Origin of the sequence: Streptomyces roseus, assembly GCF_001044425.1 — a bacterium.
Taxonomy (GTDB): domain Bacteria; phylum Actinomycetota; class Actinomycetes; order Streptomycetales; family Streptomycetaceae; genus Streptomyces; species Streptomyces roseus.
The window spans coordinates 1-52,949 of sequence record NZ_LFML01000102.1 but is presented as its reverse complement, the minus strand read 5'-3'; the positions used below and the strand labels follow the sequence as shown (position 1 = coordinate 52,949).

The 52,949-nt window shown below is 74.7% G+C and carries 55 protein-coding genes; 34 read left to right on the top strand and 21 right to left on the bottom strand.

Features of this window, described 5'->3' with window-relative positions; translation table 11 throughout:
• Positions 1-314 precede the first annotated feature (314 nt).
• Positions 315-1,160, top strand: coding sequence for a dihydrolipoyllysine-residue succinyltransferase component of 2-oxoglutarate dehydrogenase complex (locus tag ACS04_RS23945; protein ID WP_048478789.1), 846 nt, complete (start codon positions 315-317; stop codon positions 1,158-1,160).
• 171 nt (positions 1,161-1,331) lie between these two features.
• On the top strand, positions 1,332-2,111 hold the full coding sequence (locus ACS04_RS23940; protein WP_048478788.1) for a polysaccharide deacetylase family protein: 780 nt from the start codon (positions 1,332-1,334) through the stop codon (positions 2,109-2,111).
• Between the two features lie 15 nt (positions 2,112-2,126).
• On the opposite strand, the gene ACS04_RS36580 is transcribed toward ACS04_RS23940, so the two are convergent.
• Positions 2,127-2,267, bottom strand: coding sequence for a hypothetical protein (locus ACS04_RS36580; protein WP_398022221.1), 141 nt, complete (start codon positions 2,265-2,267; stop codon positions 2,127-2,129).
• A gap of 65 nt (positions 2,268-2,332) precedes the next feature.
• Complete coding sequence (locus tag ACS04_RS23935; RefSeq protein ID WP_078865237.1) at positions 2,333-3,013, bottom strand: TetR/AcrR family transcriptional regulator; 681 nt, start codon at positions 3,011-3,013, stop codon at positions 2,333-2,335.
• Positions 3,014-3,074: 61 nt separating this feature from the next.
• On the opposite strand from ACS04_RS23935, the gene ACS04_RS23930 reads away from it, so the two are divergent.
• Positions 3,075-4,754, top strand: a complete 1,680-nt coding sequence (locus ACS04_RS23930; protein ID WP_048478890.1) for an FAD-binding oxidoreductase — start codon at positions 3,075-3,077, stop codon at positions 4,752-4,754.
• Here ACS04_RS23930 and ACS04_RS23925 read toward each other — a convergent pair.
• On the bottom strand, positions 4,742-5,200 hold the full coding sequence (locus ACS04_RS23925; RefSeq protein WP_078865235.1) for a subtilase-type protease inhibitor: 459 nt from the start codon (positions 5,198-5,200) through the stop codon (positions 4,742-4,744). The two genes, ACS04_RS23930 and ACS04_RS23925, sit on opposite strands and share 13 nt — an antisense overlap.
• Positions 5,201-5,559: 359 nt before the next feature.
• Positions 5,560-6,792 (bottom strand): M20 metallopeptidase family protein, encoded by a 1,233-nt coding sequence (locus tag ACS04_RS23920; RefSeq protein ID WP_048478786.1) that lies wholly within the window; start codon positions 6,790-6,792, stop codon positions 5,560-5,562.
• 251 nt (positions 6,793-7,043) lie between these two features.
• Between ACS04_RS23920 and ACS04_RS23915 the strand changes: the two genes are divergently transcribed.
• From ACS04_RS23915 to ACS04_RS23900, 4 genes are all read left to right on the top strand, one after another.
• Positions 7,044-7,412 (top strand): PRC-barrel domain-containing protein, encoded by a 369-nt coding sequence (locus ACS04_RS23915; protein ID WP_048478785.1) that lies wholly within the window; start codon positions 7,044-7,046, stop codon positions 7,410-7,412.
• Positions 7,413-7,463: 51 nt separating this feature from the next.
• On the top strand, positions 7,464-7,658 hold the full coding sequence (locus tag ACS04_RS23910; protein WP_078865255.1) for a hypothetical protein: 195 nt from the start codon (positions 7,464-7,466) through the stop codon (positions 7,656-7,658).
• Between the two features lie 129 nt (positions 7,659-7,787).
• Positions 7,788-8,054 (top strand): DUF4235 domain-containing protein, encoded by a 267-nt coding sequence (locus ACS04_RS23905; RefSeq protein WP_048478783.1) that lies wholly within the window; start codon positions 7,788-7,790, stop codon positions 8,052-8,054.
• Between the two features lie 200 nt (positions 8,055-8,254).
• A complete protein-coding gene (locus ACS04_RS23900; RefSeq protein WP_342449530.1) occupies positions 8,255-8,488 on the top strand; it encodes a DUF5133 domain-containing protein in 234 nt (77 codons plus the stop codon).
• A 94-nt stretch (positions 8,489-8,582) separates the two neighbouring features.
• Here the strand turns inward: ACS04_RS23900 and ACS04_RS23895 are convergent, their stop codons facing one another.
• A complete protein-coding gene (locus ACS04_RS23895; protein WP_048478781.1) occupies positions 8,583-8,849 on the bottom strand; it encodes a protealysin inhibitor emfourin in 267 nt (88 codons plus the stop codon).
• Between the two features lie 392 nt (positions 8,850-9,241).
• Between ACS04_RS23895 and ACS04_RS23890 the strand changes: the two genes are divergently transcribed.
• The 4 genes from ACS04_RS23890 to ACS04_RS23875 all read left to right on the top strand — a co-directional run bounded on the left by ACS04_RS23890 (position 9,242) and on the right by ACS04_RS23875 (position 11,102).
• Positions 9,242-9,439, top strand: coding sequence for a CsbD family protein (locus ACS04_RS23890; RefSeq protein WP_048478780.1), 198 nt, complete (start codon positions 9,242-9,244; stop codon positions 9,437-9,439).
• Positions 9,440-9,709: 270 nt separating this feature from the next.
• Positions 9,710-10,093 (top strand): hypothetical protein, encoded by a 384-nt coding sequence (locus tag ACS04_RS23885; protein WP_048478779.1) that lies wholly within the window; start codon positions 9,710-9,712, stop codon positions 10,091-10,093.
• 70 nt (positions 10,094-10,163) lie between these two features.
• Complete coding sequence (locus ACS04_RS23880) at positions 10,164-10,574, top strand: VOC family protein (RefSeq protein ID WP_048478778.1); 411 nt, start codon at positions 10,164-10,166, stop codon at positions 10,572-10,574.
• A gap of 36 nt (positions 10,575-10,610) precedes the next feature.
• Positions 10,611-11,102, top strand: coding sequence for a flavin reductase family protein (locus ACS04_RS23875; RefSeq protein WP_107438679.1), 492 nt, complete (start codon positions 10,611-10,613; stop codon positions 11,100-11,102).
• Positions 11,103-11,121: 19 nt separating this feature from the next.
• On the opposite strand, the gene ACS04_RS23870 is transcribed toward ACS04_RS23875, so the two are convergent.
• From ACS04_RS23870 to ACS04_RS23860, 3 genes are read right to left on the bottom strand one after another with little or no spacing between them, the layout of a single operon-like run.
• Positions 11,122-11,310 (bottom strand): DUF6381 family protein, encoded by a 189-nt coding sequence (locus tag ACS04_RS23870; RefSeq protein ID WP_048478776.1) that lies wholly within the window; start codon positions 11,308-11,310, stop codon positions 11,122-11,124.
• Positions 11,311-11,324: 14 nt separating this feature from the next.
• Positions 11,325-12,362, bottom strand: coding sequence for an NAD-dependent epimerase/dehydratase family protein (locus ACS04_RS23865; protein ID WP_048478889.1), 1,038 nt, complete (start codon positions 12,360-12,362; stop codon positions 11,325-11,327).
• A complete protein-coding gene (locus ACS04_RS23860; RefSeq protein WP_245236513.1) occupies positions 12,359-12,976 on the bottom strand; it encodes a hypothetical protein in 618 nt (205 codons plus the stop codon). Before ACS04_RS23860 ends, ACS04_RS23865 begins: the two co-directional genes overlap by 4 nt.
• A 244-nt stretch (positions 12,977-13,220) precedes the next feature.
• On the opposite strand from ACS04_RS23860, the gene ACS04_RS37620 reads away from it, so the two are divergent.
• The 3 genes from ACS04_RS37620 (at position 13,221) to ACS04_RS23845 (ending at position 15,194) form a co-directional block, all read left to right on the top strand.
• A complete protein-coding gene (locus ACS04_RS37620; RefSeq protein ID WP_048478775.1) occupies positions 13,221-13,643 on the top strand; it encodes a GNAT family N-acetyltransferase in 423 nt (140 codons plus the stop codon).
• A 95-nt stretch (positions 13,644-13,738) separates the two neighbouring features.
• Complete coding sequence (locus ACS04_RS23850; RefSeq protein ID WP_048478774.1) at positions 13,739-14,137, top strand: VOC family protein; 399 nt, start codon at positions 13,739-13,741, stop codon at positions 14,135-14,137.
• An 85-nt stretch (positions 14,138-14,222) separates the two neighbouring features.
• Positions 14,223-15,194 carry an arylamine N-acetyltransferase family protein gene (locus tag ACS04_RS23845; protein ID WP_078865254.1) on the top strand — a complete coding sequence of 324 codons (972 nt, stop codon included), beginning with the start codon at positions 14,223-14,225 and terminating at the stop codon, positions 15,192-15,194.
• A gap of 62 nt (positions 15,195-15,256) precedes the next feature.
• Here ACS04_RS23845 and ACS04_RS23840 read toward each other — a convergent pair whose 3' ends face one another.
• On the bottom strand, positions 15,257-16,288 hold the full coding sequence (locus ACS04_RS23840) for a medium chain dehydrogenase/reductase family protein (protein WP_048478886.1): 1,032 nt from the start codon (positions 16,286-16,288) through the stop codon (positions 15,257-15,259).
• Between the two features lie 181 nt (positions 16,289-16,469).
• On the opposite strand from ACS04_RS23840, the gene ACS04_RS23835 reads away from it, so the two are divergent.
• The 7 genes from ACS04_RS23835 (at position 16,470) to ACS04_RS23805 (ending at position 25,151) form a co-directional block, all read left to right on the top strand.
• Positions 16,470-17,129: a TetR/AcrR family transcriptional regulator gene (locus ACS04_RS23835; protein WP_048478773.1), complete on the top strand. Its 660-nt coding sequence runs from the start codon at positions 16,470-16,472 to the stop codon at positions 17,127-17,129.
• Positions 17,130-17,280: 151 nt separating this feature from the next.
• On the top strand, positions 17,281-18,798 hold the full coding sequence (locus ACS04_RS23830; protein WP_048478772.1) for a DUF8189 domain-containing protein: 1,518 nt from the start codon (positions 17,281-17,283) through the stop codon (positions 18,796-18,798).
• A gap of 118 nt (positions 18,799-18,916) precedes the next feature.
• On the top strand, positions 18,917-20,413 hold the full coding sequence (locus ACS04_RS23825) for a DUF8189 domain-containing protein (RefSeq protein WP_245236512.1): 1,497 nt from the start codon (positions 18,917-18,919) through the stop codon (positions 20,411-20,413).
• A 145-nt stretch (positions 20,414-20,558) separates the two neighbouring features.
• On the top strand, positions 20,559-21,134 hold the full coding sequence (locus ACS04_RS23820; RefSeq protein ID WP_245236511.1) for a DUF8189 domain-containing protein: 576 nt from the start codon (positions 20,559-20,561) through the stop codon (positions 21,132-21,134).
• A gap of 112 nt (positions 21,135-21,246) precedes the next feature.
• Positions 21,247-22,065, top strand: a complete 819-nt coding sequence (locus ACS04_RS23815) for a serine/threonine protein kinase (protein WP_209441760.1) — start codon at positions 21,247-21,249, stop codon at positions 22,063-22,065.
• Between the two features lie 8 nt (positions 22,066-22,073).
• The gene (locus tag ACS04_RS23810; protein ID WP_048478770.1) at positions 22,074-23,540 is read left to right on the top strand and encodes a serine/threonine-protein kinase; all 1,467 of its coding nucleotides are present in this window, start codon (positions 22,074-22,076) and stop codon (positions 23,538-23,540) included.
• A gap of 69 nt (positions 23,541-23,609) precedes the next feature.
• A complete protein-coding gene (locus ACS04_RS23805; RefSeq protein ID WP_048478769.1) occupies positions 23,610-25,151 on the top strand; it encodes a hypothetical protein in 1,542 nt (513 codons plus the stop codon).
• Positions 25,152-25,177: 26 nt separating this feature from the next.
• Here the strand turns inward: ACS04_RS23805 and ACS04_RS23800 are convergent, their stop codons facing one another.
• Both ACS04_RS23800 and ACS04_RS23795 read right to left on the bottom strand, forming a co-directional pair.
• Positions 25,178-25,825, bottom strand: a complete 648-nt coding sequence (locus ACS04_RS23800) for a sigma-70 family RNA polymerase sigma factor (protein WP_078865231.1) — start codon at positions 25,823-25,825, stop codon at positions 25,178-25,180.
• 171 nt (positions 25,826-25,996) lie between these two features.
• Positions 25,997-26,701 carry a hypothetical protein gene (locus ACS04_RS23795; RefSeq protein ID WP_048478768.1) on the bottom strand — a complete coding sequence of 235 codons (705 nt, stop codon included), beginning with the start codon at positions 26,699-26,701 and terminating at the stop codon, positions 25,997-25,999.
• A gap of 172 nt (positions 26,702-26,873) precedes the next feature.
• Here ACS04_RS23795 and ACS04_RS23790 point away from each other — a divergent pair, with 172 nt between their 5' ends.
• Positions 26,874-28,085 carry an MFS transporter gene (locus ACS04_RS23790; RefSeq protein WP_048478767.1) on the top strand — a complete coding sequence of 404 codons (1,212 nt, stop codon included), beginning with the start codon at positions 26,874-26,876 and terminating at the stop codon, positions 28,083-28,085.
• Positions 28,082-29,143, top strand: a complete 1,062-nt coding sequence (locus ACS04_RS23785; RefSeq protein WP_053080917.1) for a hypothetical protein — start codon at positions 28,082-28,084, stop codon at positions 29,141-29,143. Before ACS04_RS23790 ends, ACS04_RS23785 begins: the two co-directional genes overlap by 4 nt.
• Before the next feature lie 52 nt (positions 29,144-29,195).
• Here ACS04_RS23785 and ACS04_RS23780 read toward each other — a convergent pair whose 3' ends face one another.
• Positions 29,196-30,356 carry an acyl-CoA dehydrogenase family protein gene (locus ACS04_RS23780; protein WP_048478766.1) on the bottom strand — a complete coding sequence of 387 codons (1,161 nt, stop codon included), beginning with the start codon at positions 30,354-30,356 and terminating at the stop codon, positions 29,196-29,198.
• A 121-nt stretch (positions 30,357-30,477) separates the two neighbouring features.
• Here ACS04_RS23780 and ACS04_RS23775 point away from each other — a divergent pair, with 121 nt between their 5' ends.
• Together ACS04_RS23775 and ACS04_RS23770 are read left to right on the top strand one after the other, a co-directional pair.
• Positions 30,478-32,310, top strand: coding sequence for a CoA transferase (locus tag ACS04_RS23775; protein ID WP_048478765.1), 1,833 nt, complete (start codon positions 30,478-30,480; stop codon positions 32,308-32,310).
• The gene (locus tag ACS04_RS23770) at positions 32,307-34,001 is read left to right on the top strand and encodes a class I adenylate-forming enzyme family protein (RefSeq protein ID WP_048478764.1); all 1,695 of its coding nucleotides are present in this window, start codon (positions 32,307-32,309) and stop codon (positions 33,999-34,001) included. The genes ACS04_RS23775 and ACS04_RS23770 overlap by 4 nt, the downstream gene beginning before the upstream one ends.
• 87 nt (positions 34,002-34,088) lie before the next feature.
• Here the strand turns inward: ACS04_RS23770 and ACS04_RS23765 are convergent, their stop codons facing one another.
• Genes ACS04_RS23765 through ACS04_RS23755 form a run of 3 tightly spaced genes read right to left on the bottom strand, consistent with a single transcriptional unit; the run spans position 34,089 to position 36,381 of the window.
• On the bottom strand, positions 34,089-34,913 hold the full coding sequence (locus ACS04_RS23765) for a metal ABC transporter solute-binding protein, Zn/Mn family (RefSeq protein ID WP_048478763.1): 825 nt from the start codon (positions 34,911-34,913) through the stop codon (positions 34,089-34,091).
• A complete protein-coding gene (locus ACS04_RS23760) occupies positions 34,871-35,749 on the bottom strand; it encodes a metal ABC transporter permease (protein ID WP_245236510.1) in 879 nt (292 codons plus the stop codon). Before ACS04_RS23760 ends, ACS04_RS23765 begins: the two co-directional genes overlap by 43 nt.
• Positions 35,746-36,381 carry an ATP-binding cassette domain-containing protein gene (locus ACS04_RS23755; RefSeq protein ID WP_048478762.1) on the bottom strand — a complete coding sequence of 212 codons (636 nt, stop codon included), beginning with the start codon at positions 36,379-36,381 and terminating at the stop codon, positions 35,746-35,748. The genes ACS04_RS23760 and ACS04_RS23755 overlap by 4 nt, the downstream gene beginning before the upstream one ends.
• Before the next feature lie 289 nt (positions 36,382-36,670).
• Between ACS04_RS23755 and ACS04_RS23750 the strand changes: the two genes are divergently transcribed.
• Positions 36,671-37,675, top strand: coding sequence for a GlxA family transcriptional regulator (locus tag ACS04_RS23750; protein WP_048478761.1), 1,005 nt, complete (start codon positions 36,671-36,673; stop codon positions 37,673-37,675).
• A gap of 184 nt (positions 37,676-37,859) precedes the next feature.
• Positions 37,860-38,471, top strand: coding sequence for an isochorismatase family protein (locus ACS04_RS23745; RefSeq protein ID WP_048478760.1), 612 nt, complete (start codon positions 37,860-37,862; stop codon positions 38,469-38,471).
• A gap of 65 nt (positions 38,472-38,536) precedes the next feature.
• Here ACS04_RS23745 and ACS04_RS23740 read toward each other — a convergent pair whose 3' ends face one another.
• Positions 38,537-38,887, bottom strand: coding sequence for a hypothetical protein (locus ACS04_RS23740; RefSeq protein ID WP_048478759.1), 351 nt, complete (start codon positions 38,885-38,887; stop codon positions 38,537-38,539).
• Between the two features lie 122 nt (positions 38,888-39,009).
• Between ACS04_RS23740 and ACS04_RS23735 the strand changes: the two genes are divergently transcribed.
• Both ACS04_RS23735 and ACS04_RS23730 read left to right on the top strand, forming a co-directional pair.
• The gene (locus ACS04_RS23735) at positions 39,010-40,212 is read left to right on the top strand and encodes a Gfo/Idh/MocA family protein (RefSeq protein WP_048478758.1); all 1,203 of its coding nucleotides are present in this window, start codon (positions 39,010-39,012) and stop codon (positions 40,210-40,212) included.
• A gap of 93 nt (positions 40,213-40,305) precedes the next feature.
• On the top strand, positions 40,306-41,049 hold the full coding sequence (locus ACS04_RS23730) for a carbonic anhydrase (protein WP_048478757.1): 744 nt from the start codon (positions 40,306-40,308) through the stop codon (positions 41,047-41,049).
• Between the two features lie 134 nt (positions 41,050-41,183).
• Here ACS04_RS23730 and ACS04_RS23725 read toward each other — a convergent pair whose 3' ends face one another.
• Positions 41,184-43,910, bottom strand: coding sequence for a SpoIIE family protein phosphatase (locus ACS04_RS23725; protein WP_048478756.1), 2,727 nt, complete (start codon positions 43,908-43,910; stop codon positions 41,184-41,186).
• 62 nt (positions 43,911-43,972) lie between these two features.
• Positions 43,973-44,374, bottom strand: coding sequence for a DnaJ family domain-containing protein (locus tag ACS04_RS23720; RefSeq protein ID WP_048478755.1), 402 nt, complete (start codon positions 44,372-44,374; stop codon positions 43,973-43,975).
• 150 nt (positions 44,375-44,524) lie between these two features.
• On the opposite strand from ACS04_RS23720, the gene ACS04_RS23715 reads away from it, so the two are divergent.
• Both ACS04_RS23715 and ACS04_RS23710 read left to right on the top strand, forming a co-directional pair.
• Entirely contained in the window at positions 44,525-45,976 is a 1,452-nt protein-coding gene (locus ACS04_RS23715) for an MFS transporter (RefSeq protein ID WP_063839296.1), read from the top strand.
• A gap of 74 nt (positions 45,977-46,050) precedes the next feature.
• Positions 46,051-46,599 carry an ATP-binding protein gene (locus ACS04_RS23710; protein WP_048478754.1) on the top strand — a complete coding sequence of 183 codons (549 nt, stop codon included), beginning with the start codon at positions 46,051-46,053 and terminating at the stop codon, positions 46,597-46,599.
• Here the strand turns inward: ACS04_RS23710 and ACS04_RS23705 are convergent.
• Both ACS04_RS23705 and ACS04_RS23700 read right to left on the bottom strand, forming a co-directional pair.
• Complete coding sequence (locus ACS04_RS23705) at positions 46,541-47,383, bottom strand: RNA polymerase sigma factor SigF (RefSeq protein ID WP_048478879.1); 843 nt, start codon at positions 47,381-47,383, stop codon at positions 46,541-46,543. The genes ACS04_RS23710 and ACS04_RS23705 overlap by 59 nt on opposite strands.
• A gap of 122 nt (positions 47,384-47,505) precedes the next feature.
• Positions 47,506-48,627, bottom strand: a complete 1,122-nt coding sequence (locus tag ACS04_RS23700) for an AI-2E family transporter (RefSeq protein ID WP_245236509.1) — start codon at positions 48,625-48,627, stop codon at positions 47,506-47,508.
• Positions 48,628-48,927: 300 nt separating this feature from the next.
• Here ACS04_RS23700 and ACS04_RS23695 point away from each other — a divergent pair, with 300 nt between their 5' ends.
• Together ACS04_RS23695 and ACS04_RS23690 are read left to right on the top strand one after the other, a co-directional pair.
• The gene (locus ACS04_RS23695; RefSeq protein WP_048478753.1) at positions 48,928-50,028 is read left to right on the top strand and encodes a carboxylate-amine ligase; all 1,101 of its coding nucleotides are present in this window, start codon (positions 48,928-48,930) and stop codon (positions 50,026-50,028) included.
• 134 nt (positions 50,029-50,162) lie between these two features.
• Positions 50,163-50,912, top strand: a complete 750-nt coding sequence (locus ACS04_RS23690; protein ID WP_048478877.1) for a VOC family protein — start codon at positions 50,163-50,165, stop codon at positions 50,910-50,912.
• 94 nt (positions 50,913-51,006) lie between these two features.
• Here the strand turns inward: ACS04_RS23690 and ACS04_RS23685 are convergent, their stop codons facing one another.
• A complete protein-coding gene (locus ACS04_RS23685) occupies positions 51,007-51,738 on the bottom strand; it encodes an SDR family NAD(P)-dependent oxidoreductase (protein WP_048478752.1) in 732 nt (243 codons plus the stop codon).
• Between the two features lie 118 nt (positions 51,739-51,856).
• Here ACS04_RS23685 and ACS04_RS23680 point away from each other — a divergent pair, with 118 nt between their 5' ends.
• A complete protein-coding gene (locus ACS04_RS23680) occupies positions 51,857-52,816 on the top strand; it encodes an SLAC1 family transporter (RefSeq protein WP_048478751.1) in 960 nt (319 codons plus the stop codon).
• Positions 52,817-52,949: the final 133 nt, after the last annotated feature.

The following is a 52,949-nucleotide window of genomic DNA, read 5'->3' as shown; positions in this document are numbered from 1 at the left end:
AGCTGGTGGCGGGCCAGCTGCTGGTGTACCCGCCGCTGGACGCGGCGATGGCGACGGAGTCCGCGGCCGCGTACGGCGAGGGCCACTTCCGTCTCGCCTGCGAACCGGACCACGTGTTCGCCGTTCCGCCGCCAGGACGACTCCGGTGCGCACCGCACTGACCGAACCCGCAACCCCGAGCGCCGCGTCATCCGCCGGGCGGGACAACGGTGACCCCGGGCGCTTCCTTTGGGTCGTGTACTGCTCAAACTCACACACCACACAGGTCACCTGGGTAGAGTCCGCGCGCAACACCGTCCATCGGAGGAGCCCTCATGTCCGCTCGGGAGATTCCCACCCTCAAGTCCCAGTACGCAGAGAAGGTCGCCGCCGACCTCGACCTGAACACCGGTGAGCAGGAACGCATTCGGCAGGAGATCGCCTCCCTCCAGGAGCGCCTGGCCGGTCTGGAGCAGGACCACGCACTCCTGGTGGGGATGCGGGCGGCCCTCGGCGACGTCGTGACGCCGCTGCCCGCCCCGCGCACCGGCGGGAAGACCGCGACGGCCGCCGCCGCGACCGCCGCCGGGACGACCGCCGCCGCGAAGAAGACGGCGGCCCGGAAGGCGTCCGTCAGGAAGCCGGCCGCCACGACGGCGACCGGCAGGAAGAAGCCCGCCGCGAAGGCCGTGAAGGCTGAGCCCGCGAAGGCGGCGCCCCTGAAGCCCGCGGAGGCGGCGCCGGTGAAGCCCGCGAAGGCGGAGCCGGTGAAGCCCGCGAAGGAGCGGCTCGTCAAGGCGACGAAGGAGCCCGCCAAGGCGAAGGCCGTCGCCGCCAAGGAGAAGCAGGTCCCGCTGACCGAGCTGATCCACCGGCACCTGAGCGGACAGGCGGAGCCCAAGACGGCCCGCGAGATCGCCCAGGCGCTGAAGGCCGCGGACCCGGACCGCAGCGTCAGCGACAACCTGGTGCGCACGACCACCGAGCGACTGGTGGCCCGCAGCCTGGCGGAGCGCGTCAAGCAGGGCGCGACCGTCTACTACGCGGCCCTGCCGCACCACGGCGGTGCGGGCGCGGCTGCGCAGGCGGCTGCCCCGGCTGCCGCACCGGCCGCCGCCGAGGGTGCGGCGGCCGGGACGGAGAAAGAGACGGAAAACACTCCGGCGCAGGCCTCCGCCTGATCGGCCCCCACCACGGGCGTCGCGCACGTCCTCCCCGGGCCTGTCGGAACGTTCCTGCGGCCCGGGGCGGGGCGGGCGGGCCCATCGGCCGAGGTGGCCGCTCACGCGTGTGGCCTACCCTGGATCGGAATCGCGGGTTCCGGGGGTCGAAGGCAAAGGAAGAGCGCGTCCATGGGCATCACCAGCAGTTCCGTCCGCCGTCGACGGGCGGGATCCGCCGTGGCGGGGGCCGTCCTCGCCGTCGTCCTCGCGGCGGCCGGCACGCCGGCCCTGGCCGCCACGGACAGCTCGCCGGGGCGTCCCGGGTCCGGATCCGAGCCCGCCCACGGGGCCGCCGGGATCCCGCTGGGGATTTCGAGGCTGGCCCAGGGCCCGGGCCGCGACGTCGCCATCACCATCGACGACGGTCCGGACCCCCGATGGACCCCGCAGGTCCTCGAGGTGCTGAAGCAGAACCACGTCAAGGCCACCTTCTGCATGATCGGAACCAGGGCGCAGAAGTACCCGGAGCTGGTGCGCCAGGTCGCCGCCGAGGGGCACGAGCTCTGCGACCACTCCGTCGACCACGACGTGACGATGGACCACAAGCCCGTGGACTACCAGCGCCGCCAGATACTCGACGGCAAAGCCATGATCGAGAAGGCCGTGCCGGGCGTCGCCGTGAACTACTACCGCGCCCCGGGCGGAGCCTTCACCCCCGACAGCCGCGCGATCGCCGCCGCCGGCGGGATGCGGCCGCTGGGCTGGAGCGTGGACCCCAAGGACTGGAGCCGTCCGGGCCTGCCGGCGATCGTCGCCGCGCTGGAGGGCAAGCTGCCCGCGCAGCCCACCGTGCTCTTCCACGACGGCGGCGGCGACCGGAGCGAGACGGTCGCGGCGCTCAAGCAGTACCTGCCCTGGCTCGCGAAGCAGGGCTACGGCTTCACCTTCCCGGTGCGCACCACCCCGTAAGGCGCCCGCGGCGGGTCAGGCCGCGCCCTCCTCCCGTACGTACGCTCGCGCCGCCTCGGCGGCGGCCCTCGCGGCGCGGTCGGCATCGGCCGCGTCGAGCGGGAGGGCCGTGGTCAGGAGCCGGTGGTGGAGCGGGGCGGAGGTCGCGCGGATCACCTCGTGCGCGCCGGTGCCCTCGGGCCCCCGGTGGTCCGGGCGCTGACCGCCGGCAGCCCCCCGGATCAGGGGGTGCGGACCGCCGTCAGCAGGCGGGCGCAGCGGGCGCTCATGTCCCGGGCCGACTGGTCGGGGTGGGCGATCCACCAGCCCATGAGGGCGCTGACGGTCCCCGTCCACATGTGCTTGAGGGCGTCGGCGTCGAGGGGATCCTCGTTGCCGTGGCCGCTGAGCAGGGCCGCGATGCCCTGCGCGGCGAGCGCGTCGACGGTCCCGCGGTGCCGCTGGGCGGCGCGGCGCAGTTCGGAGTCCGGCGGCAAGGTCCGGTCGTAGAGGACGAACCAGGCGTGACGCCGGTGTTCGAGGGCCGAGAAGAGCCCGCTGAGGACGGCGTGGGGGAGTTGCTCCCCGGCCGTGGTGGCGGGCGCACCGGCCATCGCCGTGTCGATCGCCTCGATGACGCGGGCGGCGATCCGTTCGAGGCAGGCGAGGTAGAGCCCGTCCTTCGAGTCGAAATAGGCGTAGAGCATCGGCTTCGTCACGCCCACGCGGGCGGCGATGGCGGCCATCGACGCGGACGCGTGCCCGTGCCGGCCGAACTCCTCCACCGCGGCGGCCAGGATCTGTTCCTCGCGCTCGGCGCGCGGTACCCCCTTGGTGCCCGCCGGTCTGCCACGCCGCCTGCCCGGCGGGGGAGGGGCGGTCGGGGTGGCGGCCGGTCCGGCGCCGGCGCTTGTGGAGTCCATGACGCGAACTATACGGTGGAGTAAATTACCAAGCGGTAAATTACCGAAGGGTTATATGTCCATGGCCGAGATCACGCCCGCCGCCCCCGCCGCCCGAACTCGGCCGCGCCGCTCCTGGTGGGGCTGGGGCGCCGAGGACAGGGCCCTGCCGGACAGCGAGTGCGTCGCGCTCGGCGCGCTGGTCCCCGGCGCGGCCGATACTCCGCTCCCCGTGCCGGACGTCCGGTCAGTCGAACTGCCGAAGCCCCGCATCTCCCCGCCCGCCTCCCTCGCGCACCTGATGTCCGACGCCCCGCAGGACCGTGCCTCGCACACCTACGGCAAGGCCTACCGCGACGTCGTACGGGCCCTGCGCGGTGAACTCGGTGCGGCTCCCGACCAGGTCGTCTACCCCCGCGGTGAACAGGACGTCGTGGACGTACTCGACTGGGCCGCGGGCGCGGACGTGGTCGTCGTGCCGTACGGGGCGGGCAGTTCCGTGGTCGGGGGAGTGGAGTACCGCGGGGACCGGCGCGGCGGCGTGGTCTCGCTGGACCTCGCCGGCCTGGACCGCGTACTCGACATCGACACCGTCGGCCGGGCGGCGCGGATCCAGGCGGGCGTGCTCGGGCCCGACCTCGAAGCCCGGTTGCGCCCGCACGGGCTGACCCTGCGCCACTTTCCGCAGAGCTTCGAGTTCTCCACTCTCGGCGGCTGGCTGGCGACACGGGCCGGCGGCCACTACGCCACGCTCCTGACCCACATCGACGATCTGACCCAGTCCCTGCGCGTGGTCACCCCGGTCGGAGTCAACGAGTCGCTGCGCGTGCCGGGTTCGGGCGCGGGCCCCTCCCCCGACCGGCTGTTCCTGGGATCGGAGGGCACGCTCGGAGTGATCACCGAGGCGTGGATGAGGCTCCAGGACCGGCCCCGCCACAAGGCCTCCGCCTCGTTCGTGTTCGGCGATTTCAAGGCCGCGGCCGCCGCGGTGCGTGCCATCGCGCAGTCGGGGCTGAACCCGGCGAACTGCCGGCTGCTCGACCCGGGCGAGGCGGCGCTCGCGGGCGTGGCCGGGGGCGGCCGGAGCGTACTCGTCCTCGGAGTGGAGTCCGCGCACTTCCCCGTCGACGACCGGCTCGCCGAACTGGCCACCCTGGCGCGGGACCACGGCGGTTCGCCGGCCGGTGGCACCGCCGGCCGGCCCTCCGCCGGTGGCGCCGGCGACGATTCCGCGGCCGGCGCGTGGCGTTCCGCGTTCCTGCGCATGCCCTACCTGCGCGATGCACTCGCACGGATGAGCGTGATCAGCGAAACCTTCGAAACGGCCTGCACCTGGGGCCGTGCCGACGCCCTGTACGAGGCCGTGCACTGGGACCTCGGCGCCGTCGTACGCGAGGTCACCGGCGCCGAGGGCATGATCAACTGCCGTTTCACCCACGTCTACCCCGACGGCCCCGCCCCCTACTTCACCGTCATCGCCGCCGCGAGACGCGGCTCGGAGCTCGCGATGTGGGACGAGATCAAGGCGGCCGCGATGGAGGTGCTCGGCGCGCACGGGGCGACCGTCACCCACCACCACGCCGTCGGCCGGGACCACCGGCCGGGATACGACCGGCAGCGCCCGGAGCCGTTCGCCCGGGCGCTGCGGGCCGCCAAAGGCGCGCTCGACCCGGCGGGGATCCTCAACCCCGGAGTGCTCTTCGACGGGGAGCGGAGCCGAGCCGGGCGGACGCCGCCCGCGCGGCGGGGTCAGAACGAGTAGGCGGCGTTCCCGTTGAGGGTCGCGGCCATCGTGCACGCGTTGGAGAAGGTGTGCTTCCAGGAGATGCGGCTGCCCTTCCAGACGCCGTCCGCAGTGATGGTGACGGGGTCGTAGTGCATCGGGCAGGCGCGGTTGCGGTCCGGGCTCGCCAGCAGCCCGTTGAGGCTGCCGCCGGCGGCGGCGAGGGCCGCGCAGGCTGCCTGCGGGTCGGGGTGCGTGCCCTGCGCGGTCGGCGCGCAGCTGAGGGCGACCGCACGCGAGACGGCGGCGTTGTCCTGGCCGGGGGCGACCGCCAGGACCACGGCGGACGGGGCGTACAGGCTCGCGGGCTGTGCCTCGGCGATCCCGGTGGCCCCGGCGAGGGGGAGGAGGGCGGCGGCGGTGACAGCGGCGATGCGGTGACGCACGACAGTACTCACTTTCAATTCGAAGGGTGGATGCAGCATTTGGCTGCGGTGTATCGGCTGGACGACGTTTAGTCTCGCTGGTGCGAAGGCCGTGCGCACATCGATGACCGATTTACGGACAGGGCGTTCGATTACCGGCGACCGAACGGTCGTTCTGCCAGCTCAACCCTGGTGCGTGCCCTTCGCGATCACGCGCGGACGGAGCGTGATCACGGGTGTGAGGCGCCGATCGCAGGCCGTTGACCTGCTGTCGGCCGCGCGCGGTTCACCAAACGGTCACCCAGGCTGACCGGATACCGCCGTTGCGCGCCCCTCACCGCCTCCGTGGACCGCCGGTGGTCGGTGGTCGGTGGCCGGCGCCGCGAGGGCGTCACCGCGCGCCGGCCGGTCCGGCCGCGTCAGCCGCGTTCCGCTCCGTCCGGGGCCTCGGCCCTGAGGGCCGCGGCGGCGTGCAGAGCGGCCCCGGCGGCCAGCGCCTCCTCGTCGAAGACGACCCGGCAGGAGTGCAGGTCGGCGGCCTCCCCCGGAGGGGTCCCGGGCGGCCGGGCCCCCAGGAAGGCCATCGCGCCCGGAACCCGTTCGAGCACGTACGAGAAGTCCTCGGCCCACATGAACGGTCCGGGCAGGTGGTGGACCCGGCCGGGACCGAGGAGCGCGACCGCGGTGTCGTGGAGGGCGGCGGTGCGTGCCGGGTCGTTGACGACGGGCGGGTAACCCTCGGTCAGCGTGACCTCGGCGCGGGCAGCGTGGGCGGCCGCCACGTGGTGGGCGACGCGGGTGATGCCCTCCCGCACGCGCTGCCGGGCGGCGGGGGAGAGGGTGCGGAACGTCCCGGCGATGTCCGCCGTGTCGGGGATGACATTGGCCGCCGTACCGGCGTGGACCGAGGCGACGGTGACCACGGCCGGGTCGTGGACGTCGACGGTACGGGTGACCATGCTCTGCAGGGCCTGGACGATCTCGCACGCGACGGGTACCGGGTCCACGCCGAGGTGCGGGGCGCAGGCGTGCCCGCCGCGACCGCGGACGGTCACCCGGAACCGGTCGGACGCCGCGAACGTCGGCCCCGCGCGCAGGTGGACGGTGCCGCTGTCGAAGCGGGTGGTGAGGTGCAGCGCGAAGGCGTGGTCCACCGTCCCGCCGTCCTCGGTCCTCAGCACCCCTTCGTCGATCATGCGCAGGGCGCCCCCGCCGGACTCCTCCGCGGGCTGGAACATGAACACCACGCGCCCGGCCAGCTCCGCGCGCCGGGCCGACAGCAGCCGGGCGGCCGTCACGAGCATGGCGGTGTGTGCGTCGTGCCCGCAGGCGTGCATGGCCCCCGGCACCCGGGAGGCGAAGTCCAGGCCGCTCTCCTCCTCCAGGGGCAGGGCGTCCATGTCGGCGCGCAGCAACACGGTCGGACCGGGCAGGGCGCCGTCGAGGGTCGCGGTGACGGAGCTGAGGGCGGAGCCGGTGGCGAGGCGCAGCCGCAGCCCGGCCAGCGCCTCCAGTACGGCCTGTTGGGTGCGGGGCAGGTGCGTCCCTGGCTCGGGGTGGCGGTGGATGGCCCGGCGCAGGGCCACGGTGTCGGGCTGGAGGGCGTGCGCCTCGGCGAGCAGCCCTGACAAGGCCCCCCGGCCGGCGGTCATCGACACGCCCCCACGACGCCCTCGGGCAGCCCTCGTTCCACGCCGCATGCACCTCGCCCGTGATCGCGCACCACTGTGACCGCAGAGGGTAGAGGGAGCGCGCGTCCGGCGGCGGCTGCGCCGCGCGGCGGGCCGAGACCACCGCCCGTTCGCGGAGTCACCGAATCCGGATGGCCGGGTGTGGGAGGGCGGACGAGGGGCAGGCGCGCCGTGACGAGACTCCGACCCGACCACCACGGAGGGCAACTTTCATGACGGACAACGTGTGGGGCTATCGCGAGACCTCGGGCCGTCCGCAGGGCGTCGACCTCACGGGATTCAAGGTCGAGGCCGTCGACGGCATCATCGGCAAGGTGGACAAGCACTCCGACGAGGCCGGCTCCGCGTACATCGTGGTGGACACCGGCCCGTGGATCTTCGGCAAGGAGGTCCTCCTCCCGGCCGGGACCGTCTCGCGCGTCGACGTGGACGAAGAGCGGATCCACGTCGACCGGACCAAGGAACAGATCAAGAACGCCCCCGAGTTCCACCGCGACACCCACCTGCGGGACGAGGCCTACCGGGCGGAACTCGGTACGTACTACGGCATCGGCGGCCCGTACGGCGGCCGCATCATCTGATCCGGCGCGCCGCCGTGGGACGGCGGCGCCCTCGACGCGAGGAGCATGGACGTGACCGAGCACAAGAAGCACGAGCCGACCACCCCGCCCTCCAAGGCGCCCGGGGAGAGCGGCGACCGCGAAGCCCGCAGGGAGGCCGAGGAGGCGGTCATGCCGGGCGGCCACGACCGCGAGGCGGGAGACGCGCTGACGCCCAGCGCCGGAGCCCAGCGCCGGGCGGGCGAGCGGGACCGCTCCGGGGACTGACCCGGGGCGACGGGCCCGGCGGCAGTCCCGCAGGCGGCTCCCCGACGCTCAGGTGTCGGGGAGCCGCGTCGGTCTGCGCGTCGGGCTATGCGGTGACGCAACGAGAGAGGGAAAGAGGAGGCGTACGCGATGAAGGCATCGAAAGTCGTCTACAAGCCGGTCGGGTTGGCCCTCGGGGCCGGCGCCGGTCTGCTGGCCGGGGCGCTCTTCAAGGAGGTCTGGAAGCTCGCCGGGCACGAGGACGACGCTCCCGACGCCACGGACGAGGACCGGCACTGGCGCGAGATCCTGATCGCCGCCGCGATCCAGGGCGCGATCTTCGCCCTCGTCAAAGCGGCCGTCCAGCGGTCCGGGGCGGTGGCCGTACGCCGTGTGTCGGGCAAGTGGCCCGCCTGAACCGGTGACCCCGTCCGAACTCGAGGGCGGGGACCCTGCGGGCGAGCGGTCCGTCGCCAAGGCGACCGCCCCCACCGACATGACGCACTATCGGCCAGTACGACGCGTGTGGCGCATGGGGCGCCCGGCCCGGGGCACAAGCTGCGCAGGTGGCGTTCGGGCCCCGCGAAGGCGACGTGTGAAGGAGCGAGATCGTGCTGATGGCTCACCCTGCGGTACTGGCGCGTCTGGTGGAGGAGTACGAGACGGTGTCGCAGCTCCGGGCCGACGACCGTCGCGAACCGCTGCGGCAGCGGCTGGAGGACGTGGTCTACACGCTGTGCGTGTCGACCGGGACACGTGACGTCGAGGCGGCCCTCGCCTCGGCCCGGGAACGGATGGCCGCCGCCTGGCTCGTCGACGCCGACGTCGACGGCGCCGTGGCGATCGCCTGAGGGCCGGCCCGACGCGAACCGCTCGGGCGCCGACGGCGCCGCCCCCGCCGCTCCGGGCCTTCCGGGCCCGGAGCGGCGGGGGCGGCCGGACCGGTCAGGCGCCCTCGCCCAAGACGGTGGCGATCAGCTGCCGTTGTTCGTCGGTGAGGTACGGATCCCGTAACTCCACCAGCTTGCCGTCGATGTGGACGACGTAGGCGAACCCGTCCGGTACGGGCCCGCGGTCGGCGGGGCACTCCCCGCTCAGGGCCCGCTCCGCCAACTGCTCCAGTTCGGCGCCGTCGCTCCGGTACTCCGTGTCGAGGGAAGCACTTCGTTCCCTGCCCGCGAAGCCGCCGGTGCGGGTGACGGTGATCAGCATGGTGAAACCTCCTGGTGTCGGGCGCCACGCGTGGCCGGCCGGGTCGGCCGGGTGGTCGTGGCACACATACGGACACCCTCTCGCCTGCCCCCGAAAGCCCCCCATGTGCCTCTGCGCGCCACACCGGCGGGAGATGTCCGAAAGTGACCGCGCGCGGCCGCGGCGGCCGGGGCCGCCGCCTCGGGCACGGAATGCGCAATTCCCGGGGATGCGTGGGGCGTCGCAGGGCAGACGCCTGTCGGCGGCGGACCGGGGTAACGCCGGTGGCAGTTCTCGTCGACGGGGCGAGTCCTCGTCCTCATGCGCGGGGCACTCGGGATCCTCGCCGTGCGCAGTTGTCTGATTTCATCTAGTTTGGGCCCCGTTGAGACCCTCACACCAAGGAGTTCACCATGGCTGACAAGGGAAAGATGGACCAGGCCAAGGGCAAGGCCAAGGAAGCCGCCGGCAAGATCACCGGGAACGACCGGATGAAGGCCGAGGGCAAGATGGACCAGGCCAAGGGCAAGGCGAAGGAAGCGGTGAGCGACACCGCGGAGCGGGCCCGCGGCGCCCAGGACTCCCTGCGCGACAAGCGCGACAGGACCTGACGCCGCCCGGCGAGCCTCTCGCGGCTCGCGGGTGACCCGGGTGCGGCCCCCGGCGCTTCGGCGCCGCGGGGCCGCGTCGTGTTTCCGGCGCGGCCCCGTCATGTCCCGGCGTCGCCCGCACCGTCCCCTTCCGCCAGGCGGAGGCAAATGATGCGGTGCCCCCACCCCTGTGGCACGTTCGGAGCGCACCCGCATCCGCTTCCGTGTCCCTATCCGCCCCCCGTTCCACGTCCCGCGCACCGGCGCCGCACGCACGAGAGAGGTCCCCCGATGGACAGACACGACAAGGACATCCCGGTGGCCGAAGTGGTCGTGACGGTCGCCGACTGCTCCGAAGAGGACGCCCGCGCCGTCCTCGACCTGCTGGAGCGTTCCTTCCCCGCGGAGTCCGGCGCGGGCGGCGCCGCCGGGGGCGGGGGCGGTGGGGCCGCGACCGTGTGGAGCGCGGTCCTCGACGCGGCCGAGCCGGCCGACCCGGCCGGGCGCCAGGAGACACCCGTACGGCTGAACGGCGCGGTCACCGTCACCCTCCAGGGAGGCCCCCGCGCGGTCGAGCGGGTACAGGCCGTGCTCACCGCCCGCTTCACGGTCGAGGAGATGGGATCCGTATCGGGCGACCAGGAACGGGAGATCGAACTCCGCATCCGCTCCTGAGAGATCGAGCGCGGCCGCCCCGGCCGCGCACGCACCGTGTACGGTCACCCACACGGGGCACACGGGGTGCATGACCGTACCCAAGACAGCCGTTCTCGTCCTGGACAGCGCCGAGCCCGAGCTGCTGGCGCAGTTCTACGCCGAACTGCTCGGTGCCACGGCAGGACCGGCCCCGGGCGACGGGGACCTCCTCCTCGTCACCGGCCCCACCGGGGTCGTCCTCGGAGTCCGCCGCGACCCCGACCACATACCGCCCAGCTGGCCGCTCCCGGAGGGCTCCCAGCAGGCCCACGTGCACATCCTCGTGGACGAGCGGAGCCTCGACGCGGCCGAACGGGAGGCCGTGGCCCTCGGTGCGCGCCCGGTGGCCGCGGAGGACGACGGCGGACTGCCGGGCAGCCGGACCACCCTGCGGCGCTACGCCGACCCGGCCGGCCACGGCTTCACCCTGACCGTCGTGGGCGAGCACATCGCCCGCTAGCCGGGCCGGCGCGAGCCGCAGACCGAGGGAGCAGTGGTGGCCGAGACCGAGCTCGACCCGTTCGCCGACGTCCTGGACGGCCCCGTGTACGTGGTCACGGTGGCGGCCTCGGGCGAGCGGTCGGGCTGCCTCGTGGGCTTCGCCTCGCAGTGCTCGATCCGGCCGCCGCGTTTCGTGGTGTGGCTCTCCAAGCTCAACCACACCTTCCGCGTGGCCCGCGCCGCCTCCCACCTGGCGGTGCACGTGCTCGACCACGGCGAGGGCCGGCTCGCGGAACTCTTCGGCGGCGAGACGGGCGACAGCGTGGACAAGTTCGCACGGGTGGAGTGGCGGCCGAGCGCCGACGGCAGCCCCCTGCTGGCCGACGCCCGCGCCTGGTTCGCCGGCCGGATCGAGACGCGCGTGGACGCGGGGGACCACGTGGGCTTCATCTTGGCCCCCACGGAGGTCTGCCCGCCGGTGCGCCCCGCGCCCGCTCTGCTGAGGTACCGCGACGTCAAGGAGATCGCCCCGGGCCACCCCGCCTGAACGGCTGCGTCCCGAAGGGCTACATGGGGTCCATGGTCCCGCTGCCCCTGCCGTACTCCCGCTCGCTCCTCTCGCGCACGCGCATGGCCCGGTCCCTCAGCCGCTGCCGCTCCTCGGGGTCCGTGGCGTGCTGCGCCGCCTGCTCCAGCCCCTCGGCCTTCTCACGCATCCGCCGGACCCGTTCGTCCGGCCGGTTCTCTGCGTCCATGTCCACTCCTCGGGTCAGGGGACGGCCGTGCCCGCCCCGGCGCCCGCGGCCGCGGGGGCCAGGGGCGGGGTGGCGAGGCCGGCGCCCCGGTGGAGGCCTTCGAGGAAGGCCGCGACGGCCTCCGTGGCGGTGGCCGACGGAGTCCACCCCAGCTCCGCGCGGGCCCGGCCGGCGTCGAGCAGGGGAAGTCGCAGGACGGCGTCGAGCAGGCCCGGATCGGCCGGTACGAGGTGCACGCGCCACGCCGCCGCGAGTGCGGCGCGGGCCGCGCCCGCCGGGAGCGGCAGCGTACGGGCGTGCAGCAGCCCCGCGACGGCGGCCGTGTCCAGCACGGGGTCGGCCACCAGGTTGAACGGTCCGCGCACGGGCCGTATGACGGCCGCCCGGTAGGCCGCGGCGGCGTCGTCGGTGTGCAGGGCCTGGAAGCGCAGACCGGACACGGCGGGCAGCGCGGGCAGCAGGCCCGGCCGGATCAGCCGCCACGGCAGGAACGGCCCGGCGAAGATCCGGCCCTGTTCGCTCGCCGCCTCCTTCTTGAAGAGGAACCCCGGCCGCATCCGCACCACCCGCAGGCCGGGGTGGGCGGGCTCGAAGCCGTCGAGGTACCGCTCCAGATAGGCCTTCTCCCGGGTGTACGCGGCGCCCGGCCAGCCGTGGGTGGGCCAGGACTCGTCCACCGGGCGCCCGTCCCCGGGGCCCGGCGAGTACGCGCCGACGGACGAGGCGTGCACGAGGGCGGGTACGCCGGCCCGGGCGCAGGCCTCGAAGACGTTGATGCTGCCGAGCACGTTGGTGCGCCAGGTGGCGACGGGGTCGTGGGTCGGCTGGAACTTCCAGGCGAGGTGGACGACGGCGTCGGCGCCCGCGAAGAGCGCCGCCAGGTCGCCGCGCCCCGGCTCGATGTCGGCCTCGGCCCACCGGACGCCGGGGATGCGCAGGGCGGGCAGGCGGCGGGCGACGCCGAGCAGGTCGGTGACCTTGCGGTCGGCCGCCAGCGCTTTGACCACGCTGGTGCCCGCGTTGCCGCTGGCGCCGGTGACGACGACCCTCATGACGCCCACCGGGTCCTCCGGGCCGGCGCCCGGCGTGCGCTGTGCCGGGCGTGGTCCCGGCCGACCCGGGCGGGTGCCGGGGCGTCGGCGGTGAAGGTCCGGGCGACGGCGTCCACCCGCAGCCCCTCCAGTACGGCCGCCTGCCGCCCGGCGCGGTCCAGGAGACGGCCGACGGCGGCCGGGTCGACCGGGGCCGAGGTCTCGGCGAGGGTCCCCAGCGACCGCCACAGCGACGCCTTGCCCTCGACTCCGAGCCGCATCGCCTCCAGTTCGAGGACGTCGCTCAGCGGCGAGCGGCTCACCAGCCGTCCGTTGGGCTTGACCCTGGCCGCCTTCTCGGCCAGACGGCCCACGACGATCCTGGACCACCGCGCGGGCACGTCGAGGGCCGTCATGAACTCGCGCAGGCTCTCCCGGTCCTCGGCGATCTCCCCGGCCAGCTCGGCCAGGAGCGGCCCCGCCGGGGTGTCGCGCTGTGTCCGGGCCATGCGCCGGATGAGGGAGACGCCACTGCCGGCGCCCGCGAGGTGGTCGTTCAGGTAGACCGTGAGCAGACGGTGCCGCGTCGCCGCGGGAGAGGAGCGGGATCGCGGGCTGTGGACGTGGGTTTCCATGGCGCTGTTCCGATCGCTTGGACGTCTCGCCCCCGCCCCGCCCCCCGCGGCCCCTGCCGCGGCGGTCGGGTGCGGGCGGGGTGAGTGGCCCTTGGCGTCTGACCACCCTGACGGCGCTCAAACCAGCGGTCACCGGGAGTGGGCGGCGCCCACCGCGCGCGACGGCCCGCGGGACCTGACGGCAAAGGAACCGGTTCGGGCCTCCGGGGGCGGGGAGGGCGCGGCGGCGTGCGAGGCTTCGGGCATGGATGTGATCTACGCCGACGACGAGCGCGCCGTACGCCGCTGCTGGCCGGTCTTCTCGCAACTGCGGCCGCACTTGGACGAGGAAGCCTTCGCCGAGCGCTGGCGGACGCAGTCCGCGGAGGGCTACCGGATCGTCTACTCGGAGGAGGACGGCGAGGTGTGCGTCGTCGCGGGCTTCCGCATCATGCACACGATGATCTCGGGCCGGATCCTGTACCTGGACGACCTCGTCGCCGACGAGTCCGCCCGCGGCCGCGGCCTCGGCAGCCGCATGCTCACCGAGCTGAAGGCCATCGCCACGGACGAGGGCTGCGCGGAGTTCCACCTCGACACCGGCCACCAGCGCCACGCCGCGCACCGGACCTACCTGCGCAACGGCTTCCGGATCGACGCCCACCACGTCTCCATGTCCCTGAGCTGACACCGGGACCGGCCCGCCCGGCCGCCGGCCCCGACCTGCCACACCCCGCCCGGGCCCTCTGGCCCGGGCCCGGGCGCGCCCGTACCCTCTGCCCCATGATCGATTCACGCACCCATGTCCGTGTCGCCCGCCCCTCCCTCGACCTGAAGGCCGCCGAGCGGTTCTACGTCGACGGGCTCGGCCTCGAAGTGCAGTGGCGCAGCGCCGAGCGCGTGCCCGGCGAGCACGACCTGCTCATGGTCGGGCCGGCCCAGGGCGGCTGGCACTTCGAGCTCACCCACGACCCCGACCACCCGATCACGCCCGCCCCCACCGTGGACGACCTCTTCGTCGTCTACCTGGGCGAGGCGCCCGACGAGGCCCTCGTCCGACGGCTCGTCGAGCACGGCGGGACGCGCGTCACCGCGCACAACCCCTACTGGGACGAGCACGGAGTCACCATCGCCGACCCGGACGGCTACCGGCTCGTGCTGTGTTCCCGCACGTGGGGCTGACGCCACGTCAGGGGTGTCCCCGGGGACGTGACGTATTTCCCCCGGGCTCTCCGGCCGTGACCGATTTCCTATGCACCATGTCTCCATGACGACGAACGACGATGCCACGGCCTGGCAGGGCGGCAGCCTCGACCTGGATGCGTACCTCCGGCGTACCGGCTACGACGGGGAGCTCGCGCCCACCCTCGACGTTCTGCGGGCGCTGACGCGTGCGCACATCACCTCGATACCCTTCGAGACCGTCGAGATCGTGCTCGGCCGGCCGATCTCCCTCGACCTGCAGGACATCCAGGACAAGCTGGTCCACGGACACCGCGGCGGCTACTGCTACGAACACACGGTGCTCCTCGCGGCGGTGCTGGAGCGCGTCGGCTTCCGGGTGACCGGTCTGGCCTCGCGGGTCCGCATCGGTTCCGAGGGGGTCGTACGGGCGGCCACGCACGCGATGCTGCGCGTGGAGACGGCCGAGACGCCCGAGACCGGCAAGGTGTGGGTGTGCGACCCCGGCTTCGGCCGCAATCCCATCGAACCCATCGAACTCGCGGACGGCGCGGAGACCTCGCTCAGCGGTTGGGGCTTCCGGCTGGAGGCCTCCACCACCGAGACCGGCGACCGGCTGTACGCGATGCGCACGCGCGGCGCCGACGGCTGGTACGACCTGCACGCCTTCACCCTCGACCAGCGGTACCCACAGGACTGGATGGTGGCCAACCACTTCCTCTCCACCCACGCGCGATCGCCCTTCGCCGGGCGGCTCCTGGTCCAGCAGATGCACGAGGGGGAGCACGTCTTCCTCGACGGCACCGTCCTGACCCGGACCCGGCCCGACGGCACGGCCGGCTCGCAGACCTACACCCCGGAGGAGATCCCGGGCCTGCTGCGCGACCTGTTCGGGATGGAGGTGCCGCCCACCGATCGCGACGAGCTCATCGCCCGGGTGTACGTGGCCCGTCAGGCCGCCGTGATGTACCCGACGACCGTGCAGCCGTCGTCGGTGCCCATCCAGCCGCCGCGGGCGCACCGCGCCGGGCGCAGGAGGACGGCGCCGGTCAGCTGACCTGCGGGGCGGTCTGCCCGGACGGCCCCTCGGGGACGCCGTCCGGCCGACCGTCGTCCTGGTCAGGGGACCAGGACGACCTTTCCGGCGACCGTGCCCGACTCGGCCAGGCGCATCGCCTCCGCGACGCGGGCCAGCGGGATCTCGGCGGCGACCTTGGCCGTGATCTCGCCGCGCTGCAGGGCCGTGAACACCTGGGTCAGGTCGGAGCGCAGGCGCGCCCGGAAGCGGTTCTTGGCGTACGCGCGCCCGGCCCACACGTTGAAGAAGTAGGCGCGGCGGCCGTTGGGCAGCGCGTTCCACAGCCACACCCGGCCCAGCAGCTTGAGCACCGGCCACGAGCCGGATCCCTGGTCGTCGCGGGTGGCGGCGGTGCCGTACGAGACGAGGGTGCCGCCGGGGGCCAGCAGCCGCCAGGAATCGACGATGCCCTCGCCGCCGACGTGGTCGAAGACCGCGTCCACCCCGCCGGGCGCGAGCGCCCGTACCCGTGCGGCGACGTTGCCGGAGCGGTAGTCGATCGGGGTCACCCCGAGGGCGCGCAGGCCGTCGTGGTGGCGGGTGGAGGCCGTGCCGATGACCGTGGCCCCGGCGGCCAGCGCCAGCTGGACGAGGATCGAGCCGACCCCGCCGTTGGCCCCGTGGACCAGTACGGTCCGGCCGGCGCGGATGCGGGCCTTGCGGTGGAGCATCTGCCAGGCGGTGATGCCGTTGACGACCGCCGTCTCGGCCTGCGCCGCGCCGACGCCCTCGGGTACCTCCACCACGTCGGCGGCATCGAGCGCGACGTGGCTCGCCCAGCCCCCGGTCTTCGTCAGGGCGGCCACCCGCCGGCCCAGCAGGCCGGAGCCGACGCCGTCGCCGACCGCCAGCACCGTGCCGACCAGGTCGTATCCGGGGACGAAGGGGAACGGGGGCTGGTCGTAGTACCGGCCGCGGCGCATCTGCTGCTCGGCGAAGGAGACGCCCGTCGCCTCCATGGCGACGACCACCTGCCCGGCGGCGGGCGCCGGGACCGGCCCCCGGTGCAGCTCCAGGCCTTCGGGCTCGACCTTGCCCGGCAGAACGATCTCCACGCGCTCGACCGTGTTCATCATGACCTCCGAAGTGGTTCGTCTCTCGACTGCCTGTTTCTGCTTCTCGTGTTCGTTAGAAGCTATAACTAGAATGGGTGGGCATATCGGGGATGTCAAGCGAGTTCATCGTCCGTTCGTGATGGATGTTGCCGATAGTGATAGCCTCTAACGAAAATGGCCGACGAGGAGAGGCGGCGCGATGAGCACGACCGGACGTACGGAGACCCCGCGCGAGCGGTACCGGCAGCAGGTGCGCGAGGAGGTCAAGGAGAAGGCATGGCAGCAGATCGCCGGCTCCGGCGCCTCGGCACTCTCGCTCAACGCCATCGCCAAGCAGATGGGTATGAGCGGACCGGCCCTGTACCGGTACTTCGCCAACCGCGACGAGCTGATCACCGAACTCATCCGGGACGCGTACCGCAGCCTCGCCGACGCCTTCATCGCGGTCGGTGACGCGGCGGCGGGCCGGCCCGCCCTCTCCGCGCTGGCGCAGGTGCTGCGCCGCTGGGCCCTGGAGGACCCGCACCGCTACTTCCTCGTCTACGGCACGCCGGTGCCCGGTTACCACGCGCCGCAGGACACCACCGCGATCACCGCCGAGATCATGTCCGTCCTGCTCGACGCCTGTACCGCGGCGGCACCGGGGGCGCGGGCCGCCGCCTTCGAGGAGCACCTGGCCGGCCACCGGGAGTGGGCCGGCGGCCACCCGGACGCCCCGCCGTCCGCCCTCCGTCTGGCCCTGGGCTTCTGGTCCCGCCTGCACGGTGTGCTGTCCCTGGAACTGGCGGGCCACTTCACGGGCATGGGACTGGACCCCGCCCGGCTCTACGCGGCCGAGGTGGACGGCCTGACCCGCTGACACCCTGACCGCCGGCCGGGCGCCGCCGGCGCAGACCTCCTAGCCCAGCCCCGCCCGCCTGTCATTCCGGAATGTTCCGGATCCCCTCGTCCCGGGCCGTTGCTACGTTCCCGTACGTCCCGGCTCCACGACCCAGGGGGAGGAACGTCCGGTGGTTCTCGGCATGTCACGACGCGCGTGGGGGCTGGTCCTGGCGGTGACGGCCGCCGTGGTGCCGGCGCTGGCCGCCCCGCCCGCGGCCGCCGCCCGCACCGCCGGCTTCGCCGCCTCGTGCCCGGCGGCCGGCTGGATATCCCAGTACTACAGCCAGGCGCACAACGGCATCGACATCGCGGCCGACTACGGCACTCCGATCCACGCCGTCGGCGACGGCGAGGTCATCATCTCGGGCTACGTGTCCGACTACGGGCAGTGGATCCGCATCCTGCACGGCGACGGGACGATATCCGAGTACGGGCACATGCAGCGCCGGGACGTCGCCGTCGGCGACCGCGTCACGGCCGGGCAGCAGATCGCGCTCGTGGGCAGCGAGGGCCAGTCCGACGGCCCCCACCTCCACCTGCGGATCTGGGCCGACGCGGGCGCCGGCGTGCGTACCGACCCCATTCCGTACCTCGCCGAGCGCGGGGTGGAGATGCCCTGTACGCCGGGGCAGGGGCCCGGCCCCGGCCCGGCGCCGGTGGTGCACCCGGTCGAGTCCGGACGGGTGGTCTCGGCCCGTTCGGCGGACGGCCGGCTGGAGGTGTTCGCGGCGGCCGCCGACGGGGTCCACCATGCCTGGCAGACCGTCGTCAACGGCGGCTGGTCCCCCTGGGAGGCCCTCGGCGGCCCCGGCAACGCGGAACTGGCCCTCGCTCCCAACGCCGACGGCCGGCTCGAACTCCTCGCCCTCAACGGCGACACCTTCCAGCACCGCTACCAGACCGGGCCCTCCGCGGGCTGGTCGGGCTGGGAGCCCTTCGGCGGGGGCGGCAAGGACATCGCCGCCGGCACGAACGCGGACGGGCGGATCGAGGTGTTCGCCTCGGGGCCGGCCGGGATCTTCCACCGGTACCAGAACGCGCCCAGCGGCGGCTGGTCCGCGTGGGAATCCTCCGGCGGCGGGCCGGCGCAGGGGCGGATCGAGATGGAGAAGTCCCCGGACGGACGGCTTGAGGTGTTCGCCGTCAACGGGGACACGTTCCGGCACCAGTACCAGACGGCCGCCAACGGCGGCTGGTCCTCCTGGGAGGAGTTCGGCGGCGGGGGACACGACCTGACCGTCGACCACAACGCGGACGGCCGGCTGGAGGTCTTCGCCTCGGGTCCCGTGGGCGTCTTCCACAAGTACCAGACCGGCCCGACCGGTTGGTCCGGCTGGGAACCCTCCGGAGGACCGGCCGACGCGCAGCTGACGAGCGAGCGCACCGCCGACGGCCGGGTCGAGGTCTTCGCCATCAACGCCACCGTGGCCATGCAGACCTGGCAGACGGGCCTCAACGCCCCCTACGGCCCCTGGGCCGAGTTCGGCCGCGGCGGGAGCGAGGTCACCGCCGCCACCAACGCCGACGGGCGCATCGAGGTCTTCGGCACGAGCGGCTCCGGCGTCTTCCACACATGGCAGACCGGATTCTCCACCTGGTCCGAGTGGGCGTGGGTGACCAACACCGCCGGCCCCGCCGTCAGCTGACCGGACCTCGCCGCACGGCCCCCGGCGCCCCGCCGCACCGCCACGCCCCGCACCACCACCGCCCCGCCGTGCCCCCACCGCCCCGTCCTGCCCAGCACCACGCCCGAAGGGGAAGCAGATGTCCGCAGCCGAGCGCTCGTTATCCGCCGGTACCACCCCGTCACCGCGGCGGCCCACCGCCCACCGTCTGGCCGCAGCGGTGCTGGCCGTGCTGTTCGGCGCCGCGGGAACCCTCACCGGGGCCTCGCCCGCGTCCGCCGCATCGAGCGATCTGTGCGCGCAGACCGGCTACAACGCCGGCTTCCGCGGCGACGGCCTCGTGACCGCCGTCGCCGTCGCCCTCGCGGAGTCCAGCTGCAACCCTTCGGCGACCAACGTCCAGAACAACACGCCCCCCTCCAGGGACCGCGGCCTGTGGCAGATCAACGACTACTGGCACCCCGAGGTCGACGACGCCTGCGCCTACGACGCCCAGTGCAACGCGAACGCCGCCTTCGCGATCTCCGCCGCAGGCACCAACTGGGAGCCCTGGTCCACCTACAACGCGGGTGTGCACCGGCGCCACATGGACGAGGCCCGGGCCGCGGTGGACCGGCTCGGCCACCAGGAGCCCGGAGCGGGCCCGCTGACGTATCCCGCGGAATCGGGCCGGGTGGTCTCGGCCCGGTCCGCGGACGGCCGGCTGGAGGTCTTCGCGGCCGGGGCCGACGGCGTCCACCACGCCTGGCAGAACACGGTGAACGGCTCGTGGTCCGCGTGGGAGCCCCTGGGTGGTCCGGGCGGCGCGGAACTGGCGATCGGCCCGAGCGCCGACGGCCGGCTGGAGCTGTTCGCCCTCAACGGCGACACCTTCCAGCACCGCTACCAGACCGGGCCTTCCGCGGGCTGGTCGGGCTGGGAGCCCTTCGGCGGGGGCGGCAAGGACATCGCCGTCGGCGCGAACGGCGACGGCCGGCTGGAGGTGTTCGCCTCCGGTCCCGTCGGGGTGTTCCACCGGTACCAGAACGCGCCGAGCGGCGGCTGGTCCGCGTGGGAGCCCACCGGCGGCGGTCCGGCCGACAGCCGCATCGAAATGGAGAAGTCCCTCGACGGGCGCCTGGAGGTCTTCGCCCTGAACGGGGACACCTTCCGCCACCTGTACCAGACGGCCGTCAACGGCGGCTGGTCGGCCTGGGAGGACTTCGGCGGCGGCGGCCGCGACCTGACCGTGGACCACAACCAGGACGGCCGGCTGGAGGTCTTCGCTTCCGGCCCGGTCGGCGTCTTCCACAAGTACCAGACCGGAGCGACGGGTTGGTCCGGCTGGGAGCCCACCGGAGGGCCGGCCGACTCCCAGCTCACCAGCGAACGGTCCCCCGACGGCCGCGTCGAGGTCTTCGCCGTCAACGCGAGCGAAGCCCGGCACCTCTGGCAGAGCGGGGTCAACGCCCCCTACGGCCAGTGGGCCGAGTTCGGCGGAGGCGGAACCGAAATCGGCGCCGCCACCAACGCCGACGGGCGCATCGAGGTGTTCGGGACCGGCGGCGCCGGCGTCCACCACAAATGGCAGACCGGCTTCACCACATGGTCCGAGTGGGCCTGGGTGAGCGGCACTTCCGGCCCCGCCGTCAACTGACACCGGAGGCAGCCGTGCATGCGATCAGCAGGCGGGGCGTCCTGCGGGGCGCGGCCGCCGCCGCGGGGACGCTCTGGGACGGCGGCTTCGGCGGGCCGGTCGGCGCGCCCCCGCCGTCGCCGCCAACGCCGACGGCCGGCTGGAGGTGTTCGCCCTCGCACCCGGCGGCTCGGCCCTCCACCACCGCTGGCAGGAGGCACCGGGCGGGGCCTGGGCCGCGGCGTGGCAGCCGTTCGGCACGGCGGCCGGCGGCGCGCCGCGCGTGGTGCGCGACGGTTCGGGCCGGCTCACCGTCGCGGCCCCCGCCCCCTCCGGCGTGGCCGTCTTCCACCGCCGCCAGACGGTCCCCAGCGGCGGCTGGGGCGAGTGGCAGCACCTGTTCGGCTGGTCGGACGCGGCCCCGGCGCTCGCCCCCAGCGCCGACGGGCGGCTGGAGGCGTTCGCCCTGTCGCCCGGCGGGGCCCGGCTCGTCCACCGCTGGTACGCGGACCCCGCCGGCACCTGGGCCGCGGCGCGGGAGTTCGGTGAGCCCGGAGCCCCGCTCGCCGCCACGCCCACGGCCGCGGCCGACGCCACCGGGCGGATCCACGTCTTCGCCGTCACCGCCGATGGCCGGATCCGTACGCGCGTACAGGAGCGGCCCAGCGGCGGCTCGGGGCCGTGGAACGCCTTCGGGGAACGCCTGGTCGCACCGCTCCCGGCAGGCACCCCCGCCTGTTGAGACCGCGCCCACGGGGCCCCGGAAATGGCCGGAGTACCCACCCCGTGGCCGGCCTTCCAGCCGGTACCGTTCCCTGTACGACGTTTTGTCAGCACGTCGTACAGGGGGAGTGGTGAGCGGCATAGTCGTCCATCTGCCGCAGGGGAGCGGCGGCGGAGCCGACGGGGAGCCGGGCGGCGAGGCGGTGACCCTGCGGCTCGGACCGGGAGAGGTCGCGCGGTTCGGACGCGGCTCGTCGAGGACCCCGGTCGAACTGCGGCTCGCCGACGAGGCGGTCTCCCGGCTGGCCGGGGAGATCCGGGTCACCGACGACCACTGGCAGCTGACCAACCACAGCACCACGCAGACCTACCTCGTGGAGAACCCGGAGGGCGCCGGCGAGTACCTGCGGGTGTCGCCGCGCCGGGCCGGAGCGCCGATCCCGTTCGAGTTCTCCCGGGTGGTGCTGCCCACGCGGCGGGGGACCACCGTCTCCTTCCAGGTGTTCGCCCCCGACCACGTCTACCTGGACCCGCCCGGCGCGGGCGGCTCCTGGGCCAGCCGCACCGTGACGGCGTACTCCCTGGACGAGACGGCCACGTACTTCCTCGTGCTCGTCGCCCTCTGCGAACCCTGGCTGCGCGACCAGTCGCCGGTCGCGGTGCCCACCACCCCGCAGGTCGTCGAGCGGCTGCGGGGCCATGGAACCGGGGGCCGGCTGACGGCGCGCGCGGTCAGCTCGCACATCGACTACCTCGCCGACGAGAAGCTGCGGATCGGCGTCGCCGCCGCCGCGCCCGAAACCGGCGCGGGCGGCGTTCCCGGGCCGGGCGACCGCCGCAACGGGAAGCGGGACGCCGTCGTCGCGCTCGCCCTGAAGTTCGCCGTCGTACGCGAGGAGCACCTCGCACTGCTGCCGCCCCGGGCCGAAGCGGGCGCGCGGGGGCGGTAGTCGACGTGATGCGGGTGCAGGGGCCGGGCGGTCCGGGCGGTCCGGGCGCCTCCTGGGACAGCGGCCACACCGAACTGCTGCCCCCGGGCCATCGGGTGGGCGACTGGGTGGTCACCGAGCCCATCGGAGCCGGGGGCTGGGCCACGGTGTACGCGGGACGGCCGGCGGGGACGGACCGGCCGGGGACGGCCGCGCGGCCCCGCGAAGTCGCCCTCAAGATCATGCCGACCGCCGGGCTCGCACCGCGCCAGGCCCGCGGCATAGCCGAGGCGGCCCGGCGCGAGGTCGAGATCGGGGTGCGCGCGGGCCATCCGCGGCTCATCCGGCTGCTGGACGACACCGTCCTCAGCGCACCGGAGCAGCCGGCGCTCGACGGCGCGATCGTCCTGGTCATGGAGCGGGCCCGAGGCAGCCTGCGCGACCTGCTCGGCGCGGGGACCACCGAGACCGAGGGCGCCCGGCTGATCGCCGGGATCTGTGAGGGGCTGGCCCATCTGCACCGCGCCGGGTGGGTGCACGCCGACCTCAAACCCGAGAACGTCCTCATCGGCGCGGACGGTTCGGTCAAGCTCTCCGACTTCGGGCTCGCCACCGAGCTGACGACCGGCACGCACGGGCACGGCCCGCCGATGGGCACCCTCGACTACCTCCCGCCCGAGCGCTGGCGGGCCCCGCTGGGGGAGCTGGGCGTGGAGATCCGTCCGAGCGCCGACATCTGGGCCCTGGGCCTCATGATCCACGAGGTGTTCGCCTCGGGCGCCCCACTGTTCTCCGGCGCCACTCCGGTGGCGCGGGGCGCCGCGGTACAGGAGTACGCGGCGGGGCGCGCACCCCTGCGCATGGCCAACGGGGTCCCGGAGTTCTGGCGCACCCTGGCCGCCGACTGCCTCGCCCCGACGCACGCCGCCCGCGCGGCGCACACCGCCGAGAGCCTGCTGGAGCGGATCGAGGCCCGGCGGGCGGGCGGTTCCCTTCCCCGGGTCCGGAGGAGCCGCCTCCGGCGGACGGCGCGCACCGCCCTCCGCGCCCTCGCGGCGTGCGGGGCGGTCGCCTGCGCGATCTGGTCGTACGCGGGGCACTCCGCCCCGGAGGGCGCCGGCGCCACGCGCGTGGGCACCGCCGAACCCCCGCTCCAGCTCAGGGTGTTCAACGCCGAGCGGGCCTGCCAGGACCGTACGGACCGGGACCCGCGGTGCAGCCTCGGCCTGGCGATCGACCCCATGCGGCCGTACATGGCCGGCAACGTCGTGCCGGCCCGGGTCTGGCATGCCGACGTCCTCGACGCCGACTGCCAGCTCCTGCGCGGCGAGGTGGTCATCGACGAATCGGACACGCGCTCCACGCACTGGTTCCGGGTCCGCCTGCCGAGCGCGGACCCGGCCGCGGCTGCGGACGCCATCGCCTGGCTGCCGGCGGTGCGGACCAAGGACCGCCCGCCGCTCCCGAGCTGTCCGGCCCCTCCCGGCTCCCGGTGATCCCGCCGAATGGCTGACAATCGACCTCCGGGGGTACAGAATTCGGGCAACGGACGTCGGGGGGCGGTCATGGGGCGCACAGCGCGGGTCTGGTGGGTGGGGATACCCGTTCTTCTGGCGGGGCTGTTCTTCTGGTGGGCCTCGTACGCCACCACGATCATCGTGTGGGAGGGCCGCAAACTCCTGTCCTGGCTGGCCGCACCCCTGCTGCTCGTCGCTTTCCTCCTGCTGGTGGGGCTGGCGCTCAAGCGCGTCCGCGGCGGGCGGGGCGGCGGGAGCGCCGGGGTGGTCCTCGGTTGGCTGGGCGCCGTCCTCGGACTGGGCCTCGGGATCTGGTGGCTGGTGTACGGGTCCTACCTCCAGGACCGGGAGTACATGCAGAACGTGCGGATCGTGAGCGAACCGGTGCCGGAACTGGCGGCCCGCGCGCCGTACCTGGTCGGGAAGGCACAGGCCGCCCCGCACCTCGGCGATGTCACCGGGGAGATCTCCGACATCACCTACCTGCCCGACGCGGACCGGTTCTCGACCCTCGTCGAGCGGCGCGGCTGGCTCTCCGGATACGAGGTCGGCCTGGAGCAGGACATCCCGCTCGGCGGCAACAGCCGCAGCCAGCAGCGCTGTTCCTTCGACACCGACGAGGCCGACGCGAGGATCGGCGGCTGGTTCGGCCACAACCTCGGCCGCAAGATCTCGGACCTGCGGCGCTGGGTGCGCTTCGACGCCGACGACGCCTACGTGACCTGTCAGGGCGACGCCCCGACCGTGGTCGTCCCCCTGAAACGCCAGACCGGCATCCTGGTGGTGACCGAACGTCCCGCCGGAGTCGCCCTCTACGACGGGAAGACCGGGCGGCTCACCCTCACCACCGACACGGCGAAGGTGCCGGGCCCCTCCTACCCGCTCAGCCTCGCGGCCCGGCAGCGGGAGGGTACCGCCGCCGTGGGCAGCTTCAGCGACTGGTGGTTCGAGCGCAGCGGCTGGGACGCCTCCGAGGACGGGGCCAACGCGGGCAACGACTCGGAGTTCACCCTCCAGTACCGCGATTCCAGCGGGCGCAGCGCCTACGTCACCCCCCTCACCCCGCAGGGGGAGGCCAGCTCGGTGGTGGCCGTGTCGACCGTGCCGACCCGCCACCAGGGCGGGGGACTCGCCCCGATGACGGTTCACCGGCTCGATCCGACCTGGTCCTCGCCGAAGGCGCTCGTCGCGTTGATCAAGGCCGAGTACAGCGACGTCTGCTGCTACAACGACGACCGGGTGTTCGAGGTGGTGCCGACCGGCGGCAGCAGCTGGACCGCGACCGTCGGCAGCGAGCAGAACATCCGGTACCGGGTCGAGGGCCGGGGCCAGGTGGGCGGAAGGGAGTCGAGCTGCCTGAAGGCCGCCGACGGAACCCTCATCAAGTGCGCGTACGCGGTGCCCGGTTCGCCGGAGGAACAGGAGCTCCGGCGCCGGGAGCAGGAGAAACAGAAGCAGCAGCAGGCGGGTCAGAGCCCGGGCGGCGCCAAGGACCCCGGCGACCTCACCGCGTACACCCCCGAGCAACTCGCCGACCTCCAGAAGCGGGTGTCCGACGAGGTCGTGCGCCGGCTCAAGGGCAGCGGGTAGGGCCGGGGCCTGACCCCGGCCGTCGGTCAGGCGGCGGCCGGGGCCGCGAGGGCGGGCGCGGGCAGGTCCGCGTCGGCGTCCGTGAGCAGCTCCATGAGCGAGGTGCGGGCCCGGGCCACGCGGGAGCGGACCGTACCGATCGGACAGCCGAGCGCGCGCGCCGCCTCCGCGTACGGCAGCCCCAGGACCTGGGTGAGGACGAAGACGTCCCGGCGCTCCGCCGGGATCGTGCCCAGCAGCTCCGCGAGGGCGATCCCGTCCTCGAAGCCGGGCAGGTGGCGCGGCTGGGCGCGTTCGGCGGCGCTCTGCCAGTCGTCCCGGTCCGAGATCCGGGGGCGGGCCGCCTTGTGGCGGAGGCTGTCGATGACGGTGCGCCGGGCGATGGAGAGCAGCCACGTACGCGCGGAGGAGCGGCCCTCGAAGCGGTGCAGGCTGCCCAGGGCGCGCAGGAACGTCTCCTGGGTCAGGTCGTCCGCCGACTGCGGATCGCCACTGAGGTAGGCCACGTAGCGCCGGACGTCGCGGTGCAGGGCGCGTACGAAACGGTCCACCGCGTCGGGGTCGCCGTCGCGCGCGGCGAGCGCCAGCAGGGTCGTCGGCTCGTCCGGGCCGTCGCAGTGGCGCACCGGTGCCGTCTCGGCGGGGGTCGGCAGGGGAAGCAGGGCAGGGGTCATCGCCTGGGGTCCTTCCGGGTTCCGGAATCCGGCCCCGGCGCCCCGTGCCCGCGGCAGGGCGCGGGGGCGCGGGGGCCGGGCGGGCCGGTGAGCGGTACGGCCCGCCGGACGGCGGGGCCGATGACCGAGGCGCGCGGCGGTGCGGCTTCGCGCGCGTCGGTGAGCCGGCTGTCAGATGACAGCGGTCCCGGGAGGCGGACCCCGTGAGGTGAGGACGTGGACGAGCAGGAGCCCGCGCAGCGGCCGTGCGCGCAGGTCGGGGCGGAGGCCGCGGCGCGGGAGGCCGGCGGGTGCGGGCGGCCGCAGTGGCCCTCGCAGCGGTACGAGCAGCAGAGCGGCCAGGGCCCGCAGGACGCGGAACGCGCCCCGCTCCCCGTACGCGAGCCAGAGCCCGCAGAGCAGGGCGGCGAGCAGGTGTGCGGCCAGCATGCCGGTCGGTGTGGCGGAGCCGGAGCCGGAGCCGGAGCCGATGCCGTGACCGGTGGCCATCGGCAGTGGCATCCGCACGGGCGTCTGCATCGGCAGGGTCATGCCGCTGTCCGCCATCCCCATCGCGTGCGCCGCGTGATGGGCGTGTCCGCCCGCGCCGGGCGGCGGAGCCTGGGCCGTCGACGGGCTGACGGCCGCCTGGGCCAGCGAGAACCCGGTGTGCAGGACGGTCTGGACGGCGACGGTCGCGGAGGTGACGGCCAGGAGGCCGCGTTCGCGGGCGGCGAGGATCCAGGCGACCCCCGCGGTGGCCGCCACCGCCACCGCCAGTGCCCACCAGGGGACGGCCGTCCCCGACATCAGGAGGTGGCCGAGGGAGGCGAGCAGCACGCAGACGGCCGCGAACAACGCGGCCCTGAACGCGCGGCAACACCGGTCGGGAGTCATGGCGGGCTCATCGTCGCACCGCTCTCAAGACGGACACAGGGGGGCGTCGAGAATTGGCACGACGGGACAAAACCATATGTGTCCTACGCCACAACAAGGGCTGGGAACCAGTGAGTTCGCCGCTCCGACTCCTGCCGCGGACCGAAATGACGGCCAAGGAAAGGAGTCAGTCGTGGCGGAGCGGACGGCACCGGCAAGGACCGCCGCGGCAGGGGCGGACGGCCGGCTGACGGCGCTGCTCACCAGCGCCATGGCCTTCTCGATGCTCCAGCTTTTCCTGCTCGGCGCGTTCGGCCCCCGGTTCGTGGACGAGTCGGTCCTCTCACCGACCCTCCTGGGCCTGACGACCACGATCGGTTTCGGGGCGGCCGCCCTGCTCTCACCCATCGGAGGGCGCGTCGTGGACCGGACGGGCCCGCGCCGCTCCCTCGTGGCCCTGCTGCTGGTGTCCGCGGCCGCGCTCGCGCTCATCGGCGCGGCGCCCGGCCCGGGGCTCCTCCTCGCGGCCGTGGCACTGGGCGGGCTGCCGCAGGCGCTCGCCAATCCCGCGACCAACAAGGCGATCCTGGCCGCCGTGCCGCCCGCCCGGCGCGGCTCGGTGACCGGCATGAAGCAGTCCGGGGTCCAACTCGGTGCGTTCGCCGCCGGGTTGCCGCTGGCCGCGCTGGCCGGCTGCATCGGCTGGCGCGGCGCGGTGTGGACGGCCGCCGCCGCGGCCGCGGCGGCCGCGCTCTGGGCACACCGCGCCCTGCCCGCCGATCCGCCGGCGAAGTCCGCGCCACCGCCCGCCCCGCTCGTCCCGCGCGGCGCCCTCGCCTGGCTGGCGGCCTTCTCCCTCCTCCTGGGCTCCGGAATCGCCTCGGTCAATACGTACGTGGCCCTCTTCGGTGCCCGGGAGCTGGGCATGGGGCCCGCGGCGGCCGCGGCCCTGGTGGCGGTCCTCGGCGTCGCGGGCATCGCCGGCCGGGTGGGCTGGTCGAGGGTGGCCCGGCCGGGGCGCGCCGAACGGCTGCCCGGCGCGCTGGCGGCCGGCGCCGTACCGGCCGCCTGCCTGCTGGCCGCCGCGCCGTACGCGCACCCGCTGGTCTGGGTCGCCGCCGTCGCCGTGGGGGTGTTCGCCGTCTCCGCCAACGCCGTCTCGATGGTGCTGGTGATGCAGCGGGCCGCCCCCGGCCGGGCGGGCCAGGACTCCGCGCTCGTCGCCGCCGGGTTCTTCGCCGGTTTCGCGGTCGGGCCGCCGCTGTTCGCGCCTCTCGCGGAGGCGGGCCGGTACGGGCGGGGCTGGCTGCTGGTCGCCGCCGAGTTCGCCGCGGCCGGAGCCCTCGCGACGGCCTGGGCCGTACGGGAACGGCGGCGCGGACCGCGTACGGAGGCCCCCGCGTGACCCCGGCGAACCGGTACGGGCGGGCGCTGGCCGGCGTACTCGACCGGGCCGCCGCCACCCGCGCCGAGACCGGCGACCGGTTCCCCCTGTACGCCGACCCGGAGAGCGGCCGCTGGACCACCACCGGCCGCGGTGCGTGGACCGGCGGGTTCTGGGCCGGACTGCTGTGGCTGCGGGCCCGGTACACCGGTGAGGCGGCCGACCGGGCGGCCGCCTCCGCGTGCACGGCGCGGCTGGCCGACTGGGTCGAGGCCGACACCGCGACGCGCGGGCTGATCCTCTGGTACGGCACGGCGCTCGCCGACGAAGACCCCGGCGCCCGGGAGTTGCGCGCCCGGGCGGCCGAGGCGGCGCTGGCCGCGCTGGATCCCGAACTCGGCCTGGTGCCCTGGGGCTCCGCCTTCGGCGGCCCCCGGCTGCTGGCCCGGGCCGACGGCGTCCCCGGCATGGTGGGGCTGCTCGCCGCCGCCGGCCCGGACGGCGAACGGGCCGCCGCCTCCCACCTGCACCGGCATCTCGACCTGTGCACCGGTGCGGGCGGACGCACCGTACCGGCCTGGGAGTTCGACGCCGGGGCGGGCTGGCGGGCGTACGGGGAGCCGCAGGCCGGCTGGAGCCGCGGCGACGCCTGGCTGCTGCTGGCGGTCGCCGACGCCCTGAACCGGCCCGGAGTCGCCCGGATCGCCCCCGACCGGCTGGAGGCCGTGGCGGAGCGGCTGGCCGAAGCGTGGACGCGCCCCGGTACCCCGCTCGTTCCCCTCGCGGACCGGGGGCGGCCGGACGGCCCGGTGGACACCTCGGCCGCCGCCATCGCGGCCGTGGCGCTGCTGAAACTCGCCCGCGCACCGGGCTGCCGGGCCGCCCCGCGGTACGCGTACCGGGCGGCCGCGATCCTGGAGCGGCTGGTGGACGGGCACCTCACCCGCGGCAGGCTGCTGGACGGCTGCTATGACGCCGGCAAGGACCTGGCCGTCCGGCACGAGCTGGTGTGGGGCGACTTCTTCCTCGCCCTCGGCCTGGCGGCGCTGACGGGCCTGACCGCGATCGGCGACGCCTGAGGAGTGTCCGGAAAGTTCCGCCTGCCCCGGGCGGGACTTCGCAGACAATTCCCTAGGTCGCGCCCCCCTCGTACGCCCGCAGGACCCGGCGGGCCACCGAGGTGACGTGGAGCTCGTCGGGGCCGTCGAGGATGCGGGCCGCGCGGCCGGTGCGCAGCAGCGCCGGGAGCGGGGTGTCGGGGCCGAGCCCGGCCGCGCCGTGGACCTGGACGGCCGCGTCCGCCACCTGCTGGAGCATGCGGGCCGCGGCGACCTTGGCCAGCCCCACCTCCACGTGCGCGTCCAGGCCTGCGGCGATCTTCGCCGCCGCCTCGTGGACCAGCGGGCGGGTGGTGCGCAGGGCGAGCAGAGCCTCGAACACATGGCTCTGCACGAGCTGGTGGCCTGCCAGCGCACCCCGCGACCCGGTACGGGAGCAGGCGCGCACGCACATCAGGTCGAACGCGCGCTGCGCCTGGCCGAGCCAGCGCAGGCAGCGCAGCGTCCGGCCCAGCCGGAGCCGTTCCGCGGCGATGGGCAGCGCCTGCCCGCGGCCGCCGAGGAGATGGTCGGCGGCCACGCCGACCCCGTCGAAGCGGATCTCCCACTGGCCGCCGGCCCCGAGCACGGGCAGTTCGCGTACGACGTGGAAGCCGGGGGAGTCCGTCGGGACGACCAGCAGGGACAGTCCTTCGCGGTCCCCGGGCTCCCCGTCGGTCCGGGCGAGCACGGTCACCAGATCGGCCCCGCCCGCCCCCGAGACGAACCACTTGCGGCCGCTGACGCGCCAGCTCCCGTCGGGCTGCTCCTCGGCGCGGGTCGCGGTGGCGAACGGGTCGGTGCCCGGGGTGTCGGGTTCGGTCATGGCGTAGCAGGCGCGCAGCTCGCCGGCGGCCAGCCGCGCGGGGTACCGGCCGCGGATCCGGTCGCCGCCGTGCTTCCAGAGCATGGTGGCGTCGAGCAGGGACGCCGAGCCGAGGGCCGCCGGTCCGTGGTCGCTGGCGCCCTCGGCCTCGGCGAGCCGGGCGTACCCGGCGAAGGGGAGCCCCTGGCCGCCGAGTTCGGAGGGGAGCGGCAGCGCCCAGAGCCCCTCCTGCCTGGCCCGTGCCTGCAACTCCCGCAAGACGGCCGCGGCGTGCGGGCCGCCCGCGTCCAGTACGGGCTCGCAGGGCATGACGCGGGTCCGGACGAACTCCGCGACCCGGTCCCGCAACCCGTCTTCCTGGCTCCGCACCGCTTTCCTCCCCCGTGCCGGGAACCCGTGGGAACGGCAGTCCGACTGCCTCCCCGAGGAACTGGTCGGGTGCGCAGCCGGCCTGGTTCCCGCGTCGCGCACGTCCGAGAAGAGGAGAGGCATGGCTTCACCAGCCGTCACCCGCACGGTCCGGCCGCTCGAAGGACTGCACCTCACCGCCTCGGGACCGCCCGAGCTGACCGGCCCGGCCGTGGAGCACCTCAGGCTCCTCGGCGCCGGAGCGCGGACGCAGACGCAAGCCGGGGCGGCCTCCGGAGCCGCCCCGGCCGACCCCCGCGACCGCGCTACGGCGCGCCTCGCCCTCTCCGGCGCCGGCTTCGAGCACCAGGAGGCGATCGTCCGCTGGTCGGCGAGCCCGGCCGGCGGTATGACCGACGAGGCGACCGTCCAGGCCGCCACCGGCATCATGGCCGTCCACGGGCGGCGCGACGGCGCCCCCCGCGGCCTGGCCGTGGACTACGCGGCCACCGCCACGGGGCTACTCGCCGTACAGGGGCTGCTCGCCGCCCTGCTGGCACAGGCCCGCGGCGGCCGGGCCGCCAGGGTGACCACGAGCGCCGACCGGGCCGGGCTGCTGACCGTCTCCCAGTACCTCGCCGCGGCCGGTGCCGACGAGGGCGAGGCCGTCCAAGTCACCCCCGGTGGGCCCCCGTTCACCTCCGTCGACGGAGTCCTCTTCGAGCTGGAAACCCTCGACCCTGGAGCCTGGGCCGCGTTCTGGCGGGCCTTGGAGGCTCCCTTCGGCGCCGTACGGGCCGGGTGGCGGCCGTTCCAGTTCCGGTACGCCACCGCCTGCGCCCCCTTCCCGCCGGCCCTGCACACCACCGCCCGTACGCACACCTGGCGGCGGATCGAGGCGGCCGCCGCGGCCTGCGGCGCCGAGGTGTGCCGCTTGCGGACCCTCGACGAGCGCGCCGCCGAACACGACGGCGCCGCGCCCTGGTCCCTCACCCCGCACGCATCCGGCCCCCGGCCCCGCCTCGCGCACCACGAGCCCGCCCCGCCCCGTCCCGCGCGGCCGCTGGCCGGGCTGACCGTGCTCGAAGCGGGCCGCCGGATCCAGGCCCCGCTCGCCGCCCACCTGCTGGGCCTGCTCGGCGCCGACGTCGTGCGGATCGAACCGCCGGGCGGCGACCCGCTGCGCGGCATGCCGCCCACCTGCTCCGGGATCTCCGCCCGCTGGCTCGCGCTGAACCGCGGCAAGAAGGCCGTCGAGGTGGACATCACGTCGCCCGCCGACCGGCGCCGGCTGCGCGAGATGGCCGTCGGGGCGGACGTCTTCCTGCACAACTGGGCCCCCGGCAAGGCGGCCGCGCTGGGCCTCGACTCCGGCCACCTGGCGGCCGTGAACCCCGGGCTCGTCTACGCGTACACGGGCGGCTGGGCGGGCCGGATCCCCGACGCCCCGATGGGTACGGACTTCATGGTCCAGGCCCGCACCGGCGTCGGCGAGGCCGCCCGGCCGCGGGACGAGCCGCCCGCTCCCTCCCTGATGACCCTGCTCGACGTACTGGGCGGACTCCTCGGCGCCGAGGCCGTCCTGGCGGGGCTGCTGCTGCGCGAGCGCGGCGGCGGAGCGGGCGTCCGCGTCGACTCCTCCCTGCTCGCGGCCGCCGACGCGCTGACCGCCCCCGCGCTGCGCCGGGCCCGGCGCGGGCAGGACCCGCGCCGGCCGGCCGGCTTCCGCCGCCCGCTGCGCACCGCGGACGGCTGGATCGCCCCCACCGACACCTGCGCGCCGGCGGCCGCCGCGTACGACCTGCGTGAACTGCCCACCGCCGCGGCCCTCGCGCAGCTGCGCGCCCACGGCCTGTCCGCGACCGCCGTCACCGCCGATCCGGCCGAACTGCACCACGACCGGCGCTTCCCCGGCTCGATCAGCCGCGACGCGCACGGTGCCCCCGCCGTCCCCGACCCCTGGAGCTTCCTGTGACCGTCGCCCTCCACGATCTGCTGCCCGCCGGTCTGCGCCGCGGCTGGGCGGCCGAGGGGACCTGTCCCGACCTCGACCTGTACAGCCTGTTCCGGGCCCGGCAGATCGCCGACCCGCACGCCACCGCCGTCATCGACGCCAAGGGCGGGCTCTGCCGCACGGCACTGGACCGCAAGGTGCGCTCTCTGGCCGCCGGGCTCGCCGGCCTCGGCATCCGGCCCGGGGAGGTCGTCGGCGTCCAGCTCCCCAACGGCCGGGGCGCGGTCATCGCCGATCTGGCCCTGGCCGCCCTGGGCGCGGTGGCGCTGCCCTTCCCGGTCGGCCGGGGAAGCCTGGAGGCCGAAGCGCTGCTGCGCAAGGCGGAGGCCGTCGCGGTCATCGCGGCCGTCGGCCACCGGGACAGCCGCCCTGCCGCCGAACTCCGCGCCCTGGCACCGGCCCTGCCCGAGCTGCGCCACGTCATCGCCGCCGGGCGGGTGGGCAGCGCACCTGAAGGAACGATTGCTCTGGCCGGGCTGCTGCGCTCCGACCCGGCCGCGTTCGTGCCCGCCCGCCCCGACCCCGACAGCGCCGCCCGGATCCTCGTCTCCTCCGGCTCGGAGGCGGAGCCGAAGATGGTCGCCTACTCCCACAACGCGCTCGCCGGCGGCCGGGGCAACTTCCTGGCCTCGCTCATGCCCGAAGGGGCCCCGCCGCGCTGCCTGTTCCTCGTACCGCTCGGATCCGCGTTCGGCTCCAACGGCACCGCCGTCACGCTCGCCCGCCACGGCGGAACGCTGGTGCTGCTCGACCACTTCACCCCGGAGTCCGCCCTCGCCGCCATCCGCGAGCACCGGCCGACGCACGTCCTGGGCGTGCCGACGATGGTGCGCATGATGCTGGACCGGCTGGAAGGCCTCGCACCCGGGCGGGCGGAACTGCCCGCGCCCACCGCCCTGGTCCTCGGCGGCTCGGCCCTGGACGAGACCACGGCCGAGGACGCCGCCCGCGCCTTCGGCTGCCCGGTCGTCAACCTCTACGGCTCGGCCGACGGGGTCAACTGCCACACCGGCCTGCGCGAAGGTGCCCCGGAGGCCTGCTCCGCGGGGGTGGTGGCGGGCCGCCCCGACGCCCGCGTCGCGGACATCCGCATCACCGATCCCGACACGCACGAGCAGCTCCCCGACGGGGAGACCGGGGAGATCATCGCCCGCGGTCCCATGACCCCGATGTGCTACGTCGCCGCCCCGGAACTGGACGCCCGCTACCGCACCCCCGGCGGCTGGGTGCGCACCGGCGACCTCGGAGTGATCGGTGAGGACGGGGTGCTGCGCCTCGTCGGCCGCCTCAAGGACATCGTGATCCGCGGCGGGGCCAACATCAGCCCGGCCGAGGTGGAGCGGGAGCTCGCCTCGCACCCCCGCGTACGGGACGTGGTGTGCGTCGGCGTCCCGGACCGCCTGATGGGCGAGCGCCTCGCGGCCTGCGTCGTACCGCGCGGTCCCGAGGCCCCCACCCTCGCCTCGCTCGGCGAGCACCTCGCGCGCCGCGGGCTCGAACAGCGCAAGCACCCCGAACACCTGCTGGTGATCGCGGAACTCCCCCTCACGCCGGCCGGCAAACCCGACCGCGCCGCCCTGCGCGAGCGGCTGACGGGGCCCGGGCCCGCCGGCGCGGCGGCCGCCGGCCCTCCGTTCGCCCACGCGGGCTGACGGAGCGGTCCGCCGCGGCGGCCCCGGACGCACGAAGAGCGGGAGGGCGACCGGAGCCGCTCTCCCACCCTTCGGGCCCGCCCGGGGTCAGGAGCCGCCCATGGCCTTCTCCAGTTCGGCCGCCGCGTTGCGGTAGACCGTCAGCAAGTCCAGGTCCGCGCCCGGATAGTTGACGATCTCGATCTGGCGGGCGCCCGAGTCGGGCAGCACGGTCCCGGTCGACATGTGGGCGTTGTCCAGGACCAAGGACGGTTTCTTCCCCGAGAGTTCGGCGAGCTGCGCCGGGGTCACGGCCTCCGGGCCGTACGTGCCGACCGGCGCGGCCCCCGCCAGCTTCGCGGACCACGTCGTGAACACCTGGCTGACGACGGCCGGGCTCTTGCCGCCCGGCCGCGCATCCTGCACCTCCTTCGACAGCTTCGCGTACGCGGCGTCGAAGGTCGCCGTCCACCGCGCGGCGCTCTCCTCGGTACCGAACAGCCCGCCCAGTCTCGCCACTTCGGCCTTGACCTTGTCGGCGTCGTTGTCGAGGTCCACCTCGACCAGCTCGGCCTTCGAACCGGCCGCCTCCTTGATCTTCGCCGCGTACGGTTCGAAGGGCGCGTAGAGCACGAAGTCGGCCTTGCCCACGGCCGCGAGATCGGAGGGCTTGGGGTCGTAGTCGGGGGCGTGGTGCACCGACTGGGGCACGATCACTTCGACGTCCTGGGCTCCGGCGGCCTTGGCGAAGGCACCCTCCCAGGTGGTGGTGACCACGACGACCGGTCTCCCGCCGTGGCGGCCGGCCGTGCCGTCCTTCGAAGCGGTGTCGGAGTCGCCGCCGGCGCCGCCGTTGCCGCAGCCGGCGACCAGGGCCGTCAGTGCCGCGCTCAGTGCGAGGAGGGAAGCGAATCGGACGCGGGTGCGCACCATGTGCTGATGCTCCGTTCGGGGACGAGATGGACCGCGAGGACGAGCGCCCCCGCGGTGAGGACGAGGACCGGTCCCGGTGGCCAGTCCAGCCGCAGGGCGACCAGGAACCCGGTGAGGTTCACGGCCACCCCGATGCCGACCGCCCACAGGGTGATCGACCGCAGGGAGGTGCCCAGGCGGCGGGCCGCGAGCGCCGGCAGCAGAGTGAGGGCATCGACGAGCAGGGCCCCGGTGAGCTTGATCGCCCCGGCGACCGCGACCGCGACGAGGACCAGCAGGACGGCGGTCAGCGCCCGCACCGGAACCCCCGAACACTGGGCCAGTTCACGGTCGTACAGCAGCAGGGCCACCTCGCGCCGCCGCCACCACAGCAGCAACGGCACGAGGACCGCCAGCGCGCCGAGCACCACGAGATCGGCGGTGCCCACGGACAGGATCGAGCCCCACAGCAGGGCGAACGCACCCGAGGCGTTGACCCCCGACACGGCGAGAACGAGCAGCGCCGCCGCGATGGCCAGGCTCATCAGCAGGCCCATCGCCCCCGACAGCCCGTCCGGGGTGCGGGCGAGCGGCGCCACCCCGGCCCCGGCCAGGGCGCAGGCGACCAGTGCGCACAGCATCGGATCGAGCCCGGTCAGCAGTCCGATCGCGATGCCGAGCAGGGCGACGTGCATCATCGCGAAGCGCACCGGCATGATGTCGAGCCCGACGATGACCACGCCGACCACCGGCAGACCGACGGCCGCCAGCAACAGGGCGAAGCCCGCCCGCTGGACGGGCGGCAGTCCCAGCAGTTCACCGAGGCCGGCGGAGGCGAGGGCGCCCGCGAGGATCACGCGACCTCCCGCAGCCGGCCCGCGGCCATCTCCAGCACGCGGTCGCAGCGCTGCGCGAGCGCCCGGTCGTGCGTCACCACGACGAGGGTCACCGGCAGGGCGGCCAGCACGTCGGCGGCCTCCTCCTGGCCGCCGAAGTCCAGCGCCGCCGTCGGTTCGTCGGCCAGCAGCACCTCGGCCCCGGCCGCGACCGCTCCGATCGCCCGGGCCAGGTACATCCGCTGCAGCTGCCCGCCCGACAGCGTGTGCAGGGGCCGGCCGAGCAGCGTACCGACGCCCAGTTCGCGCGCCGCTTCGGCGGCCTCGGCGGGGGCGCCGCCGCTCGCCAGCAGCTCGTCCCCGAGGAGCGGGAACCGGCCGGCCGCCGGCTTCTGCGGGATCCAGGCGCAAGAGCGCCGCCGCCAGGCCCATTCGGCGGCCGAGCCGGTGCCCCGGCCGCCGACCAGGATGCTCCCGGACACCTGGCGGTGCAGCCCGAGGACCGCGCGGAGCAGGGTGGTCTTGCCCGAGCCGTTGGTCCCGGTCAGTGCGACGCGTTCGCCCGCCGCGATCTCCAGGTCCACGTCGGCGACCGCCTCGACGCGGCCGTGGCGGCAGGCGACCCCCCGCATGCGTACGTCCAGTCCGCCCATCCGTCGCCCTCCCGTCGTCCGGTGCGGGGCGGCCCCCGCACGCGGAGGTGGTCGCAGACGGGCCCGTCCTGGTTCCGGGCCGGTCGGTCGGATGCGGCCGGGCCCGTGGCCGGGGCGGCACGGCGGGTGCTCGACCGTCGTCGGAGCGGCGCACGCGGCGCACGCGGCGCACGCGGCGGGTGCGGCGTCGCCGGGTCGGCTTGCGGTAGGCATCCGGGTGTCGGGGGTGTCCGGATGTGACAGATCCCCGTCATTGCGGCCACCCGCCCCGTCCGGCCACGATGGACGCATGTCCACGCCCCACCGCGTAGTGATCGCGGTCTTCCCCGATGTCGACCTGCTCGACGTCACCGGCCCCGCCGAGGTCTTCGCCCTCGCGAGCCGGGAGGCCGGGCGCAGGCTGTACGACGTACGCCTGGCGGGTCCGGACGGAGGCCAGGTCACCACCTCGGCCGGCGTCCGGCTGGTCACCGACCTCTCCTTCGAGGAGGTCGGGGCCGCGGTGGACACCCTCGTGGTGCCCGGCGCCGTCGAGCTGACACCGGAGGGTCCGGTGGCGCGGGTCGACGAGGAGGTGGTGCGCTGGATCGGCGCCACCGCCCCGCATGCCGGGCGCGTCGCCTCGGTCTGCGTCGGCGCCCACCTGCTGGCGGCGGCCGGCCTGCTGGACGGGCGCAGGGCCACCACCCACTGGTCCACGGCAGGCCGGCTGTCGGCCGAGCACCCGCGGGTGGAGGTCGACCCGGACCCGATCTTCGTCCGGTCGGGCCGGGTGTGGACCGGGGCCGGGATCAGCGCCTGCATGGACCTGACGCTGGCCCTCGTGGCGGAGGACCACGGCGAGGAACTGGCCCTCGCGGTGGCCCGGCAACTGGTCATGTACCTCAAGCGGCAGGGCGGCCAGAGCCAGTTCAGCGTGCCGCTCAGCCGCCCGGCGGCCTCCCGCCGGGACATCGACGCCCTGCGCGCATACATCGGCGAACACCTGCGCGCGGACCTGTCGGCGGCCGCGCTCGCGGCACGGATGAGCCTCAGCGAGCGCCACTTCGCCCGTACGTTCCGCAAGGAGCTGGGCACCAGCCCCGCGGCCTACGTGGAGGCCATACGGGTGGAAGCCGCCCGGCGGCTGCTGGAGACCACCGACCAGCCGTTGGAGCAGGTCGCAGAGGCGGCGGGGCTGGGCTCGGTGGAGACCCTGCACCGGGCCTTCCGCAAGCAGATCGCGACGACCCCGGCCGCCTACCGCCGCCGCTTCCGCACGGCCCCCACGCCGCCTGACGGTCACGCCCTCTGACGGTCACGCCCCCTGACGGTCACGCCGTCTGACCGTCACGCCCGCCGCCGGTCCCCATCCCCGGCCGGTTTCCACCCAGCCACCGCTCCACCCCTCACCGTTCCCCACCCCTGACCGCCCGGCGCGACCGCGCGCCGGGCCGCGGCTCCGCCGTGCCCGTTTCCCGAGAGAAGGACGATCCGACATGTCTGCATCCACCCCCTCGACCACCCTGCGCGAGCTCGTCGGCCTGTCCGGCACGCTGCCCCGGCTGGCCGACTCCACCCTGATCATGGTCGACTTCCAGAACACCTACCGCTCCGGCGTGATGGCCCTGGAGGGCGCCGAGGAGGCCCTGGCGGCGGGCGCGCGCCTCTTGGCCGCGGCCCGGGCCGCCGCAGCCCCCGTCATCCACGTCGTCAACGACGGCGGCGAGGGGACCCCGTACGACATCCGGGCCGAGATCGGCGCCATCAGCGCCGAGGTCGCGCCGCTCGACGGGGAGCCGGTCGTGGTCAAGCAGGTCCCGAACGCCTTCCACGGCACCGGGCTGGAGGAGACCCTGCGGCAGCTGGGCGCCGGCCCGGACCTGGTCATCGCCGGCTTCATGACCCACATGTGCGTCACGTTCACCGCCCAGGGCGCCTTCAACCTGGGCTACCGCCCGACCGTCGTCGCCGACGCCACCGCCACGCGCGCGCTCGCGGCGCCCGACGGCACCCTGGTCCCGGCCGCCGCCCTCCAGACGGCGAGCCTCACCACGATCGCCGACCTCTTCGGCCCGGTGGCGCCCACGGCAGACTCCCTCCCCGTCTGACGGACGGCGACGCCCGAGGACCCCGGACCGAACGGTCCGGGGTCCCGGGGGGCGGTGGCCCGCCGTCAGTGGATGACGCTGAAGCTGCGCCAGGGGAGGCTGACCGGGGCCGTGACGTTCGAGAGCGTGGTGGCGACGTAGATGCCGTCGTTCCCCAGGGGCGTGGTGCAGTCCAGCGTCCGGTACAGCACCACGTCGACGAGGGTGTTGTTCTCCACGTGGGTGGCGCCCTTCGGGAGCCCGATCCTGTGGCATCCGTTGACCGAGGTGTTCGAGTAGCTCAGCTCCACCGGCGAGTCGTGGCCGCGGAACGTCAGCATGCCGACGGTGCTGCGGCCCAGGCCCGAGCAGGCGGTGGCGGTCAGCAGCAGTGCTGCGGCCGCGGTGATGACGCCGATACGCCGGCTGTGGGACATGGCGCGGTCCTCGTCTGTGCGGTGGTGACTGCCTTGCCCACAGACTGCCCCGGCCCGGCCCGGGCGGCATCCGGTGCTCGGCCGGGCGGATGAACGCGGGTGCGCCGGGAAGGGACTCGGCCATGACCACCGACCTTCGCATCGGCGTCCTCGGATACGGGCTGCGCGGGAGCATCGCCCGCACGGCACACCGGCCCGGCCGCGGTGCGGTTGTCACCGCCGTCGCGGATCCCGATCCGCGGGCCCGGGCGGACGCCGCCGAGGCCTTCCCGGCCGCGCGCACCACCGCGGATCCCGCAGCCGTGACCGGGGATCCGGACGTCGACGCCGTTCTCGTCCTGACCCCCGACCACACCCACGCCGACCTGGCCCGCCGGACGCTCCTCGCCCGCAAGCCCGTCTTCGTCGAGAAGCCGCTCGCCGTCACCGTCGACGGCTGCGACGCGATCCTGCGCACCGCCCGCGCCACGGGCACCCGCCTCTACGTCGGGCACAACATGCGCCACATGCCCGTCGTACGGCTGATGCGCGAGCTCATCGGGGCCGGTGCCATCGGCCGGGTGAGGACGGTCTGGATCCGGCACTTCGTCGGCTACGGCGGCGACTGGTACTTCAAGGACTGGCACGCCGAACGGCGCCACACCACCGGCCTGCTCCTCCAGAAGGCCGCGCACGACATCGACGTGCTGCACTGGCTGGCCGGCTCCTACACCGAGGACGTCCAGGCGATGGGCGACCTGATGGTCTACGGGGAGAACCCGCACCGAAGGGCCCCCGGCGAGCCCAAGACGGAGGACTGGTACACCGAGGACGGCCACTGGCCCCCGCACACCCAGCGCGGCCTGAACCCCGTCATCGACGTCGAGGACGTCTCGCTGCTCAATCTGCGCCTCGCGGGCGGGGTGCTCGCCGCCTATCAGCAGTGCCATTTCACCCCCGACTACTGGCGGAACTACACCGTCATCGGCGATGCCGGCCGCCTGGAGAACTTCGGCGACGGCCCGGGCGCGGAGGTCCGGGTCTGGAACGCCCGCCGCTCCGGATACCGGGCCGAGCCGGACTCCGTCCACACCGTCCCCGACGCGGACGCCGCGGGCGGGCACGGCGGCGCCGACCCGCTGCTGATCGACGAGTTCCTGCGCTTCGTACGGCACGGGGGAGCGACGGACACCTCGCCGGTCGCCGCCCGGATGGCGGTCGCCGTGGGCTGCCTGGCGACGGAGTCGCTGCGCGACGGCGGCACGCCGCGGCGGGTACCGCCGCTCGATCCGGGCCTCGCCGCGTACTTCGACCGGGGCCAGGCCGGATCGGGAGGCGGCGGCTGAACGGCCAATCCGGTCCCGGCGTTTGCCCAAGAGTTCCCCAAGGGCGGGCCCGCCTCCGGATCCCCGGTCCCGCGGGGCCTACCTTGGGCCCGCATGAGCGTCCTTGCCGAGCATCACCGGGCCGACGGGACTCCCGGGCGGCGTCGCCTGGTACGGGGCGCCCTCACCGCGGCCGTGGCCCTGGGCGCGGGCCTGGCGGCCGGCGGCGGCTCCGAGGGCGCCGCCTCCCGCGCGGGCCCGCACGGCCCGCGGCCCGGCACGCCCGAGGCGGCGCTGCGCGAGCTGTCGGCCGGCAACGCCCGCTGGCGGACCTTCCACGAGCGGCATCCCGACGCCACGCGGACCGTACGGCAGGCGCTGGTCGGGGGACAGCACCCGTTCGCCGTGATCCTGGGCTGCGTGGACTCCCGCGTCCCGCCGGAACTGGTCTTCGACCAGGGGCTCGGCGATCTGATGACCGTCCGGTCGGCCGGTGAGGTGCTGGACGACGCGGTGCTCGGGAGCATCGCCTTCGGGGTCGTCGAGCTGGCCATTCCGCTGGTGGTGGTCCTCGGGCACCAGTCCTGCGGGGCGGTGACCGCAGCGGTCCGCGCCGCCGGGGGGCTGGAGCAGCTGCCCGGCCACCTGCGCTACCTGGCGGAGCAGATCCGTCCGGCCGTCGACCGTTCGCTCGGCCGGGACGCCCGCGTCGACGCCGCGGTCACCCAGAACGTCCGGCTGGTCCGCTCCCGGCTGGCGGCGGAACCCGATCTCGCCGCCCGCATCGCCACCGGGAAGCTGGCCGTGGTCGGAGCACGGTACGAACTCACCAGCCAGCGCGTGCACCGGATCCGCTGAGCGGACCTCCTGGTCCCCACGCGGAACGGTCCACGGGGAGATCCCGGGGGAGTCCCCGCACCGGGAGCCGGGCCGGTCACGCAGGGCCGGTCACGCAGGGCCGGTTCCCGCCGGGCCGGTTCCCACCGGGCTCGTCACGCAGGGCCGGTTCCCTCCGGGCCGGTCTCCTCCGGGTCCGGCAGCGACTGCTCCGACCAGATGACCTTGCCCTCCGGCGTGTACCGGGCTCCCCAGCGGCGGCTGAGCTGCGCCACCAGGAAGAGCCCGCGGCCCCCCTCGTCCGTGGTCTTGGCGTAATGCAGCCGCGGCGAGCTGCTGCTGCCGTCGAACACCTCGCAGGTCAGCACCCGGTCGTGCAGGAGTCGTACGCGGACCGGCTCGGAGCCGTGCCGGATCGCGTTCGTGATCAGCTCGCTCAGCACCAGCTCCGTACCGAAGGTGAGCTCCGACAGGCCCCACTCCTCCAGCTTCGCCATGGCCAGGGCCCGCATGGTCCCGACCGCGCTCGGCTCGAACGGGACCTCCCACTCGGCGATCCGGTCGGCCGGCAGCGCCGACGTGCGCGCGACCAGCAGGGCCACGTCGTCGCGCGGGCGCACCGGCAGCAGCTCCGCGAGGACCTCCCGGCAGGTGTCCTCCGGGCTGCGGTCCGCGTGCGCCAGGGCCGTGCGGAGCAGTACGAGACCCTCGTCGATGTCGCGGGCGCGGTCCTCGATCAGCCCGTCGGTGTAGAGCACCAGCTGGGTGCCCTCGCTCAGGTCCAGCTCCGCCGACTCGAACGGGAACCCGCCGAGCCCCAGGGGGGCGCCCGCGGGCAGCTCCGGGATCTCCACCGTGCCGTCCGGGCGGACGACGGCCGGCGGCATGTGGCCCGCCCGCGCCACCGTGCAGCGCTGGGTGACCGCGTCGTAGACGGCGTACAGGCAGGTCGCGCCGATCAGGCCGCCCTCGGTGCCGTCGCCGCCCGCCACGCTCTGGTCGATGTACTGCACGAGGTCGTCGAGGCGGGCCAGCAGCTCGTCGGGCGGCAGGTCCAGGGAGGAGAAGTTCAGTACGGCCGTGCGCAGGCGGCCCATCGCCGCGGCGGCGTGCAGACCGTGGCCGACGACGTCCCCGACGACGAGGGCCACGCGGGCACCCGGGAGCGGGATCACGTCGAACCAGTCGCCGCCCACCCCCGAACGCGCGGGCAGGTAGTAGTGCGCGACCTCCACCGCGCTCTGCTCGGGCAGATCGCGCGGCAGCAGGCTGCGCTGGAGGGTCACGGCCAGCGCGTGCTCGCGCGTGTAGCGGCGCGCGTTGTCGATGCTGACCCCGGCGCGGGCGACGAGCTCCTCGGCCAGCGTCAGGTCCTCCTCGTCGAAGGGCTCCTTCTCCGAGCGCCAGAAGTTGACCAGGCCGAGGACGACGCCGCGGGCCTTGAGCGGCGCGGTGATCAGGGAGTGCACGCCGAACTCGACGATGGCCCGGGCCCGGGGCGGGTCCTGGGCGTGCCATCCCGGCGCGTCGGCCAGGTCGTCCACCATCTCGGCGCGCCCGCTGTTCAGTCCGCGCGCCTGCGGGGTGGAGGGAACGAAGTCGATCAGCCGGCCGCGCGGGTAGAGCGGGACGTCGTCCCGGATCCCGCTGACCCCGGTGCGGCGCAGGTCGGCCTTGAGGGCGGTCGGCTCGTCGCCGAGGAGCACGGGTTCCGCCAGGTCGACGGTGACGTAGTCCGCGAAGCGCGGTACGGCGACGTCCGCGAGCTCCTGGGCCGTCTGCTCCACGTCCAGGGTGGTGCCGACGCCGACCCCCGCGTCGTACAGCAGCCGGAGCCGTTTGCGGGCCGCTTCGGCGCGGGTGCTGAGCACCTGCATCTCGGTGGAGTCGCGGATGGTGACGGCCGTGCCCTCGGGCCGGCCTCGGGGGCGGGTGGCACGCTGGTTGACGACGAGCAGCCGGTCTCCGGCCTCGTGGACCTCGTCGGTGGTCTCGCGGCCGGACAGCAGGAGGTCGGCCATCTGGGGGTCGAGCCCCGACAGCTCCCGGATGTGCTGGCCCTCGGCGTCGGGCGGAAGTCTGAGCAGACGTTTCGCCTCGTCGTTGGCGAGGAGGAGCCGGCCGCCGCCGTCGGTGATCAGCACCCCCTCGCGCACGGAGTGCAGCACCGCGTCGTGGTGTTCGTACATGCGGGTCATCTCGGCCGGCCCCAGCCCGCGGGTCTGGCGGCGCAGACGCCGGCTGATCAGCGCCGCGCCGGCCGTGGCGAGCGCGAGGCCGACCGCGCTGGTTCCGAGGATGAGGGGCAGCTGCCGCTGGAAGACACCGGTGACGTTCTTCACCGTGAGACCGGCCGACACCAGTCCCACGACCGGTCCGCCGTCCTTGTAGGGGTCGGCGAACACGGGGACCACGGCCTGGATCTCCTGGCCGAGGGGTCCCTTCACGCTTTCGGTGTACACCTGGCCGGCCAGTGAGGGCGCGATGGTGCCCACGAACTTCTTGCCGATGCGGTCGGGCAGCGGATGGGTGTAGCGGATCCCCTGGTCGTTCATCACGACGATGAAGTCCACTCCGGAATCCTTGCGCGTCACCTCGGTGAGCGGCTGGAGGATCTCGGAGGGGTCGGGGGAGAGGAGCGCCTGGCGCAGTCCGAGCGAATGGGCGAAGGTCTGGGCGACCGCCACCGAGCGCGTCCGGGCCTCCCGGTCCACGTCGTGCCGGGACTGCAGTACGAGGGCCAGTACCGCCCCGGCGGCGAGCAGCACCACGATCGCCACCTGAAGGACGAATACCTGTCGGGCGACGCTGCGCGGGCGCTTGGTGATCAGTGACCGCACCGACGTCCCCGGCACGGGTTGCAAGGATGGGTCACGAACCATTTGTAGCACTGTCGGTCGTCCGCGGCCGGGAGAGCCGCGACCCGCCGCGTCCGGGCGCGCCGTCAGCCCGTCCGGCCCTCCCGCCAGGTCCCGAGGACGGCGTCCACGTCGAATTCGGTGAGGCGCAGGGGCGGGCCGGGCGGAGGCCGGCGCAGGGCCGCGCGGATCTTCTCGTTGATCTCGGTCAGAATGGCCCGCGCCCGGCGCTCCGAGGGGGCCGCGCGGACCGCCTCCAAGGCGTCCTCGGCCTCCTTGCGCAGGGCGAGCGCGGGCGGCAGGGCGGCGAACCCCTCGCGGTGCATCTTGCCCTTGATCCACCACAGCTCGTCGTACGGGGCGTCGATCGAGGCCAGGGGCTTTCCGTAGCCCGGGAGGCGCTCGAACTCGCCGCGCTCGGCCGCCTCCCTGATCTGCCGGTCCACCCACGACTCGAAGCTGACTCCCGGCGGCTTGCGGTCGGTCACGACTGCTCCCCTCGTCGGTCCGCCCAGCCTACGCCGGGGCCGGATGGCGCAGCCGGCGAATTTATCTTGACGTCAAGATTGATTTCCGGCAGGCTGCCACGAAGTATCTCGACATCGAGATACTTCGGCGGGGGTGTGGAGGACCGGGAAATGATCGGCCGGCGTGGGACGGGGAAGAACGGCGACCGCGGGAGCGGCGGGGGCGGCGGGGGCGGGCTGTCGGCCCGGCTGCGGCATCCGCCCGGCGGGCGGGACGCCCGGATCATGCTCTTCGCCCAGTTGCTCGACCGCACCGGGACCGGGGTGTGGGGGGCGTCCTGCGTCCTCTTCTTCACCTTCGTCGCCGGTCTGGACGGCCGCAGGCTGGGCCTGCTGCTGGGTGCGGCCGGCGTGGCGGGGATCGCCGGTTCTCCGCTGGCCGGCCACCTGGCCGCCCGCTTCCGCGTCCGTACGCTGCTGATCGGCTGCCACCTGCTGCGCCTCGCCGCGATCGGTGCGCTGCTCGTGTTCACCCGGTTCGAGGTGCTGCTGCTCCTGGTCGCCGTCACCTCGCTCGGCGACCGGGCGGCCAAGATGCTGGAGATGCTCTTCGCCACGCGGGCGGCGGGCGAGCAGCGCGGTACGTACCAGGCGCTGTCGCGCAGCGTGGCGAACGCCGGGTACGCGCTCGGCGCGGGGCTGGCCGCCATCGGCCTGGCCGTGGGCACGCGCGAGGCGTACCAGGTGCTGATCCTGGCCAACGCGCTGTCCTTCGTGCTGGCCGCCGCGCTGGTCTGGCGGACCGGGGAGCAACGGCACGAGGGCGGGAGCGGGGCCGGGGAGGCGGTCGCGGGGGCCGCGGACCCGGGGAACGCGGTCGCGGAAGGCCCGGACGCGGAAAAAGCCGGTGAGCCGGGGGAGCAGGGCCGGGCCGGGCTCGCGAATCCGTGGCGGGACCGCGGCTACCTCCGGTTCGTCCTGCTGGACATCCCGCTCTGCCTGGACGACTCGATCCTGGGGGTCGGGCTGCCGCTGTGGCTCATCGAGCACACCGACGCCCCGCACGCCGTGGTGCCGGCCTTCCTCATCATCAACACGGTGCTCGTGGTGGTCCTCCAGATGACGGTGTCCGCGAGGGTCGGACGGCCGCGCCAGGCCGCGGGGGCGGCCCGCCTGTACGGGCTGACGCTGCTGGGCTGCTGCCTGCTCCTGGCGCTCACCCCCGAACACGGGGCCTGGGCCGCCACGCTCGTCCTGCTGGCCGCCGCCGTGCTGGTCACGGCCGCGGAACTGCTGCGCTCGGTGAGCTCCTGGGAGCTGGCCGTCTCCCTCGCGCCGCCGGCGGCGAGGGCCTCGTACCTGGGGGTGGCGGGCATGTCCCAGTCCATCCAGAAGTCGGCCGGACCGATGCTGCTGACCGGCGCGGTGATGGTGGCCGGGCCGGCGGGCTGGCTGGCGCTCGGGGCCGCCGTCGCGGGAGTGTCCGTCGCCCAGAGGCGTTTCGCGCTGCGCAGGCTCGACGCCCTGCGGGGGCCGGACACCCGGGGGAGCGGGGAGGCCGCGGGCGCCGGGCCGTCCGCGGCCACCGCCGCCACGGGCAGGGGCGCCGCGCCGGTGTCCTGACACCCCGGCGCTCCCGCGGCTGGAGCGCACGGCGTCCACCGTGTTTTCTCCCCGGGCCTGGGTAGGCGGCCCATATGAGCGAGGAGACCCGCAGGCTGTACCTGGGCGGCGGGGCGGACGCGACCGCGGGAACCGTCACCCGGTGCCGGGACTTCACCCGGCGCGCCCTCGCCGACTGGCGCTGGATCACGGAGCCGGCCGGCGGAGCCCACGCAGCCGCCGGGAGCGGCGGGAGCGGCGGGGCGGCCGGGGAACCCCCGTACGAACGGGACCGGCAGGAGGCCGCCGAGGACGTCCTCCTGCTGGTCTCGGAGCTCGTCGGCAATGCCTGCCTGCACGCGGTCGGCCCCCGGGAACTGGTGCTGCGCCGCGGCGCCGCACGGCTGCGGATCGAGGTGGGCGACGGGAGCCCCGAGCACCCCCGTCGCCGGCGGACCGCGGCGACCGGCCTGCTGGGCGGCCACGGCCTGCTGATCCTGGAGCGGCTCACCCTGAGCTGGGGCAGCGATCCCCGCGCCGACGGGCGCACCGGCAAAACGGTGTGGGCGGAAGTGGCCCTGCCGCTCACGATCGCTCGGACGCCTCCGGAGGATCCTCCAGGAGGCTCGCCCGCAGGGCGGTGAGCGTCCGGTTGAGCAGCCGTGAGACGTGCATCTGCGACAGCCCCAGCCGCTCGCCTATCTCGGACTGGGTCAGGCCGTCGCCGAAGCGCAGCGACAGCAGCGTGCGCTCGCGCTCGGGCAACCCGGCCAGGAGCGGCTTGAGCGACTCCAGGCATTCGATCGTGTCGTACGCCGTCTCCTCCGCCCCCAGCGAGGGCCGGTCGGCGTACGCGTTGTGTTCCCCGTCCTCCTGCGTCGGCGCGTCCAGGGAGCGCGCGGAGTAGGCGTGCGCCGCCTTCTGCCCCTCCACGAGTTCCGCGGGCGTGACGTGCAACCGCTCGGCCAGCTCGGCGTCCGTCGGCTCCCGGCCCAGGTCCTGCTCCAGCGCGTCATGCGCCTTGGCGGAGTCGATCCGCAGCTCCTGGAGCCGCCGGGGCACCTTCACGGCCCAGCTGGTGTCGCGGAAGAACCGCTTGATCTCACCGACGATGGTCGGCATGGCGAAGGTGGTGAACTCCACCCCGCGCTCCGGGTCGAACCGGTTGATCGCCTTGATCAGGCCGATCGTCCCGACCTGGACGATGTCCTCCATCGGCTCGCTCCGGCCGCGGAAGCGGCGGGCGGCGTACTTCACCAGGCTCAAGTTGAGTTCGACGAGCGTGTTGCGCACGTACGAGTACGCCGCGGTCCCCTCGTCGAGACCGCGCAGTCGGTGGAACAAGGTCCCCGACAGCGTCCGGGCCTCGCCTGTGCTCACGCTCAGCGTGTCCTGCGGAATGCTTTCGGTTACCCGGGGGTTCGGCATCTTCGGCTCCTCCGACGGGTGGTCGCGCCGCAAGGCGTGCGGCACGGCCGTCTCGTGAGCGGTCCTTCCACAGGTATACCCGCTCCTGGCGGGCTGAAGCCGCTCGTGAGGAGAAGTGCAGCTCAGAGCCCTGCTTCCGGGGACCGCAGCGCCTGGCGGACCGCCCAGACCACCGAGACCAGAGGTACGGCGACCACCGCGCCCAGCACGCCCGCGGCGATGGCGCCCGCGACCACCGACAGCGCCACGACCACCGGGTGCAGCCGCACCGCCCAGCTCATCAGCATCGGGTGCAGCACATGTCCCTCGATCTGGCCGATGATCACGATCAGGGCGACCACGAGCGCGGCCACCAGCGGCCCCTTGGCCGCCAGTGCGACGACCACGGCCACCGCGAGGGCGACCGGGGAGCCGATCAGCGGGACGAACGCGGCGAAGAACTCCAGCAGCGCGAGCGGCACCGCCAGCGGGACGCCCAGCAGGAACAGCGCCGCCCCGACCAGGATGGCGTTGGTCGCCGCGACCAGCACGATGCCGTGGGTGTACCCGGTGAACGTCCGCCACGCGGCCCGCCCGGCGACCGCGACGCGCTGCTGCGCCCCTCTCGGGAACTGGGAGCACAGCCAGCGCCACTGCCGGTCACCGGAGTAGATGAAGAACACCGAGCAGAACAACGACAGCGCCACCACCGTCAGGGCCTCCACCAGGCGCCCCGCGCCGCTCACGGCCGTGCTGAGCAGGCTCGCGCGGTGACTGGAGAGGTAGTCGCCGATCCGGTCGCGCAGACCGGTCAGCGCGTGCGGGCTCAGCCGCAGCGGCGGCCGCTCCAGCAAGGGCTCCAGCCGGTCCAGCCCCGCCCGGAACTCGGACACCAGCGAGTCCCATTCCGCGGCGATGGTCTCCCCGACGAAGGCGAGCGCGCCCAGCGCGAGCACGATGCTGCCGAGGAGCGCGCAGGCCACGGCGAGGGAGCGCGGCATCCAGCGGGCGAGGAGATCGGCCACCGGGTGGAGCAGCGCGGTGGCGACGAGACCGAGGAAGACGGCCACGGCGACCTCGTGGAACCGCCCCAGCACCATGAACACCGTGTACACGACCGCCCCGACCACGAGCAGCCGCCAGCAGTACCCCGCCGCCGTCCGCAGCAGCGGGGACACGGACGCGTACGGCCGCTCCACGGGCCTGCCGCCCGGGCGCCGCCCCAGCGCCCGGGCGCGCCGGACGGCCACCCGGGAGCGCGTCACGCCCGTGCGGGCCCCTTCCGGGCGGGAGTCCGGCCGGCCTGCGGATCGCCTGGTCATGTACCGCCTCTGCCGATGGCCCGATGGGTGCGTTTCCCTGTGAACTGCCACCCTGGAACCGGCGCCCCACGCGCCCGGAGCCAGATTCGCCCGAAGGAACGGCCGAATGCCCGCGCCCGAAGCGGGACCTCCGCCCCCGCATGGGGCGGCCCCGGCCGGGAATACGCAGGGCCCGCGGGATGCGGAAGGACCGCACCGCGGGTGACGGGACGTTCAGAACTCTAGGCAGGAGTCCCACACGACATGATCACGATCGGGGTGGAGGAGGAGTACGTCCTGCTGGACCCGGTCACCCATCTGCCCGTGTCCCGGGCGGAGGAGGTGCGGGCAGCGGCCGGCCTCGGGCCGTTCGTGGACGCCGGCGAGGTGCAGAACGAGCTGCTCCAGGCCCAGATCGAGGTGGCCACGCCCATCTGCACGGACCTGGACGAGGTCGCCGGCCACCTGCTGCGGCTGCGGCACGCGGTCGGCTCCGCCGCCGAGGAGCACGGCTGCCTCCTGGGCACCTGCGCCGCGGCCCCGCTGCGGGACGCCGAGCCGCCCCCGATCACCCAGAAGCTGCGGTACCTCAAGATGCGGGAGGAAGCCGGCCAGCTGGTCGACGAGCAGCTGATCAACGGCATGCACGTGCACGTCGCGGTACCCGACCGGGAGATGGGCGTCGCGGTCCTCAACCGGCTGCGCGTCTGGTTGCCGACCCTGCTGGCCATGTCCGCGAACTCGCCGCTGTGGGACGGGCGCGACACGGGCTTCGCCAGCTGGCGCACGATCGTCTTCGGCCGCTGGCCCGTCAGTGGCCCGACGCCGTGCTTCCGCACGCTCGCCGACTACGAGGCGCGCATCGAGGCGCTCCTGGAGGCGGGGGTGATCGCGGACCGGGGCCAGCTCTACTGGCAGGCCAGGCTGTCGGACCGCTACCCCACCCTGGAGGTGCGCTGCCTGGACGTACAGCTGGACGCCACCGACGCCGTGCTGCTCACCGGGATCGTCCGCGCCCTGGTCAGCACGGCGATCGCGGAGGAGAAGGCGGGGGCCGCCCCCGTCGAGTGCCCGCCGGAGCTGCTCCACGCGGCCATGTGGCACGCGGCCCGGCACGGCCTCAACGGCTCCCTGGTGGACCCGCAGGGCCGTCGGCGCAGCGCCGGCGACGTGCTGTGGCTGCTGATGCGGCACATCACGCCCGCGCTGGAGGAGGCCGGGGACGAGCGCGAGGTGGGAGCCCTGCTGCACCGTCTCCTGCGGGAAGGCACCCCCGCGGACCGCCAGCGCCGCGCCCTCGCGGAAGGCGGCATGCCCGCCCTCACCGACCTGATCACCGGGCAGGGCGCCGGGAGCGGACGCTGAGCGGGCCGGGAGGGCGGCGGGCCGACGTGCGCGGTGCACACCCCGAAGGCACGATGGGCTGGACGAGGGACGGAGGGCGTGCGGTGGAGATTTCTGCGAGGGAGGTCTTCGGCGCGCCGTGCTGGGTCAGCCTGATGGCCCGCGACCTGCACGGAACCCAGCAGTTCTACGGCGCGGTCCTCGGCTGGAAGTTCCGGCCCGCCCGGCTGGGCGAGGGCTGGACCATCGCCCATCTGGACGGGGTGCCGGTGGCCGGCATCGGCACCCTGACCTCCGACCTGCCGGTCGCCGCCGCGTGGACCCCGTACTTCGCGGTCGACGACGCCGACGAGACCGCGGACCGGGTCCGCGAGCGCAGCGGAACCGTCGCCGTCGGACCGGTCTCCTTCCCCTCCGGCGGCCGCGGCGCGCTCGTCGCCGACCGGGACGGCGCGGTCTTCGGGATCTGGGCCGGCGGGGTGTCCGCCGACTGGCGGGTGGGCCGCGGACCCGCACCTGCCTGGCTCGAACTGCGGACCAGGGACGCCTTCGAGTCCGCGATCTTCTACGGCGAGGTGCTGGGGTGGGCCACCGGCCGCGCCGGCTGCTGCGAGGTCTCGTACGAGGACGACCAGGTAGTCCTGCGGCAGGGCGGCGAGCCCGTCGCCCGCCTGAACGGCGGGATCACCGAGGCCGCCGCGCACGTCCCGGAGACCAGGCCCCGCTGGCACGTCTACTTCCGCGTCCCGGACCTCGACGAGGCCATCGAGGCGGCCACCGCCTCCGGCGGGACCACCCTGTCGACGATCATGTCGAGCCCCACCGACCGCTGGGTCACCCTCCGCGACCCCGAGGGCGCGATGTTCACCCTCACCACGGCCCGCGAGCAGCCCGCGCCACGCTGATCCGTACGGAGGCGCCGGGTCCGGCCGAACGGACGCGACCGGACCCGGGCCCGACCGACGGACCGACCGATCGACCGGACGCGACCTGACCGGGTCAGACCTGCGCCGCACCGCCGTCCACGAACAGTTCGATGCCCGTCACGTAGCTGCTCTCCTCCGAGGCCAGGAACAGCGCCGCCGCGGCCACCTCGTCCGGGCGGCCGGTCCGGCCCATCGGCACCCCGGAGGTGACCTCCTCCAGGATCGCGGCGGGCGCCCGCGACAGCGCGGGCGTGTCGATCGGGCCGGGGCTGAGCGCGTTCACCCGGATCCCGCGCCCCGCGAGCTCCAGCGCCATGCTGCGCGCCATCGACCGGACGGCCGCCTTCGCGGCGCCGTAGACCCCGAAGCGGGTGGACCCCGAGGAGCCGGCGGTCGAGCCGACCAGGATGACCGAACCGCGCTCCCCGAAGAGCGGCAGCGCCCGTTGCACGGTGAAGAAGGCGGCACGGAAGTTCAGGCCCGAGACGAGGTCGAACTGCTCCTCGGTGAACTCGGCGACCCCGCCCGCCTTCCCGCCGCCCGCGTTGGCCACCAGGACGTCGATCGGCCTGCCTTCGGCCCGGACCGCCGCGTAGAGGCGCTCCAGGTCCGCCGACCGGGTGACATCGCCCCGCACCCCCACCGCAGCGCTCCCCAACGCATCGACGGCTGCGGCGAGTTCGGCCTCGCGGCGGCCCGTGACGAACACCCGGGCCCCCTCCCGTACGAACCGGTGCGCCGTCGCCAGTCCGATGCCGGCGGACCCGCCCGTGATCACCGCGACCTTGCCGTCGAGCTGTCCCATGAGCGCAGAGGGTCGGGCAGCGCCCTCGGGAAGTCAAGGCACGGGCGCGGTGCACCCGGTGTGGGCCGGGTGGCCCACCGCGCTCGCGGGCCGTGGCCGGACGGTGTCGGCTGGCGGGGTGAACCAGGTGTTCCCCCTGCCCGGCCGCCGCTGGTGGACGGGACTGCCCCCGGCCGCGGGCGCCGCCGTCATGGCCGCCGGCATCCTCTCCGTCGGCCTGCACCTCATTGGCTTCGACGGGCTGTCGCTGGCCGCCCTGGTCCTCGCCGCCGCGCTGTGGCTCGTACTCGCCGCCGATTTCACCACCCGGCTCGTCGGCGACCGGGGCCGCTTCGCGGCCGAGGCCGACACCCCGGCCGCCCTGACGGCCGTGGCCGCGACCGCGGTCCTCGGCACCCGGATCTCCCAGCTGGGGTGGCAGGGCCTCGCCGTCGCCCTGCTGGTCCTGGCGGCGGCGCTCTGGCCCGGACTGCTGATCGCCGTCGTCCGGCACTGGAAAACGCGGATGCCCGGCGCCGCGTTCCTCGTCTGCGTGGCCACCCAGGGGCTCGCCGTCCTGGCCGCGACCCTGGCCGCGGCCCTCCACCGCGACTGGCTCGCCCGCGCGGCGCTGGGCGCCTTCTGCCTGGGGCTGCTGCTGTACGGGGCGGCCCTCCCGCGGTTCGACTTCCGCGAGGTGCTCCGGGGCGCGGGCGACCACTGGGTGGCCGGTGGCGCGCTCGCCATCTCGGCGCTGGCCGGATCGAAACTCACGGCGTCCCCCGTATGGACCGGTTCGGCGCACACGGCGCTGCGTACCGTCACGCTGGTGGCGCTCGCCCTGTCCCTCGGCTGGTACGTGCTCCTGCTCGCCGCCGAGCTGCGCCAGTGGCGGCCGCACTACGACATCCGCCGCTGGGCGACCGTCTTCCCCCTCGGCATGACGGCCACCGCCTGCCTCTCGGCGGCCGGCCCCACCGGCGTCGCCTGGCTGCGCCCGCTCGGCGAGGTGCTGCTGTGGATCGCGGTGGGCGCCTGGCTGCTGACCTTCGCGGCGCTCGTCGCCACCGCCTCGGGCAGGCGCGGCCACACCCCCTGACGGTGCGGTGGAACCACCTGCGCGGCGCGGGCTCCGTGCCGTGGCGCGGGGCACCTGACGAAGTGTTCCCGGCGCCCTGCACCCGCCCGTCCAGGTCGATGCAGGGTGGCCGCGCGAGCCTCCACCCGCCCCG

Bases quoted from the DNA above. Each gene is read 5' to 3' on its own strand.
- ACS04_RS23945 (WP_048478789.1), top strand. From the start codon at position 315: ATGTCCGCTCGGGAGATTCCCACCCTCAAGTCCCAGTACGCAGAGAAG.
- ACS04_RS23940 (WP_048478788.1), top strand. From the start codon at position 1,332: ATGGGCATCACCAGCAGTTCCGTCCGCCGTCGACGGGCGGGATCCGCC.
- ACS04_RS23935 (WP_078865237.1), bottom strand. From the start codon at position 3,013: ATGGACTCCACAAGCGCCGGCGCCGGACCGGCCGCCACCCCGACCGCC.
- ACS04_RS23930 (WP_048478890.1), top strand. From the start codon at position 3,075: ATGGCCGAGATCACGCCCGCCGCCCCCGCCGCCCGAACTCGGCCGCGC.
- ACS04_RS23925 (WP_078865235.1), bottom strand. From the start codon at position 5,200: ATGCTGCATCCACCCTTCGAATTGAAAGTGAGTACTGTCGTGCGTCAC.
- ACS04_RS23920 (WP_048478786.1), bottom strand. From the start codon at position 6,792: ATGACCGCCGGCCGGGGGGCCTTGTCAGGGCTGCTCGCCGAGGCGCAC.
- ACS04_RS23915 (WP_048478785.1), top strand. From the start codon at position 7,044: ATGACGGACAACGTGTGGGGCTATCGCGAGACCTCGGGCCGTCCGCAG.
- ACS04_RS23905 (WP_048478783.1), top strand. From the start codon at position 7,788: ATGAAGGCATCGAAAGTCGTCTACAAGCCGGTCGGGTTGGCCCTCGGG.
- ACS04_RS23900 (WP_342449530.1), top strand. From the start codon at position 8,255: ATGGCTCACCCTGCGGTACTGGCGCGTCTGGTGGAGGAGTACGAGACG.
- ACS04_RS23895 (WP_048478781.1), bottom strand. From the start codon at position 8,849: ATGCTGATCACCGTCACCCGCACCGGCGGCTTCGCGGGCAGGGAACGA.
- ACS04_RS23890 (WP_048478780.1), top strand. From the start codon at position 9,242: ATGGCTGACAAGGGAAAGATGGACCAGGCCAAGGGCAAGGCCAAGGAA.
- ACS04_RS23885 (WP_048478779.1), top strand. From the start codon at position 9,710: ATGGACAGACACGACAAGGACATCCCGGTGGCCGAAGTGGTCGTGACG.
- ACS04_RS23880 (WP_048478778.1), top strand. From the start codon at position 10,164: ATGACCGTACCCAAGACAGCCGTTCTCGTCCTGGACAGCGCCGAGCCC.
- ACS04_RS23870 (WP_048478776.1), bottom strand. From the start codon at position 11,310: ATGGACGCAGAGAACCGGCCGGACGAACGGGTCCGGCGGATGCGTGAG.
- ACS04_RS23865 (WP_048478889.1), bottom strand. From the start codon at position 12,362: ATGAGGGTCGTCGTCACCGGCGCCAGCGGCAACGCGGGCACCAGCGTG.
- ACS04_RS23860 (WP_245236513.1), bottom strand. From the start codon at position 12,976: ATGGAAACCCACGTCCACAGCCCGCGATCCCGCTCCTCTCCCGCGGCG.
- ACS04_RS37620 (WP_048478775.1), top strand. From the start codon at position 13,221: ATGGATGTGATCTACGCCGACGACGAGCGCGCCGTACGCCGCTGCTGG.
- ACS04_RS23850 (WP_048478774.1), top strand. From the start codon at position 13,739: ATGATCGATTCACGCACCCATGTCCGTGTCGCCCGCCCCTCCCTCGAC.
- ACS04_RS23845 (WP_078865254.1), top strand. From the start codon at position 14,223: ATGACGACGAACGACGATGCCACGGCCTGGCAGGGCGGCAGCCTCGAC.
- ACS04_RS23840 (WP_048478886.1), bottom strand. From the start codon at position 16,288: ATGAACACGGTCGAGCGCGTGGAGATCGTTCTGCCGGGCAAGGTCGAG.
- ACS04_RS23835 (WP_048478773.1), top strand. From the start codon at position 16,470: ATGAGCACGACCGGACGTACGGAGACCCCGCGCGAGCGGTACCGGCAG.
- ACS04_RS23825 (WP_245236512.1), top strand. From the start codon at position 18,917: ATGTCCGCAGCCGAGCGCTCGTTATCCGCCGGTACCACCCCGTCACCG.
- ACS04_RS23810 (WP_048478770.1), top strand. From the start codon at position 22,074: ATGCGGGTGCAGGGGCCGGGCGGTCCGGGCGGTCCGGGCGCCTCCTGG.
- ACS04_RS23805 (WP_048478769.1), top strand. From the start codon at position 23,610: ATGGGGCGCACAGCGCGGGTCTGGTGGGTGGGGATACCCGTTCTTCTG.
- ACS04_RS23800 (WP_078865231.1), bottom strand. From the start codon at position 25,825: ATGACCCCTGCCCTGCTTCCCCTGCCGACCCCCGCCGAGACGGCACCG.
- ACS04_RS23795 (WP_048478768.1), bottom strand. From the start codon at position 26,701: ATGACTCCCGACCGGTGTTGCCGCGCGTTCAGGGCCGCGTTGTTCGCG.
- ACS04_RS23775 (WP_048478765.1), top strand. From the start codon at position 30,478: ATGGCTTCACCAGCCGTCACCCGCACGGTCCGGCCGCTCGAAGGACTG.
- ACS04_RS23765 (WP_048478763.1), bottom strand. From the start codon at position 34,913: ATGGTGCGCACCCGCGTCCGATTCGCTTCCCTCCTCGCACTGAGCGCG.
- ACS04_RS23755 (WP_048478762.1), bottom strand. From the start codon at position 36,381: ATGGGCGGACTGGACGTACGCATGCGGGGGGTCGCCTGCCGCCACGGC.
- ACS04_RS23750 (WP_048478761.1), top strand. From the start codon at position 36,671: ATGTCCACGCCCCACCGCGTAGTGATCGCGGTCTTCCCCGATGTCGAC.
- ACS04_RS23745 (WP_048478760.1), top strand. From the start codon at position 37,860: ATGTCTGCATCCACCCCCTCGACCACCCTGCGCGAGCTCGTCGGCCTG.
- ACS04_RS23740 (WP_048478759.1), bottom strand. From the start codon at position 38,887: ATGTCCCACAGCCGGCGTATCGGCGTCATCACCGCGGCCGCAGCACTG.
- ACS04_RS23735 (WP_048478758.1), top strand. From the start codon at position 39,010: ATGACCACCGACCTTCGCATCGGCGTCCTCGGATACGGGCTGCGCGGG.
- ACS04_RS23730 (WP_048478757.1), top strand. From the start codon at position 40,306: ATGAGCGTCCTTGCCGAGCATCACCGGGCCGACGGGACTCCCGGGCGG.
- ACS04_RS23725 (WP_048478756.1), bottom strand. From the start codon at position 43,910: ATGGTTCGTGACCCATCCTTGCAACCCGTGCCGGGGACGTCGGTGCGG.
- ACS04_RS23715 (WP_063839296.1), top strand. From the start codon at position 44,525: ATGATCGGCCGGCGTGGGACGGGGAAGAACGGCGACCGCGGGAGCGGC.
- ACS04_RS23710 (WP_048478754.1), top strand. From the start codon at position 46,051: ATGAGCGAGGAGACCCGCAGGCTGTACCTGGGCGGCGGGGCGGACGCG.
- ACS04_RS23705 (WP_048478879.1), bottom strand. From the start codon at position 47,383: ATGCCGAACCCCCGGGTAACCGAAAGCATTCCGCAGGACACGCTGAGC.
- ACS04_RS23695 (WP_048478753.1), top strand. From the start codon at position 48,928: ATGATCACGATCGGGGTGGAGGAGGAGTACGTCCTGCTGGACCCGGTC.
- ACS04_RS23690 (WP_048478877.1), top strand. From the start codon at position 50,163: ATGGCCCGCGACCTGCACGGAACCCAGCAGTTCTACGGCGCGGTCCTC.
- ACS04_RS23685 (WP_048478752.1), bottom strand. From the start codon at position 51,738: ATGGGACAGCTCGACGGCAAGGTCGCGGTGATCACGGGCGGGTCCGCC.